Annotated in this window: 41 protein-coding genes and 1 pseudogene (1 of these 42 only partly in view); 29 read left to right on the forward strand and 13 right to left on the reverse strand. The window is 70.8% G+C overall.

Going from position 1 to position 57,671, the window contains the following annotated elements; all coding sequences use genetic code 11:
- Window positions 1–299: 299 nt before the first annotated feature.
- Complete coding sequence (locus tag ACFQ87_RS10240; protein WP_380610191.1) at window positions 300–1,142, reverse strand: CAP domain-containing protein; 843 nt, start codon at window positions 1,140–1,142, stop codon at window positions 300–302.
- Between the two features lie 412 nt (window positions 1,143–1,554).
- On the reverse strand, window positions 1,555–1,689 hold the full coding sequence (locus tag ACFQ87_RS10245) for a hypothetical protein (RefSeq protein ID WP_380610192.1): 135 nt from the start codon (window positions 1,687–1,689) through the stop codon (window positions 1,555–1,557).
- A 511-nt stretch (window positions 1,690–2,200) separates the two neighbouring features.
- On the opposite strand from ACFQ87_RS10245, the gene ACFQ87_RS10250 reads away from it, so the two are divergent.
- Both ACFQ87_RS10250 and ACFQ87_RS10255 read left to right on the forward strand, forming a co-directional pair.
- Complete coding sequence (locus ACFQ87_RS10250; RefSeq protein WP_380610193.1) at window positions 2,201–3,229, forward strand: permease; 1,029 nt, start codon at window positions 2,201–2,203, stop codon at window positions 3,227–3,229.
- Complete coding sequence (locus ACFQ87_RS10255) at window positions 3,217–3,918, forward strand: TIGR03943 family putative permease subunit (protein ID WP_380610194.1); 702 nt, start codon at window positions 3,217–3,219, stop codon at window positions 3,916–3,918. Before ACFQ87_RS10250 ends, ACFQ87_RS10255 begins: the two co-directional genes overlap by 13 nt.
- A gap of 33 nt (window positions 3,919–3,951) precedes the next feature.
- Here ACFQ87_RS10255 and ACFQ87_RS10260 read toward each other — a convergent pair whose 3' ends face one another.
- Window positions 3,952–5,010 carry a glycoside hydrolase family 26 protein gene (locus ACFQ87_RS10260; protein WP_380610195.1) on the reverse strand — a complete coding sequence of 353 codons (1,059 nt, stop codon included), beginning with the start codon at window positions 5,008–5,010 and terminating at the stop codon, window positions 3,952–3,954.
- A gap of 782 nt (window positions 5,011–5,792) precedes the next feature.
- On the opposite strand from ACFQ87_RS10260, the gene ACFQ87_RS10265 reads away from it, so the two are divergent.
- The 4 genes from ACFQ87_RS10265 to ACFQ87_RS10280 all read left to right on the forward strand — a co-directional run bounded on the left by ACFQ87_RS10265 (window position 5,793) and on the right by ACFQ87_RS10280 (window position 13,707).
- Entirely contained in the window at window positions 5,793–7,871 is a 2,079-nt protein-coding gene (locus tag ACFQ87_RS10265) for a bifunctional polysaccharide deacetylase/glycosyltransferase family 2 protein (protein ID WP_380610276.1), read from the forward strand.
- Between the two features lie 2 nt (window positions 7,872–7,873).
- The gene (locus tag ACFQ87_RS10270) at window positions 7,874–9,094 is read left to right on the forward strand and encodes an acyltransferase (protein WP_380610196.1); all 1,221 of its coding nucleotides are present in this window, start codon (window positions 7,874–7,876) and stop codon (window positions 9,092–9,094) included.
- Window positions 9,095–9,758: 664 nt separating this feature from the next.
- Complete coding sequence (locus ACFQ87_RS10275; protein WP_380610197.1) at window positions 9,759–12,950, forward strand: CHAT domain-containing protein; 3,192 nt, start codon at window positions 9,759–9,761, stop codon at window positions 12,948–12,950.
- Window positions 12,951–13,020: 70 nt separating this feature from the next.
- Window positions 13,021–13,707 (forward strand): hypothetical protein, encoded by a 687-nt coding sequence (locus ACFQ87_RS10280; RefSeq protein WP_380610198.1) that lies wholly within the window; start codon window positions 13,021–13,023, stop codon window positions 13,705–13,707.
- Between the two features lie 105 nt (window positions 13,708–13,812).
- Here the strand turns inward: ACFQ87_RS10280 and ACFQ87_RS10285 are convergent, their stop codons facing one another.
- Window positions 13,813–14,346, reverse strand: coding sequence for a DinB family protein (locus ACFQ87_RS10285; protein WP_380610199.1), 534 nt, complete (start codon window positions 14,344–14,346; stop codon window positions 13,813–13,815).
- Between the two features lie 407 nt (window positions 14,347–14,753).
- Here ACFQ87_RS10285 and ACFQ87_RS10290 point away from each other — a divergent pair, with 407 nt between their 5' ends.
- The 6 genes from ACFQ87_RS10290 to ACFQ87_RS10315 all read left to right on the forward strand — a co-directional run bounded on the left by ACFQ87_RS10290 (window position 14,754) and on the right by ACFQ87_RS10315 (window position 20,497).
- Window positions 14,754–15,881: a CapA family protein gene (locus tag ACFQ87_RS10290; RefSeq protein ID WP_380610200.1), complete on the forward strand. Its 1,128-nt coding sequence runs from the start codon at window positions 14,754–14,756 to the stop codon at window positions 15,879–15,881.
- Window positions 15,882–16,571: 690 nt separating this feature from the next.
- Entirely contained in the window at window positions 16,572–16,994 is a 423-nt protein-coding gene (locus ACFQ87_RS10295) for a winged helix-turn-helix transcriptional regulator (protein WP_380610201.1), read from the forward strand.
- Between the two features lie 143 nt (window positions 16,995–17,137).
- Entirely contained in the window at window positions 17,138–18,043 is a 906-nt protein-coding gene (locus ACFQ87_RS10300) for an ABC transporter ATP-binding protein (RefSeq protein ID WP_380610202.1), read from the forward strand.
- A gap of 5 nt (window positions 18,044–18,048) precedes the next feature.
- Complete coding sequence (locus ACFQ87_RS10305; protein ID WP_380610277.1) at window positions 18,049–18,786, forward strand: ABC transporter permease; 738 nt, start codon at window positions 18,049–18,051, stop codon at window positions 18,784–18,786.
- On the forward strand, window positions 18,783–19,898 hold the full coding sequence (locus ACFQ87_RS10310) for a sensor histidine kinase (protein ID WP_380610203.1): 1,116 nt from the start codon (window positions 18,783–18,785) through the stop codon (window positions 19,896–19,898). The genes ACFQ87_RS10305 and ACFQ87_RS10310 overlap by 4 nt, the downstream gene beginning before the upstream one ends.
- Window positions 19,895–20,497 (forward strand): response regulator transcription factor, encoded by a 603-nt coding sequence (locus ACFQ87_RS10315; RefSeq protein ID WP_380610204.1) that lies wholly within the window; start codon window positions 19,895–19,897, stop codon window positions 20,495–20,497. The genes ACFQ87_RS10310 and ACFQ87_RS10315 overlap by 4 nt, the downstream gene beginning before the upstream one ends.
- A gap of 64 nt (window positions 20,498–20,561) precedes the next feature.
- Here the strand turns inward: ACFQ87_RS10315 and ACFQ87_RS10320 are convergent, their stop codons facing one another.
- Window positions 20,562–22,601, reverse strand: coding sequence for a radical SAM protein (locus ACFQ87_RS10320; protein WP_380610205.1), 2,040 nt, complete (start codon window positions 22,599–22,601; stop codon window positions 20,562–20,564).
- A gap of 566 nt (window positions 22,602–23,167) precedes the next feature.
- On the opposite strand from ACFQ87_RS10320, the gene ACFQ87_RS10325 reads away from it, so the two are divergent.
- From ACFQ87_RS10325 to ACFQ87_RS10385, 13 genes are all read left to right on the forward strand, one after another.
- A complete protein-coding gene (locus ACFQ87_RS10325; protein ID WP_380610206.1) occupies window positions 23,168–24,232 on the forward strand; it encodes an LLM class flavin-dependent oxidoreductase in 1,065 nt (354 codons plus the stop codon).
- A gap of 52 nt (window positions 24,233–24,284) precedes the next feature.
- Window positions 24,285–24,461, forward strand: a complete 177-nt coding sequence (locus tag ACFQ87_RS10330) for a thiomuracin/GE37468 family thiazolyl RiPP peptide (protein WP_270149016.1) — start codon at window positions 24,285–24,287, stop codon at window positions 24,459–24,461.
- A 121-nt stretch (window positions 24,462–24,582) separates the two neighbouring features.
- Entirely contained in the window at window positions 24,583–26,544 is a 1,962-nt protein-coding gene (locus ACFQ87_RS10335; RefSeq protein ID WP_380610208.1) for a hypothetical protein, read from the forward strand.
- The gene (locus ACFQ87_RS10340; protein WP_380610209.1) at window positions 26,537–28,186 is read left to right on the forward strand and encodes a TOMM precursor leader peptide-binding protein; all 1,650 of its coding nucleotides are present in this window, start codon (window positions 26,537–26,539) and stop codon (window positions 28,184–28,186) included. Before ACFQ87_RS10335 ends, ACFQ87_RS10340 begins: the two co-directional genes overlap by 8 nt.
- An 11-nt stretch (window positions 28,187–28,197) precedes the next feature.
- On the forward strand, window positions 28,198–29,745 hold the full coding sequence (locus tag ACFQ87_RS10345) for a nitroreductase family protein (RefSeq protein ID WP_380610210.1): 1,548 nt from the start codon (window positions 28,198–28,200) through the stop codon (window positions 29,743–29,745).
- Window positions 29,742–32,399, forward strand: a complete 2,658-nt coding sequence (locus tag ACFQ87_RS10350; protein ID WP_380610211.1) for a lantibiotic dehydratase — start codon at window positions 29,742–29,744, stop codon at window positions 32,397–32,399. Before ACFQ87_RS10345 ends, ACFQ87_RS10350 begins: the two co-directional genes overlap by 4 nt.
- Window positions 32,392–33,369, forward strand: a complete 978-nt coding sequence (locus ACFQ87_RS10355; RefSeq protein ID WP_380610212.1) for a lantibiotic dehydratase C-terminal domain-containing protein — start codon at window positions 32,392–32,394, stop codon at window positions 33,367–33,369. Before ACFQ87_RS10350 ends, ACFQ87_RS10355 begins: the two co-directional genes overlap by 8 nt.
- Before the next feature lie 3 nt (window positions 33,370–33,372).
- A complete protein-coding gene (locus tag ACFQ87_RS10360; RefSeq protein WP_380610213.1) occupies window positions 33,373–34,788 on the forward strand; it encodes a nitroreductase family protein in 1,416 nt (471 codons plus the stop codon).
- Window positions 34,789–34,802: 14 nt separating this feature from the next.
- The gene (locus ACFQ87_RS10365) at window positions 34,803–36,653 is read left to right on the forward strand and encodes a TOMM precursor leader peptide-binding protein (RefSeq protein ID WP_380610214.1); all 1,851 of its coding nucleotides are present in this window, start codon (window positions 34,803–34,805) and stop codon (window positions 36,651–36,653) included.
- A complete protein-coding gene (locus ACFQ87_RS10370; protein ID WP_380610215.1) occupies window positions 36,650–39,052 on the forward strand; it encodes a lantibiotic dehydratase in 2,403 nt (800 codons plus the stop codon). Before ACFQ87_RS10365 ends, ACFQ87_RS10370 begins: the two co-directional genes overlap by 4 nt.
- Complete coding sequence (locus tag ACFQ87_RS10375) at window positions 39,049–40,155, forward strand: thiopeptide maturation pyridine synthase (protein WP_380610216.1); 1,107 nt, start codon at window positions 39,049–39,051, stop codon at window positions 40,153–40,155. The genes ACFQ87_RS10370 and ACFQ87_RS10375 overlap by 4 nt, the downstream gene beginning before the upstream one ends.
- Before the next feature lie 49 nt (window positions 40,156–40,204).
- Entirely contained in the window at window positions 40,205–41,194 is a 990-nt protein-coding gene (locus ACFQ87_RS10380) for an ABC transporter ATP-binding protein (RefSeq protein WP_380610217.1), read from the forward strand.
- Complete coding sequence (locus tag ACFQ87_RS10385; RefSeq protein WP_380610218.1) at window positions 41,191–42,036, forward strand: ABC transporter permease; 846 nt, start codon at window positions 41,191–41,193, stop codon at window positions 42,034–42,036. The genes ACFQ87_RS10380 and ACFQ87_RS10385 overlap by 4 nt, the downstream gene beginning before the upstream one ends.
- Window positions 42,037–42,258: 222 nt before the next feature.
- Here ACFQ87_RS10385 and ACFQ87_RS10390 read toward each other — a convergent pair whose 3' ends face one another.
- Genes ACFQ87_RS10390 through ACFQ87_RS10400 form a run of 3 tightly spaced genes read right to left on the reverse strand, consistent with a single transcriptional unit; the run spans window position 42,259 to window position 45,769 of the window.
- The gene (locus ACFQ87_RS10390; RefSeq protein WP_380610219.1) at window positions 42,259–43,020 is read right to left on the reverse strand and encodes a succinate dehydrogenase/fumarate reductase iron-sulfur subunit; all 762 of its coding nucleotides are present in this window, start codon (window positions 43,018–43,020) and stop codon (window positions 42,259–42,261) included.
- On the reverse strand, window positions 43,017–44,933 hold the full coding sequence (locus ACFQ87_RS10395; RefSeq protein WP_380610220.1) for a fumarate reductase/succinate dehydrogenase flavoprotein subunit: 1,917 nt from the start codon (window positions 44,931–44,933) through the stop codon (window positions 43,017–43,019). The genes ACFQ87_RS10390 and ACFQ87_RS10395 overlap by 4 nt, the downstream gene beginning before the upstream one ends.
- Before the next feature lie 17 nt (window positions 44,934–44,950).
- Complete coding sequence (locus ACFQ87_RS10400) at window positions 44,951–45,769, reverse strand: hypothetical protein (RefSeq protein ID WP_380610221.1); 819 nt, start codon at window positions 45,767–45,769, stop codon at window positions 44,951–44,953.
- A gap of 150 nt (window positions 45,770–45,919) precedes the next feature.
- Here ACFQ87_RS10400 and ACFQ87_RS10405 point away from each other — a divergent pair.
- Window positions 45,920–46,018: pseudogene (locus ACFQ87_RS10405) on the forward strand (exodeoxyribonuclease III); the annotation flags it as partial.
- Window positions 46,019–46,095: 77 nt separating this feature from the next.
- On the opposite strand, the gene ACFQ87_RS10410 reads toward ACFQ87_RS10405, so the two are convergent.
- A complete protein-coding gene (locus ACFQ87_RS10410; RefSeq protein WP_380610222.1) occupies window positions 46,096–49,515 on the reverse strand; it encodes a patatin-like protein in 3,420 nt (1,139 codons plus the stop codon).
- 250 nt (window positions 49,516–49,765) lie between these two features.
- Between ACFQ87_RS10410 and ACFQ87_RS10415 the strand changes: the two genes are divergently transcribed.
- The 3 genes from ACFQ87_RS10415 (at window position 49,766) to ACFQ87_RS10425 (ending at window position 54,037) form a co-directional block, all read left to right on the forward strand.
- Window positions 49,766–50,134: a hypothetical protein gene (locus tag ACFQ87_RS10415; RefSeq protein WP_380610223.1), complete on the forward strand. Its 369-nt coding sequence runs from the start codon at window positions 49,766–49,768 to the stop codon at window positions 50,132–50,134.
- Complete coding sequence (locus tag ACFQ87_RS10420) at window positions 50,131–52,116, forward strand: GMC family oxidoreductase (RefSeq protein WP_380610224.1); 1,986 nt, start codon at window positions 50,131–50,133, stop codon at window positions 52,114–52,116. The genes ACFQ87_RS10415 and ACFQ87_RS10420 overlap by 4 nt, the downstream gene beginning before the upstream one ends.
- A gap of 73 nt (window positions 52,117–52,189) precedes the next feature.
- Complete coding sequence (locus ACFQ87_RS10425) at window positions 52,190–54,037, forward strand: peroxidase family protein (RefSeq protein ID WP_380610225.1); 1,848 nt, start codon at window positions 52,190–52,192, stop codon at window positions 54,035–54,037.
- Between the two features lie 428 nt (window positions 54,038–54,465).
- On the opposite strand, the gene ACFQ87_RS10430 is transcribed toward ACFQ87_RS10425, so the two are convergent.
- The 4 genes from ACFQ87_RS10430 to ACFQ87_RS10445 all read right to left on the reverse strand — a co-directional run.
- Window positions 54,466–54,792: a hypothetical protein gene (locus tag ACFQ87_RS10430; RefSeq protein ID WP_380610226.1), complete on the reverse strand. Its 327-nt coding sequence runs from the start codon at window positions 54,790–54,792 to the stop codon at window positions 54,466–54,468.
- Between the two features lie 583 nt (window positions 54,793–55,375).
- The gene (locus ACFQ87_RS10435; protein WP_380610227.1) at window positions 55,376–56,095 is read right to left on the reverse strand and encodes a hypothetical protein; all 720 of its coding nucleotides are present in this window, start codon (window positions 56,093–56,095) and stop codon (window positions 55,376–55,378) included.
- Window positions 56,088–56,669, reverse strand: coding sequence for an RNA polymerase sigma factor (locus ACFQ87_RS10440; RefSeq protein WP_380610228.1), 582 nt, complete (start codon window positions 56,667–56,669; stop codon window positions 56,088–56,090). Before ACFQ87_RS10440 ends, ACFQ87_RS10435 begins: the two co-directional genes overlap by 8 nt.
- A gap of 338 nt (window positions 56,670–57,007) precedes the next feature.
- A protein-coding gene (locus tag ACFQ87_RS10445; RefSeq protein WP_380610229.1) for an ABC transporter ATP-binding protein crosses the window boundary here: on the reverse strand, window positions 57,008–57,671 show its end. 1,184 nt of this gene lie beyond the right edge of the window; the window shows 664 of its 1,848 coding nt (coding positions 1,185–1,848); its start codon lies off the right edge, out of view; it ends in the stop codon at window positions 57,008–57,010.

Consider the following 57,671-nt stretch of genomic DNA (forward strand, 5'->3'; position numbering starts at 1 on the left):
GGTTGTTGTGGTCCGGCCCCCCCCCCCCCCCCGCCGCGGCATCTCCACCAGTCGCCCGGCCCACAAGGTCCCGGGCGGCCCCCCGTCCTCTCCCCGCTTCCGGAGACAGCACCCATGCCCCGAAGAACCGCCGCGCCAGCACCCCCGACCAGCACGTTCGACGATGGCGAAGCTTCATGGCTGTCATGTCCGTGCCGTTCTTCGTCCTCGGGTCGAAGCCGGTCGGTGATGCTGTCTCCGTGCTGACCACGTGACGGGGATGCTCGGCGGTGTCCCCGGACCGGCACCGGTGCCCTGCGTCAGCCTGCGAACTCGTGCACACCCCACCAGCCGCTGGAGTCGTGGTAGAGGCCGATACCGATCTCCTTGTAACGGGGGTTGATCTGAGCGGCGTGGTGCCCCGGGGATTCGGTCCACATCTCCTGGAACCGCTCGGCGGCCTGCTCCCCCGTGAGCGAGGCGTCGCTCCACATGACAATGCACTCTCCGGTCAGCGTCCGGCTGCCGGTGAGGCTGGGCCCGGCACCGGAGGCGTTCTCGGAGTGGGCGAACCCGGTCTCGCGCATGTGACGGGCCCACCGCACGGCGAAGTCCGTCAGGTCGGCCTTGACGACGAGGGCAGGGACGCCGTTGCGGGCACGCTCCTCGTTGATCAGCTTCAACGAGAGCGCCTCGGCACTGCCGGCGGTCCGGTCCGCTCCCGTGGTGTCGGGGCTCGCCGGGGCCGGCGCGGACGTCGTGCGACCGGGGCTCGCCGGGGCGTTGGCCGACGTCGCCCTGTCCGAACTCTGCTGGTCCTCGGCCCTGCTCGGGGTCGGAGTCCGGGTCGGGGCCTTCGCCGCGGCCGGGCTGGAGGGGGCCTTGGTGGCTGTCGGACTGGTCGGCGCAGCCGTGGCCGGAGGCGGTGTGGCTCCCTCGCTGGTCGCGGAGGCGGACGCCGACGGGGAGGCGGACGCCGACGGGGAGGCGACGGCTGCGGACGACGAGGAACCGATGCCGGTCGCTGCCGCCGTCGCCGGCGGGGCGTCTGCCGTGTCCGCAACGTATCCGCCGTTGTCCGGACCGCATGCGCTCAGCACGATGGCTATGGCACCGGTGGCCATGACGACGGCGATCCTCCGCCTACGACGAACGGAATGCATGAAAGGCTCCCTGGCTCCTCCTGGCGGCTCGGAGCGGCTGCACGGCCGTGTACTTCCACGCGCGCCGCCCCTGGCCGGCCGACGCCTCTTGCGCCGACATCAGAGGAGACCGGCAGGCTCAGTGGCGATAACAACTAACTGCCGGGCACTTCGCGAGAGGGAGGTCACAGCCCTCCTGTCGGCCGGTCCGGAAGTCCGCGCCCGGATGCTCGGACTCCCCGGCCGGGAGCCCGGCGTAGACGTGCAGCGCGGGGCCGGATTCGGGTGGACCGAGAGACGTTGGCCGTCCGGGCCCTCTCGACCTCGCCCAAGTAGTCCTCGTTGAAGACCGGCCCAACTGCACCGAGGCGATGTCCACGGTTCGGTTCGTCGGGGAATCGAGGCAGGCGCGGGCAAGGGCTGTCCGGCGCGGTCAGTGATCCTGCCCCAGCAGACGGTATGCCACCCGGGGGTAGTGGTCGTAGCGCACGGCGATTTCACGCGACAACAGGGTCATGCGCTCGATCACCCGGTTGTTGCGCGGCGCGCCGCCGTCCAGGACGCGCAACGGCGGAAGAGCACGATCCGAGCCATGTCCCGATCCTTCACCTGTTGCGCGATCCGAGTACAACTGATTGACGTGGAACGGGGGTTAAACGCTCCACACAGTGCCCAGCCGGGGCGTCCGCGGCAGCAGTTCGAGGATCTGATCCGGCGGCTCGGGACGAGCGGGCGTTGGCGGACCTGGTTGACCGTCCACGTTGGCCGAAGCGACCTGGGGCCGTCCGGTTCATTCCGTGACTTTGAAGAAGAAGGTGGTCGGTTGCAGTGTCCCGGCGGGGTCCGCGGCATAGGCGGGGATGATGCCGACCGGGGTCCGTTCTGCCGATCGGTAGGGTTGTTCGGCAGGGCTGCCGGTCCGGGTGTCCGGGAGGCCCCGGTCCCGCTGAGCCACGCCCGTACGACGCGGCCCGCCTGCACGGACTCTCCGTGCCCGGTGCGTCGGCGATCGAGCCGACCGGTTAGGCTTCGCGCCCGGATCCGCTGGTCGGCAGCGGAACAGGCGAAGGCGGGTGACCGTGCTCGACGAGGCAACGGCCCGGACCCGGCGGCCGCGCCCGTCCGACGTGCTGCGGCTGGTGGCGCGGATCGTCGTGACGCTGGCCTTCGGCTCCTTCGCACTGGCGATCGTCGGCACCGCCGGGCTGCTGGTGGTGCCCGACCTGCTCGGCTGGCTGGAGCAACCCGCGCTTCAGGCGTGGGGGACGGTGCTGGCGGCGGTGGTGATCCAGGGCCTGCCCTTCCTGCTGCTGGGCACGGTGGTCTCGGCGGCGATCGGCGCTCTGGTGCCGGACCGGGTGCTGAGCCGGGTGCTGCCCCGCAACCCCGCGCTGGCGGTGCCGGTCGCGGGTGCGGCCGGGGCCGTGCTGCCCGGCTGCGAGTGCGCGTCGGTGCCGGTCGCCGGAAGCCTGATCCGGCGCGGGGTCGCACCAGCGGCGGCGCTGGCGTTCCTGCTGTCGGCTCCCGCCGTCAACCCGGTCGTCCTGGTGGCGACCTCGATCGCCTTCCCCGGCCACCCGGAGATGGTGCTCGCCCGGCTGCTCACCTCACTCGCAACCTCGATGATCATGGGCTGGTTGTGGCTGCGGCTGGGCCGCACCGAGTGGCTGCGGCTGCGCGACCGGCCGCCGGGCGAAGACGGGCACGGCCGATGGGCGGCCTTCACCCGGGCGTTGCAGCACGACTTCCTGCACGCCGGCGGTTTCCTGGTACTCGGAGCCGCCGCCGCGGCGACGTTCAACATCGCCGTACCGCCGTCCTTGCTCGAGACCTTCGCGGGCACTCCCTGGCTGGCCGTACCACTGCTCGGCGTGCTCGCGGTGGTGCTGTCGATCTGCTCCGAGGCCGACGCCTTCGTCGCCGCCTCGCTCTCCGGCTTCTCGCCCACCGCCCGGCTGGCGTTCATGGTCGTGGGACCGATGGTCGATCTCAAGCTGATCGCCCTCCAGACCGGCACCTTCGGACGCGCCTTCGCCACCCGGTTCTCCACCACCACCTTCGCCACCGCGCTCCTGGTCAGCACCCTGGTCGGGGGGTGGCTGCTGTGAGGCGCCTGCTGCCCGCCGCGCTGCTCCTGCTGACCGGATCGGCCCTGCTGCGCGTCAGCCTGTTCAGCGCGCTCTACCTGCGCTACGTCAAGCAGGGTCTGCGGCCGGCTCTGATCGCCACCGGGGCGGTACTCGTTCTGCTCGGGCTGGTGGCGGCCGTACGCGATCTCCGGCAGGCCCGCGCCCAGGACAAGGCCCATGACGACCACGAGCACGTCGGGCCGGGACTCGCATGGCTGCTGGCCTTTCCGGCGGTGATGCTGCTGCTGTTCGCCCCGCCCGCCCTCGGCGCGTACACCGTGGCCCGGGACGGCTCGGGGGCCATCGCCAAGCGCACCGGCTTCCCGCCGCTCCCCGCGCAGGACCCGGTCACGCTGTCGCTCGGCGACTTCTCCAGCCGCGCGGTCTGGGACAGCACCGAGTCCCTCAGCGGCCACACCGTCCGGCTCACCGGCTTTGCCGCGCCCGGGACCGCCGGGAGCTGGCGGCTCAGCCGGATCATCGTGAGCTGCTGCGCCGCCGACGCCCGGGTGGTGAAGGTCGAGATCCGCGGCGTCCCCGCACCGGCCGCCGACTCCTGGGTGGCCGTCACCGGCACCTGGCGGCCCGGCACCGGCGTCCCGGCCCTCGACGCCACGTCGCTGACCCCCATCGCCAAGCCCGCCAGTCCTTACCGGGACGTCCCGTAGCCCTGACCCGCGTCCTCGGGCCAGCCGACGGTCTCATCCCGAACTCGTTCGCCGCGCGCTCGCGGGCGACCAGCCGAACCCGGCATGTGCGGCCGCATACACGAGTTCCTTCGCCGCCGCCGGCGAGCTGTCGACCCGCCAGTCGGTGGGCCCGACGCCCGGTCGCCGTCCGTTCACGTCGAACCAGACCAGACCGATCAGCCCGTCCGTGCCGGCCGCACCGGCGAACAGGTCGTCGATCTGCGCGGACTTCTTCGGCCCCTCCGCCACCGCGGTCTCGGAGATCAGCAGCGGCTTGTCCGAGAAGGCCCGCAGGCTCTTGACCGTCGGAGTGAACAGGCTGCTGTAGGCGGTGCCGTCAGTCGGACCGTAGTAGCCGACCAACCCCAGCCAGTCGACGTAGTCGTCACCCGGGTAGTACGGGCGCAGCGGCACCTTGCGGTCCATGTCGTTGGCGTGCGGCGCCCACACCCACAGCACGTTGACGGCCTGCTGGTCGCGGAAGACGTCGTGGATATGGCGCCAGGCCTGCACGAAATCGGCCGACGTCGTGCGGGACGGGCCCCAGTCACTCCAATCGGCGTTCATCTCCGGCGCGAAACTGATCGCCAGGGGGCCCGGGTAGCTGCGGACCCCCTTGGCGAACGACCTCAGGTAGTCGTCCTCCGCCCCCGAAACGATCCGCGACAGCGGCACGTTCGTCGGTGTCCAGACCATCAGCGGTAGTTGGCCGTTCTGCCAGAGCGCGGCGGTGCCGTCCCCGTCGAAGTCCTGGCCCCAGTCGTAGTAGTACTCACGCACGTCGGGTGCCCGACCCGCCTTCGCCGCGAAGGCGGCCACCGGCGCGAGGTCGCCCGCTTCGCCTGCCGCCGCCACTCCCAGCATCCGCCCGCCGGGCTTGCGGAGCGCCGAGACGTCGTACGGCGGGGCGGGTGCGGCGCTCGCGCCAGGGGCGGCGGAGCCTGTGCTGGCGGGTGTCACGGCGGGTGTCGCGGTGGGCGCCCCCGGCCCGCACCCGACGGCGAGCAGCGGGCCGGCGACCGCCAGGGCGCCTGCTCGGATCAGTCGGGTCCGACGGGTGCGCGTGATCACGGGCGTGGCTCCAGCAGTTGTACATGTACCGGCCAAAGCCCGGTGATTTTGCGGGCATCCTACGGTGTCACACGCGCCAACCGGTATTTCAATCCGATTACGGACATCGTGCAAATCGGAACAGAACAGACATTGAATCCAAATCAGCTCCGGCCCGTGCATTAGCCTTCCCCCCTACGCCTTCGCGGTCTTCGCACCCTGCATGGAAAGGCCCGCCCAGGTGCGCCCAACTATCGCCCCCATCGAGCGTGGATCGGTGCACCCCACAGCACTCGACACCACCGAGCCGACTCTTCCGGGGTCCGAGCCCGCACCGGTATTCGTCTCGTCGACCGGCCTTCGTGGTCGGCTGCTGCGCGGCATCGGTTGGCCGGTGAGTGTGGTCGGCGCGATGTTGGCGGCCGCCATGACCAGCAGTCTGGTCGGCGTCCAGTCGGACGCACCTGCCATGGGGATTCCGGCGCAGCAACCCGCCGCGTCGCCGACGTCCGCCCGGCAGTCCCCGAAGCCCACACCATCCGGGGCCACGACGACCCCGACACCCAACCCCAAACCATCGGCCGGCAAGTCGCACGGTGCGACGACCTCCGCCACATCTCGCCCGAGCCCGAGCGGGACGACCTCGCACGAGGGGACGGAACGGTCGACGCCCCCCAAGCCGGGCAAGCATTCCTGATCCTCCGTACCACCCGCACCTGGAGCACCCTTTGTCCCGCCACCAGCGCACCCGGCAGTCGGTCCGGAGGTCGCGCCGGCTCGCCGCGCCGCCCCTGCGGTTCTTCATGCCGGTCACCGTGCTGGCCTGCCTGCTCGCACTCCTGGTGCTGCGCGGCCTCGCCACCAACGAGGTCTTCCACGACAACCGGATCGCCGTCTCCGTCGACAAGACGACCGTTCCGCAGAACCTGTTGGACGGCGGCCCGATCATCGACGCCCGGGGAGCGAAGAACGCGCACCCGGTGAGCTATCACGTACCGGACCACACCGTGGTGCTGAGCTTCGACGACGGCCCCTCGCCGGAGTGGACCCCGAAGATCCTCGACCTGCTCGCCGCCCACCACATCCACGCCAGCTTCTTCGTCACCGGCGCGATGACCTCCCGCAACCCCGATCTGATCCGGAAGATCGTCGCGGGCGGCCACGAGATCGGCGTGCACACCTTCACTCACCCGGACCTGGCCTACCAGTCCCACGCCCGGATCGCCTGGGAGCTGGGGCAGACACAGCTGGCCCTCGCCGGCGTCGCCGGAGTGCACAGCGCCCTGTTCCGCCCGCCGTACTCCTCCACCGCCGACGCGATGGACGACTGGAACTACCCGGTGGTCAAGTACGCGGGTGCGCACGGCTACCTCACCGCGTTCATCGACTCGGACACCGAGGACTGGCAGCGCCCGGGTGTCGACAAGATCGTGAAGGCGGCGACGCCGACCACGCCCGGCAAGGGCGAGCTGATCCTGCTGCACGACGCCGGCGGCGACCGCTCGCAGACCGTCACCGCGCTCGGGCAGATCCTCGACCAGCTCCAGGGCGAGGGCTACCGCTTCGCCACCATCTCCGAGGCGCTCGGGGCGTCCGACGCCACCGTGCCGGTGCACGGCTTCCAGCTGTGGGCGGGCAAGGCGTTCATCTGGACCACCCAGCTCTCGGTGAACCTGCTGCCGGTGCTGGTCACCCTGCTCGCGATCGCCGGGTTCCTCAACTTCGCCCGGTTCGCGCTCATGCTGGTGACCGCCACCCTGCACCGTCGCCGCTCCCGGCGCCCCGACTTCGCGTGGGGGCCACCGGTCACCCGACCGGTCACGGTCCTGGTGCCCGCCTACAACGAGCGCGAGTGCATCGCCAACACCCTCAACTCCCTCGCCGCCAGTGAGCACCCGATCGAGGTCATCGTCATCGACGACGGCTCCAGCGACGGCACGGCGGACATCGTGGAGGCGATGAACCTGCCGTTCGTCCGGCTGATCCGCCAGGAGAACGGCGGCAAGTCGACCGCACTCAACACCGGCATCGCGGCCGCCTCGCACGACATCATCGTGATGATGGACGGCGACACCGTCTTCGAGCCGTCCACCGTCCGCGAGCTGGTCCAGCCCTTCGCCGACCCGCGCATCGGCGCGGTCGCGGGCAACGCCAAGGTGGGCAATCGCGAGACCGTCATCGGCGCCTGGCAGCACATCGAGTACGTGCTCGGCTTCAACCTCGACCGACGCATGTACGACATGCTCAACATCATGCCGACCATCCCCGGCGCGATCGGCGCCTTCCGCCGGGACGCCCTGCGGCGGGTCGGCGGGATGAGCGACGACACCCTCGCCGAGGACACCGACGTCACCATGGCGATGCTCTGCGACGGCTGGAAGGTCGTCTACGCCGAGCGGGCCCGCGCCTGGACGGAGGCGCCGGCCAGCCTCCAGCAACTCTGGTCGCAGCGCTACCGCTGGAGCTACGGCACGATGCAGGCGATGTGGAAGCACCGACGGTCGCTCACCGACCGCGGCCCCGCGGGACGGTTCGGCCGGCTGGGCCTGCCCATGGTCGCGCTGTTCGGCGTGGTCTCCCCTCTCCTCGCGCCGCTGATCGACATCTTCCTGCTGTACGGGGTGCTCTTCGTCGACGCCCCGAAGACCCTCTCCGCCTGGGCGGGCTTCCTGCTGATCCAGGGCGTGCTGGCCTGGTACGCCTTCCGCCTCGACGGTGAGAAGCCCTGGCACCTGGTCACCCTGCCCGTCCAGCAGGTGGTCTACCGGCAGCTGATGTACATCGTCCTGCTGCAGTCCTCGATCACCGCGCTGACCGGTGGCCGGCTGCGCTGGCAGAAGCTCCAGCGCACCGGCGAGGTCGCCGCACCCGTGGAGGCATGACCATGGTTCCCTCCCTCGGGCAGGACACCGTCCAGCTGCGCATCCCCCAGCCTCCCGCGCCCCCCGCGCCCGAGGCCCCGCCGAAGCCCCGCAAGGGCCGCGACCGCTATCTGGACCTGCTGCGCGCCCTCGCCCTGGCCCGCGTGATCCTCTACCACAACTTCGGCTGGTTCTGGCTCCCGCTCGTCTTCCCCTCCATGGGTGTGATGTTCGCGCTGGCCGGATCCCTGATGGCCCGTTCGCTCAGCCGCCCGGCGCTCGGTGTCATCCGGGGCCGTCTGCGCCGCCTGCTGCCGCCGATGTGGCTGTTCGGCGCGATCGTGCTCACCGGCATGATCATCGACGGCTGGGGGCCCAACTCCGACGGCCACCCCGGCTGGTGGTGGTTCAAGCTGTTGTTCTGGATCCTCCCGCTGAGCACCCCGCCGTACGGGGACTCGCTCCACGGCTTCAACCACACGCTGGAGCCGATCTGGGCCCAGCAGCTGGTCGTCCCGCTCTGGTACCTGCGCGCCTACCTCTGGTACGTCCTGCTCTCGCCCCTGATGCTCCGCGGCCTGCGCCGGCTGCCCTGGCTCACGGTGTTCGTGCCGCTGCTGCTGTCGCTGATCCTCAACGCGGGGTTCTTCGATCACGACGGCCGCATCTGGGAAACGGTGACCGACTTCACCACCTTCGGCTCCTGCTGGCTGCTCGGCATGGCCCACCAGGAGGGCCTGCTGAAGAAGATCCCGCAGTACCTGGTGCCCTCCCTCGCCCCGCTGATCATGGTTGCGGGTCTGTGGTACCTGCTCACCCGACCCGTCGATCCCAGCAACCCGACCGACATCGAGAGCTGGCCCATCGCCCAGGCGCTCTGGTCCTTCGGGTACGTCGCCATGCTGCTCCACCTCAGTCCGTCCTGGGAGCAGTGGCCCGCGCCGCTGGAACGCTGGAACGGCCTGATCAGCCTGCTGAACTCGCGCGCGGTCAGCGTCTACCTGTGGCACCAGAGCGCGCTGGTGCTCTCCATCCCGCTCATCGACCAGCTCTGGTCGAACGGCTTCTTCTACGACCACGCCCAGTGGCTGCTGACCAGCCAGTGGCTACCGCTGATGGTGGCGATCCCGCTGATCGGTCTGCTGGTACTCACCTTCGGCTGGGTGGAGGACCTCGCCGCCAAACGCCGACTGCGGCTCTTCCCCTGGCCCCGCCGCCAGCGCGGCAAGCGAAGGGCGGCCTGACAGGGGCTGCGCGTAGGCGCGCGTACGCCCCGTCCGCGGCCCCGTCTTCCTACTTCGTACGGGAAGGCGGGGCCTTTCCGTTTCGGGTGCGGTGCTCTCGTCGGCGGGATTCGGCGTGCTCCCAGCGGAACAGGACGAGGGCGACCAGGACCGTGCCGGTGGTGAAGGCGAGGAGGGACAGCGCCGGGGTGCACAGGGCCGTCGTTCCCGCGCCGTGGGCGAGGAAGTCGCTGAGTCCGGCGTTGACGTGGTGGAGCGGCAGGAGATGGGCGGAGGTCCGGATCCGTCCCCGTTCCCCTTGACCCGGTCGAGGACATCCTTGGTGGACAGCGCCCAGGCTCGGGTGTAATCGTCGATGCGGTCAGCGCCGCACTCCTGGGTCAGAAGCATGTCGTAATCCACGGTGAGAGCCGGGGCCGAAGGACGGAGATGTTGCTCTGGGCGACTCGGTCGGCCTCCTCGCCCTTGCGCTGCTGCGCCTCAGCGCGAATGGCGGCCTGGCGGGTGCCCGCCGCACGGGGGTCCTGCTGCGATACGGCGGACTTCCTGCGGTGTGGGGCAGGTGCGGGACAAGCTATGAGCATGCCGGGACGGGCCGCTGAGAAGTGCTCGATTGCCCTCGGCGGCCGGCCCGGCCGCATCCGTGGAAGGGGAGCTGGTGTCGGTGCGATCGGGAGCAGCGGAAGGCGCGGTGCTCCAGGGCCTGCTGGACCAGCGGCGGTACCGCGCGCTGGAGCGGGTGGTCTCGGAGCTGGGAGAGGAGTCGCTGCGGCGCGATGCGGCGGCCTGGGTGGTCGTCCTGCGCTCGCTGCTGGAGCGAGGGCTGGTCGGGGCGGCGGCCGCGATGGCCCAGCGCGCCAAGGGGTGCTTCGCCTCGTCCAGCCCGGCCGGCCTGTGGATGCGGTACCCGCCGCTGCTCGCCCAGGCGCCGGAGGCGAAGCCGGGCCTGGCGGCTCAGCTGCTGGCGGATGCCCAGGCAGTGGTCGCTGCCCCGAAGAGCTCCCCGCACGATCGGGCCGGGGCAGCCGAGTTCGCCTGCCTGGTCAGTGCGGTGCTGTTCTCCCTCGAAGGGGGCCGACCGGAACGCCGGGAGGAGTCACTGCGCCACGCGGCGACGGCCGTACGGCTGTGCGGGGAGGCGGGTGCACCGCGCTCGGCCGAGCGGGTGCAGCGTCGCGCGTTCCGGCTGCTGCGACTTGCACCGGCCGACCCGGGGGGCGCGACAGAGTGGCTGGGGCAGGCGAGGGCGACCGCCCAGGCCCGCGGTGACCTGTGGTCCGTGGCCGAGAGCGACCTCCTCCAGGCCGAGGCCGACCTGGAGGAGGTCCTCGCGGCGAACGCCTTCGGGAGCGCTCCTCCTCCGCCGGAGTCCTGGGGCGCCCGGGTACGGGCGCTGGAGGCGGTGGCGGGCCGGATCCGCGAGGCGGGCGGAGTCATGGCCCGCGCCCGGGCGCGGTGGACGACTGCGGACCTGCTGCTGCGGTACGGGGTCCCCGCGGGCGAGGGCATGGCCAGGGCCGCCGTCCGTGGCTTCCGTGAAGGCGGTGACATCGGCAGTGAGCTGTCGGTCCACCAGACCCTGTCGAGCTGGCACCTGGTGCACGGGGACGCGGCCCGAGCCGAGCGGCACCTGGTCCGCGCGCAGGCCCTCAGCGAGCAGTTGGGAATGTGGGCGGCGGAGAGCGCCCGTCAGGCGGCGTTCCTGGAAACCCTGACCCGGCGCGGCCACTTCGGCCAGACCGAACTGCACACCTCCCCGCACTCGGGCTCGGTGCAGGAGTCCGTTGCCCAGGCGGTGCAGCGCAGCGCGGCGCTCTCCCTGATGGGGCTGACCGAGGAGGCTGCGGCAACACTGCGCGAGGTCCAGGACGGGCCGGCGTCGACCGGTCATCCGTCACCCCTGGCGGCCGACGTGGCTCTGTCGCTGGGTACCCACCTGGCGGACTCCGGCCCCGGGGAGGCGGTGTCCGTCCTGCTGCGGGGCGCAGCGCAGGCACACCGGCAAGGACTGCGGTCGGAGGAGGCGCAGTGCCTGGCCACGGCGGCGTGGGTTGCGGCCGTGGCCGCCGGCCGGGGTGTCCCCGTGTCGTCCCCCGCCGAGATCGAGGAGCGCTTCGCAGCGGCGGAGCGGCTCCTCGGGCAGACGCCGCCCGACCTCGCGGCCCACGTTCAGTTGGTCAAGCTGTGCCACCTCAGGCACCAGGAGGCGTTCGTCCGCCGGGACTGGGACGGCTGCGGCCGGTATCTGACGCTCGCCGAGGCGGTCTGCCGCGGCTACGGTCTGGGTCCCCTGCTCGCCGACACGCTCTCGTTCGAGGCCCTGACCCTGATAGAGGTCAACCGGATGGGAGCCGACGCGTATGAGCAGACGGACGCTCTGCTGGCGGAGGCGTCCGAGCTGCGCCGTCGGGCCGGTTACGCGGGCGAGGCGTGGCGCGGTTCCTTCCACCGGGCCGTCAACGCCCTGGAGTCGGGAGACCGGCACCCGGACCCCGAGGTGCGCCGGGAACGCTGGACGGCGAGCGCCCGGCTCCTCGACGCCGCTGCCGTCGCGATCGACCGACTGAGGTCGAAGGCAGCCGTGGCGGACACCGCTCCGGAGCGCGCGCAGGCCGCCAGGATGGCCGCGGTCCGGGGGAAGGAGGAGGTCTACCGGCTGGGCTTCGAACTCCAGCAGTACCGTCTGGGTGACAGCTCTGCCGCCCTGTGGTGGCTGGAGCGGGCCAAGGCCCGGGCGCTGCTCGACGGCGTCGAGGCGCTCGGTGGGTCCGACGAAGGGCGGATCGGCCGGATCCCGCTGCCCGGGCCCGTGACCGTGGCGCGGTTGCGCATCGCGTTGAAGGCGGAGGAGCAGCGGGCGGACGGGCGGCGCGTGCTGCTCGTGCAGTACCGGTGCGTGCCCGCCGGCACGCTGGTGTACGGACTGCGGTCGGACTGGGACGAACCCCGCATGGCCGCGGTGCCGCTGTCGTACGAGGCGCTCGCCGAGCCGGCCCGGATGTGGTTCCAGGTGCCGGGCGGGGTCCGGATGATGATGGAGGACTACGAGGGCGACGTGAGCGACTGGTACCGCCTCGCGCCGCTGGTGGCCCCGCTGGCCGAGTGGTCCGCTCCCGGGGATCTCGTCCATCTGGTGCCGTACGGCTTGCTGCACCAACTGCCGCTGCACACCCTGCCCGTGGACGGTGTCCCGCTGCTGTTGCGCAACCCCGTGTGCTACGCGCCCTCGGCGGCGATCCTGCACGGGCTGTGGCAGCGGCCCGGGCGGGCGGGCGAGGCCAGGCGGGGGCGGGCGGCGGTGTTCGGTGATCCGCGCCAGAACCTGCCCAGGGCGGTGCACGAGGCCCGGGTCGTAGCCGACCTCCTACGAGTGAAGGCCGAGTTGGGGGCGAACGTTTCACTGGCCCGAGTGCGCGAGGCCCTGCGTGAGGACGGCCTGGTCCACCTCGCCGCCCACGGCGTCCTGTCGGTCGGAGACGGCTTCGAGCGCGGTATGGATCTCGCGGACGGCCGCTTGCGGGCCTCCGCCCTGCTCGGCGGACAGACCGCCGCCTGCGGGACGGTGGTGCTCAGCGGCTGCGAGACCGGGGTCAACGAGCAGCGGCCCGGGGACGAGCCGGTGGGCCTCACGCGGGCCCTGCTGCTCGGCGGCAGCTCGTGCGTGGTGGTCAGCCAGTGGCAGGTCGCCGACGACTCCGCGGCCGAGCTGCTCACCGCCTTCCACGAGGAACTGGGGGCTGGGGCCGGTGCACCGCTGGCCCTGCATCGGGCGGCCCTCAGGTCCGCCGGTGGGCCGGACCCGCAGAGGCACCTCTACCACTGGGGTCCCTTCGTGGTCGTGGGAGACTGGACCTGATCCGGCAGATCGGGTAAATCTGCAGCAGCACCGGGATGGTTGACTGAACGTCAGATCTGGAGGAGCTGAAATGGTGGACGTGCCCGACGGCGCAGCCTGCGTCGAGTTCGACATGGAGGTGGACGAGGCGGCGTTGGGCGAGCGGGACGGCGAGTCGGCCGTACTCGACAAGGAGGTACGCCTGTTGGCCAAGGACAACCGGTTCACCCTGAGCCTCGGGCCCGTCGAGCCGGACGCCGGTGCCCCCGCGGGCAGCGTGGTGCTCGAGATTCCCTTGCGGTGCGTCGGCCACCCGCATCCCGAGTGCGAACTGCAGTGGCTGAGCGTCAGCCTGTCGGTCAGGCCCGGCCGGGTGCTGGACCTCAGCCCCGGCTCCGAGGTCGCGGACCAGCCCGTCAAGGTGGTCAGGAAGCGCACCGGCGGGCTCTCCTTCGACAAGACGGTGACCAAGCTGGCCCCCGAGATCGCGCGTGAACGCAGCACGGAGCAGGACGTCTACTTCCCCACGCTCCAGGCGAGCGGGAAGGACATGCAGCTGGCCAAGTGGACGTTCGAGCGCGCGGGCGAGACCCCGCTGCGCGCCGACCGCGAACTGAGCGTCCTGGCCGGCTTCGCGGACACCGGTGTACCTGAGGACCTGCAGGTGACCCTCCGCGCGAAGGTAGCGGTGCGCGGCTGGCAGGGGACGATCCCGCTGCTCGGCAAACGGAAGGTCGCGTTCAATCCCCGGCTCAAGCTGAGCGGTTCGTCCGACTGAACGGTCCAAGTTCACCCTCCGGCCCGGCCGGACAACTGGTCTTCGGCGGGTCGAGGGGCGGTGCTTGCCGGTCGATGCGCACGAGTAGCTGACCGGGGCCGCCTCTCATTCCCCGGTAGCTCCGTCGATGCGTTCGCGGAGGAGGTCGGCGTGGCCGTTGTGGCGGGCGTACTCCTCGATCATGTGGGTGAGGATGTAGCGGAGCGAAAAGACGTCCCTACCGAAGTGACCGGTGGCGTCGAGGGATGCGGCGGCGTCCACGATGGCGTTGGATCGGGCACACTCCTCGTGCCAGATCTCGAACGCTTCGGCCGGGTCTGCGGTGTCGACATCGAATGCACCGCCTTCGCTACGGGGCCAATGGGGCGTGGTGTGCTCGCCGTGAAGCACGTTGCGGAACCAGGTCCGCTCGACGTCGGCCATGTGCCGAACGAGTCCGAGCAGGGAAACCCCCGAGGGCCGCACGGCCCTCTCCCTCAGCCGCTCGGCGGTGAGCCCCGCGCACTTCATGGCCAGCGTCTCGCGCTGGTACTGCAGGAAGCCGGTCAGCGTCGTGCGCTCATCGGCCACCCTGAGTGGCTCGGGCCTCTTCCGGGCGTCCATCGTGACATCGTCCCAGTCCCAGTCGATCGACGGCATCTCGGGCGGAATGCGCCCGATGCATGCGAGTGTCCTGCCACCTCCCACCGTCACGGTGATGGGGCGCCCAGGGGCGGCGCGGACAACACCTGCAACCGCTGAGGTGCGAAGGTTGCCCGCTCCAACACACGGACGGCCTCTACGGCCTCCGGGTCGTCCTGATGGGGGTTCTCGGCCAGGACGTCGAGCAGTCCGGCGCCTTCGGAGTGGACCAGCGTGCGACCGCCCGGACCAGTTCCCTCCGCACCCCCGGAGCGGGGTGGACAGCTCTACCACCGCCCGCCACCGGCGGTGCGGTGCCGGTCCCGGTCAGCGGCAGGGCGTGCGGCGCGTGGCGCGCTCCTCGGCGTCCGGGACCGCGCAAAGCCCGGGTCCCGGAGTCGGCGGCTTGTGCCTAGTGTTGAAGCATGGGCGCCGATCCGGTGAGGTTGTTTCTCTGCGGCGACGTGATGCTCGGGCGAGGTGTCGACCAGATCCTCCCCCACCCGGGCGATCCGACCCTGCGGGAGCCGTACCTCTGGGATGCACTGACCTACGTCGAGTCGGCGGAGGCCGTGAACGGCCCGATTCCTCGTCCGGTCGACTTCTCCTGGCCCTGGGGGGAGACCCTGCGGCTCCTCGACGACGCCGCGCCCGACGTCCGGGTGGTGAATCTGGAGACGAGCGTCACCCGGAGCGACGACTTCGCACCGAACAAGGAGGTGCACTACCGGATGGCTCCTGCCAATCTCCCCTGCCTGGCCGCGGGCCGGCCCGACGCCTGTGTGCTGGCCAACAACCACGTACTGGACTTCGGGCGCCTCGGGCTCGAAGAGACGCTCGGAACCCTGGAGCATGCGGGACTGCGGGCGGTGGGGGCAGGGCGGGACGCGGGCGCGGCCCGGCGGCCCGCGATCGTCCCGGTCGACGGCGGCAGGCGGGTTCTGATCTTCGCGTTCGGGACGGCGTCCAGCGGGATTCCGCCGACGTGGGCCGCGGCCAGGGACCACGCCGGCCTCGCCCTCGTATCGGAAACCTCGAACGCGGACGCCGCCGAGGTCGCCGACCGAGTACGGCGGGTGAAGCAACCGGGCGACATCGTGGTCGTATCGATCCACTGGGGGTCCAACTGGGGCTACCACGTCTCACGCGCTCAGATCCGCTTCGCGCATGCGCTGATCGACGGCGGTGTCGACGTGGTGCACGGGCACTCCTCGCACCATCCCCGTCCCGTCGAGGTCTACCGCGGGAAGCTCATCCTCTACGGCTGCGGCGACTTCATCGACGACTACGAGGGCATCTCCGGCTATGAGGAGTACCGGGACGACTTGCGTCTGCTGTACTTCGTCTCGGTCGAGCCGGACACCGGAGAGCTGGTCGGCGCATGCATGGCGCCCGTACAGGCTCGACAGATGCGTCTCACGCTCGCATCGCACGAAGACTCCCAGTGGGTACGGGAGATTCTCGACCGGACCAGCCGCGTCTTCGGCTCACGCATCGATCTCGGTCCGGACGGCATGCTCGGCCTCCGGCGGACGCGAGGAGAGCGGACGTGACCGGAGGGCTCCTCCCGCACCCCGAGAACTCGTCCAGGCCGTCCCGGTTGCCGGGGTCCGCGACGAGCGGTTGCTCGACGCGATAAGGGCGACGCCGTGACATTCCCCTGGGAGCCGACGTCGACTGCCCGGCCGCCCGCACCGCTCCCCGTTGCCGCCACGCGGTCGGACTGAACGCGTACCGCCGAGGCGTCAGTTATTCGTCATGTAACCGTCAGGCTTCGGTAACATGACCAGCTATTGATCGAACGTCACAAAGTACATAGCTTCACAATGTCCGGCCTTACGGCGTCGCAGCCGACAGGCCACGCTTCATCGATCCGCCGTCGCGCGTTCCGCGCAGATTGGTTGAACAGCGCTGATACGAAATCCGGCCGTCAGTGCCGCCGCCGTGAACTCCCCGCCGCCGGGCCCGAGAACCGCTCATGGAGCAGTCGCCGGGATGGTCCCGGAATCCAGAGAGCGACCGGAGGCGGCCACCGCCGCGACCTGCCGGATGCCCGAACCGGTACGGGCGTTGGCGACGTCAACGCGGCCGGCGACGACTCCACCCACGGCGCCACCATGGTCTGACTTTCAATCACCCACGGCATCTGCTGACCGCTTCCGCCCGTCCTTGCCATCCCTCGGCCGGATGGAAGGCATCAATGACGCACTTTCAGCATCGTAAGGATCACGAAAGAGACGAACATGGCCACTTCTGAGACCAGTGCCGCCCTCGACATCGTCTACCGATGCGACGACACCACCCGCCCGATTCTCGACCAGATCGCCGACAAGTGGTCGATGACCGTGCTCACGGTCCTCGACGAGCCCAAGCGGTTCAACGAGATCAAGCGTCACCTCGACGGCGTGACCCAGCGGGTCCTCACCCAGACCCTGCGCCGCCTGGAACGCAACGGGATGATCGTGCGACGCGTGCTGCCGACCTCACCGGTCGGCGTCGAGTACTCCCTCACCCCGCTCGGCAGCTCCCTGTGGGAGCCTTTCAGCCAGTTGTGCGCCTGGACGGTCGCCAACACGGACCAGATCCGGGCGCATCAACTGGAATACGACCGGCGCATGCACGACTGTCGCAGCGCCGACCCCATAGCTGATACGACGTCCCGGTAGCTCTCCGACGACCGAGCCGGACGTGCCCGGGGCCCCTCGCTCCGCCGAGCCGGCCGGTCGCACCAGCGGTTGACATTTGTCATTCGGGGCCGATGACTCGGCGTCACTACCCACGGCGGTCGACGGGCGGGAGCGTAGTAACCATGGGAACGACACAGGCCGTGATGACAGCCGAGGGGCTACGGTACCGGTACGGGGAGACGCTCGCGCTGGACGGCGTGGACCTGCGGGTCGATCCCGGGGAGTGCGTCGCACTGCTCGGGCCGAACGGGGCCGGAAAGTCGACCCTCGTCACGATCGTGGTCGGACTGCTCGCGCCCCAGCACGGGACCGTACGGATCCTGGGCGGTGATCCGCGCCGCGCGGCGACCCGTCGACGGCTGGGCGTGGCGCAGCAGACGCTGGGCTTTCCGAACACGCTGACCGTGAACGAGCTGGTGACCGGTGCCGCGATCCGAGGTGGGCTGCGAGCGTCGGCGGCCCGTCCGGTCCTGGCCGAACTCGGGCTGACCGAGCTGGCGGGCCGGCGGGTGTCGAAGCTCTCCGGCGGCCAGAAGCAGCGCGTGCAGCTGGCGATGGCGCTGGTCACCGAGCCGACCCTGCTGGTGCTGGACGAGCCGACGGTCGGCCTGGACACGTCGGCCCGGCGGCACTTCTGGCAGATCCTGGCGCGTCGCCGGGAGCAGGGCGCCGCAGTGCTGGTGACCACGCACCTGATCGAGGAGTCGGCCGCGGTCGCGGATCGGGTGGTGGTGATCGATCGCGGCCGGATTCTGGCGGACGCGCCGCCGGATGAGCTGGTGTCGCGGTTGCCGGACCGCACGGTGACCGTCAGGACCGGCCTCGACCACGACGAACTGCGCCGGTTGCCGGGCGTCCTGTCGGTCACGCCCGAGCACGACCTGGTGAGGATCCAGACGCGCTCGCCCGAGGAGCTGCTGCGCGTGCTGCTCGACCGGGATCCGGGGCTGTCGGAGTTGCGGGTGCAGGACGCGGGCCTGGAGGAAGCCGTGCTCGCGCTGACGAACGGTACGGAGGCGGCGGCGTGAACGCGATGACGGCACGGGTCTTCGGGGTCGAGTTGCGGGACGAACTGCGGGCGATCGTGCGGGAGCCGACCTCGCTGTTCTTCAGCATCCTCATGCCCGTCGGGTTCTTCGTCCTGTTCAACCTGGTGTACGGGCACGACACCATGCAGGGGCTCTCAGCCGGTACGGCCATGGTGGCCACCTTCGGCACCTACGGGGTGATCACCGTGGCCGCCTTGCAGCCGGGCATCGGGGTCGCGCAGGACCGGGACCTGGGCTGGCTGCGCATGAAGCGGGTGTCCGCGGTGCCGATCGGGATCAGCCTCGCCGCGAAGGCGACGGCCGCGCTGCTCTACGGGGTGGGCGTGCTGGCGCTGATGGGCGTGGCGGCCGCGGCGTTCGGCACGCTGCACGCCTCGGCCTGGGCGCTGCTGCGGGTCGCGGTGGTGCTGCTGCTGGGCACCGTCCCGTTCACGCTGTTCAGCGTGGCGGTCGGGCTGCGGTTCCGTACGGGGGCGACGATCGCGCTGCTCAACGCGGTGCTGTTTCCGCTGGCGATGCTGTCAGGGTTGTGGATCCCGATCCAGTTCCTGCCCTCGGCGGTGCGGCACGTCGCGGAGTTCCTGCCCACGTACCACCTCGCGCAGCTCGGGCTGGCCCAACTGGGCAGCGGCACCGTGGTGATCCATGTGCTCGCCCTGCTGATCACCACCGCGGTGGCCGCCGCGGTGGCCACCATGTCCTATCGTCGTGCGCGGATATGACTACTGTTGACGCCCCCGTTCCCGGGTCCGTGGCCGCGCGGCTGCGGACCTGGGACTGGATCTACCTCGGCTACCTGCTGTTCGTGCTGGCGCAGCCCTACTTCTCACCGGATCCGCGGTGGTGGGAGTGGCCGCTGGCGATCGCGGTGTGCGCGGCCACCGCCGTGCTGTGGGCGGCTGCGCTGTTGCGCGGCCCGGCCGCGAGCCACATCTGGTCGTCGATCGTGCCGATGGCCGCGATCGGCGCACTGACCGCGCCGTTCAACACCAACGCGAGCGTGCTGTTCATCTACGCGGCGGCCGTCGCGGGCGACACGCTGCCGTGGCGCGACGCCCGGCTGTGGTTCGCGGGTCTGACCGTGCTGGACAGTGTCACGGCGCTGGTGTCGCAGGTCCCGATGCCCTACCGGCTGTGGGGTTTCGTGTCGGCGCTGGTGCTGATCTGGGTGATCGGGCTGCTCGAACTCAAGCAGCGCGACCGGCGGCAGGAGCTGGAGAACGAACGGCTGCGCACCTCGCAGGTCGAACTGCTCGCGACCATCACGGAACGCGAACGGATCGCGCGTGACCTTCATGACCTGCTCGGGCATTCACTGACCGCGGTGGTGATGCGTGCGCAGTTGACCAAGGAACTGGTGCTGGCCGACCCGCAGCGGGCGCGCGCCGAGGCCGAGGAGATCGAACGCAACGCGCGCGAGGCCCTGGCCGCGGTGCGCAGCACGGTCACCGGCTGGCGGCAGACCAACATCCGTGCGGAGCTGGAGGCGGCGCGGCGAGCGCTGGCCGGAACCGGGGTGACCTTGCGGGTGGACTTCGAGGACGGGCTGATCCTGATCGCGGCCGCCGAGCACGCGTTGGGGCTGGCGTTGCGGGAGGCGGTGACGAATGTGGCCCGGCACGCGCGGGCGTCCGCCTGCCGCATCGGACTGGACACGGACGGAGAGCGGGTGCGGTTGGTGATCGCGGACGACGGGATCGGCGGCGAGGCCCCGGAGGGCACCGGACTGACCGGGCTGCGGGAGCGGATCGCGAAGCTCGGGGGCGCGGTGCAGCGCACCGGCTCGGCCGGCACGACGCTGACCATCACGGTGCCGGTCGAGGTGGCCCGATGATCCGGGTGGTGCTGGCCGAGGACCAGGGCATGGTGCTGGGCGCGTTCGCGTCCCTGCTGGACCTGCAACCGGACATCACGGTGGTGGCGACCGCGACCAACGGCGACGACGCGCTGGCCGCAGTGCGCGAGCACCGCCCGGACGTTCTGGTGACCGACATCGAGATGCCCGGCCGCACCGGTCTGGACCTGGCGGTGGAGCTGAACGACCTGGGTGACCCCACGCGGGTGCTGATCGTGACCACGTTCGCGCGCAGTGGCTACCTGCGGCGCGCGGTCGACGCCGGGGTGGCCGGGTACGTCCTCAAGGACGCACCCATCGGCGAACTGGCGGCGGCCCTGCGCCGGGTGCACGCGGGCGAGCGGGTGGTCGCGCCGGAACTGGCGGTGGCCGCGTGGGACGCGGCCGATCCGCTGACCGACCGGGAACGTGAACTGCTGCGCGCGGTCTCGGAGGGGGCGAGCAACGCCGAGATCGCGGCGCGGCTGTTCCTGGCCGAGGGCACCGTGCGCAACTACCTGTCCAGCGCCATGGCCAAGCTGGGCGCGCGCAATCGGACGGACGCGGCCAGGACCGCCATGACGCGCGGCTGGCTCTGACCCTGATCCGCGGATGGTGGCCGACGGCCGGTCGATTGAGCCCAGTGGCGGGCCGCGGAGGGGGTCAGACGGTGAGCGGGTGGACCGGCAGCCGGTCGGGCAGTGCGAACAACAGGTCGTGCAGCGGCCGGCCGGTGCCGTGCCAGATCGACAGCGCGTACACGCTGATCGGGTAGTGGACCCAGCGCGGCGGCGCCCACACCGTGCCGCGCACGGTGCTCCCCTGCCCGGTCGCGTCGAGGCTCGACGGCACGTCGCCGGCGGCGACGAGCAGGTTCCAGGCCTGCCGCGGCACGGCGAACTGCGCCTCGTCGAGGTCTCCGCGCATGCTCGCGCGCAGGATCGTCGTCGCCGCGATGTCGAGCGTCAGCGCGCCGTCGACCAGTACGCGGTCGACCTCGAATCCGGAGTCGGCCAGCTCGGCGCACAGCCAGTCGACCGCGGCGTTGAGCAGGTCCGTCGTGGCGCGCTCGGTGGTGATCGCTCGGCACAGCAGCGCCTGGAAATGCACCTCTTCGGGCACGATGACCTGGTCGCCGATGACCGTCTTGAGCAGCGCCATGTCCAGGGCGGCCGGTTCATCATGGGCGGCGGCGACGTTGCGGGCGACGGCGCGCAGGAACGGGTCGGCGCAGTCGTCGAGCAGGAACGTCCAGAGCTTCCGGCACAGTTCGACCATCCGGACGCCGGTCGTCGAGTGGATGACGCGCAGCGCGCAGCGCAGCAGGATCTTCTGGAACAGCGTCATGGCCACCCGGAACCCCATGCCGTGCACCCATTCCTCGACGGTCATGGTGTCGTGCGCGACGACGACGTCGGCGACCAGTTCGGGATTGGTCACGTCGCAGGGCATCCAGCGCGTCGTCACCTTGTGCTTGTCCTGGAAGGACTCCCGCGAGTAGTCGGTGTTGTTCAGCAGGAGCAGCGGGTAGATCACCGGCGATCCGCCCGCGGTCAGCACCTCTTCGACACCGTTGAGGTACGACTCGTAGGTCTCGCCGGGCAGGCCCCAGATCAGGTCGGTGTAGGTGGGCACATCGAGTTCGCGGAACCGGGAGAGCAGCCGGCGGTAGTGGTCGGTGCGGATGTTGGCGCGGTTGGCGATCTTCAGCACCTCCGTGTCGAAGGACTGCGCGGACAGCGTGATCGCACCGGTCAGGTCGGCGGCGTGCAGCATGCTCGCGATCTCCACGATGCGATCGTTGCTGTTCTTCGCCCAGTTCGTGCTGATGATCAGCCGCTTGTCGTGGCGCCGGCACAGTTCCACGATGTGCTCCGCGATCTGCCGGTCGCGGGCGAGGATGCCGAAGTTCGCATCCGCGATGAAGAGTGTCGCGTCCGTTGGCATCAGCCGGATCAACCGGTCCAGTTCGTCGAAGATCCGGTCGAGGTCGAACTGCCGCACCTTGGAGTTCGTCGCGCCGCCCCAGTAGCAGAACGCGCACTTGTACGGGCAGCCCCGGTTGGTCTCGTAGACGATCATGGACGAGCCGGCGATCTCCTCGTCGGAGTACACCGGGGTGAGGATCGGTGAGGCGACCTGGCCCAGATCGGTGATGCGATCCGCGTCCGGATTGGTGACCACGACGCCGTCGGACCAGTGGCTGATGCCGGGGATCGTGGCGAGGTCCCCGTCGGCGAGGAAGCAGCGCATCAGGTCGCGGAAGCGCAGTTCGCCTTCGCCGTGCACCAGCACGTCCACCCAGGGGGCCTCGGTGAACAGTGGATCCTGCTGGTGGCTGACGTCGTTGCCGCCGACGACGACACGGCAGTTCGGCCACCGCTGCTTCACCTGGCGGGCCAGTTCCAGGGACTGGGCGCGGTTCCAGAAGAACACGGTCAGCGCGACGGCGAACGGCTCGTCCCAGGAGTCGAGCAGCTCCGTCATCGCCTGCGCGCCGCCGCTCTGCTCGCGCACGCTGATCCGGAACTCGCAGCTCTCGTCGAGGATCGGGTCCGCGACCGAGGTCGCTTTGAGGTAGCCGAGCGTGACGCTGTATCGGACGCCGTGCATCGCGGTGAACTCGACGAGCTGTACGGACTTCTTCCTGGCGGCCCCCGGTGCTGACGGCCGGCCGGCGGTGGCAACGTGGATCGTGTCCATCGTGGAGGTCATAGCTGCACATCCGTACACAGTCGGGTGAAATGGACATTCCGTACGCGGAAGCGACACGTGGCTCAACCGCCTCCGACCACCTCGGCGCGACGGGGAGTCGTCACCTCTCATGCCTTGAGGTCACTGACGGAGCCGGCCCTCGCCGGTCCGCGCGGATTCCCGCATCGATGCCCATCCGGAGGTGCGAGCGGCTTTCTTATTCGAGGGTTGTTCCGGTGGCGACTTTCTGGACGCTCACCTCGGCACAAGGAACCGGCCGGCCGCGCACATGTCGGCGACGGATATACACCGTTGCAGCGCCGGGCAGAGGCGTCAATAACGCACTCCTGGCATCCTAGGTATCTCCGGGGATACTTGCGCGGGGCTGGAATAACTTGAGCTTCTGTTGAGCTTTTGAGCCTGCACTGGGCTTGGTAATGAATATTGACGACCCCGCAGGCCCGATGTAGCGTCAGCTGCGAAACACCCCGGCGGCGGCGAGCGGCCCCGAACCGTACGGGTGTAAACCCCAGCCGTCGATCCGGCGAATATCCGGCTTTTAGGGAGTGGTATCGGTGCGCTTCGGGCTTTCCTTTCTTCCCGACTGCACGCCGGAGACGAAATCTCCGCAGACTTACTTCAGCGACGCGCTGGAATTGTCGGTCCGGGCCGAGTCGGGCGGGCTGGACTCGGTCAAGATGACCGAGCACTATCTCCACCACTACGGCGGATACTGCCCGAGTCCGCTGGGTTTCCTGTCCGCCGTGGCCGCCCGGACGAGTTCGGTCAGGCTGATGACCGGCTGCGTGCTGCCGGTCTTCCATCATCCGATCCAGTTGGCCGCGGAAGCCGCGCAGGTGGACGCGATCAGCGGCGGCCGGCTCGACGTGGGTTTCGCCCGGGCGTACCTGCCCGACGAGTTCGACGCGCTGGGCGTGGAGATGGACGAGAGCACCGACCGGTTCCGCGAGACCATCCGCGCGGTGCGGCGGATCTGGACCGAGGAGAAGGTCAGCGAGCAGACGCCGTTCTTCTCCTACCGCGATGTGACCGGACTGCCGCGGCCCACCCAGCAGCCGCATCCGCCGATGTGGGGTGCCGCGGTGCGCACCCCGGAGAACTTCGCCTGGCTGGGCACGGAAGGGCTGGGGCTGCTGATCACCCCGATGATCTCGCCGCACGAGTTCCGTGACCACCTGACCCTCTACCGCGACGCGTTCCAGGCCGCGCACGGTGCCTCCGGGCTTCGCCCCCGGGTGACGGCCAGCCTGCCGCTGGTGGTCGCCGAGACCGACGAGCGCGCGGAGGAGATCGCCACGACCTACCTGCGCCGCTACCTGGACGTGTGGGCGGAGGCCGTGAACCCGTGGGACCGCCGGGAATCCTCGGCCTACCGCGGCTACTCCGGATTCGGCTGGATGCTGCGCGGCCTGCAGCCCGCCAAGCTTTTCACCGAAGGCGGTGCGATCGTCGGTTCACCGGCCACGGTCATCGACCGCATCCGCGCCTTCAACAACCACATCGGCGGCGTCGACGAAATCCTGTGGCAGATCGATTTCGGTGCGATGCCGCTCGCCGAGGCTGGGCAGACCTTGGAGCTCTTCTGCGACAAGGTCCTGCCCGAGGTGAAATCACTGTGACTGCTGCCTCCCCGGAATAGGGGAGGCGGCACCGAGAAAAGAATGGGGGTGAATGCACATCATGGAGGGATTCGACGACCTGGTGCTGGACGACAGCGCCTTCGAGCTGGTGGACCTGGGCGAGGTGGTGCCCGCGTCGGTGACGGCCGGCTACGGCCTGACCGAGCTGTCCGCTTCCGGCGGCCAGAGCAGCTGCTGCTGCTGCTGCCCGTGCTGCTCCTGCACCTGATCCAGGTGCTGATGTCCCCGGCACCTGTGCTCTAGCCGGTGCGTGTTCGTGAACGGGGACCGGGTGGCTCTCGGTCCTTCTCCTGACCAGGCATCAATGAAGGCGTGAAGAAACGGTGGTCATGGAAGTCAATGTCGAGCGGATCCGGCCGCGACTGCGCGGGGACGTCTACGTCATGCGCGTGCCTGAGGGTGCCTACATCCGTAGCAACCTCGGCGGGTCGATGCTCAAGGGCGCGTCGACATACGAGTTCATCCAGCGGATCGCACCGCTGCTGGACGGCACCAGGACCCTCGGCGAACTCTGCGCGGCCGTGCCGGAGGCCAGCCGCGCCAACCTGGCCAAGCTGACGATGCTGCTGCTCGGCAAGGGCTACGTCAAGAACGTCCTGGACGACCGTCCGCACACCCTGCCCGCCGACCTGGCCAAGGCCTACGCGGCCAACATCGCCTTCGTCGAGTACTTCACCGAGTCGCCGGAACTGCGCTTCGAGCACTACCGCGACAGCGGCATCGTGCTGGCCGGCTCCGGCCCGCTGCTGCAGGCCCTGACCAACTCTCAGCTGCGCTCCGGCGTGCGCACCGTGTCCCTCGCCCCCTTCGGCGAGCTCGACCGCGACCGCATCGCCGAGCACCTCGCCGCCGCCCGGGCGCAGGACCCGGAGCAGCAGGTCGCCTACCTGGACGTCGACGCCGAGCAGCTCGACCGGATCGCGGCCGACGCCGCCATGGTGCTGCACGTCGCGGACCGCCCGATGATCGAACGCGCCCTGCGGCTGCCGCGGCTCGCGAACTCCGCCGGCGCCGCGTTCGCCCAGGCCGTCGTGACGGGCGACGAGGCCTGGCTCGGCCCGGTGATCGGCAAGGACGGCGACGCCACCGCCTGGGAGTCGGCCTGGCGACGGCTGCGCGCGCTCGCCCCGGACCTCGTCGGCGCGGATCTGCGCGACCACCCGGAGGCCGCGCCGAGCGACTTCCTGCGCGGCCCCACCGTCGCCCTGCTCGCCAACCAGCTGTGCTTCGCGGCCTTCCGGCACCTCACCGGCATCGACCCGAGCACGGGAACCGATCACCTGGTCCGGTTCGACCTGGAGACGCTGGAAACCGCGAAGCACTCCTTCCTGCCGCACCCGCTCGCCCGGCCCGTCGTCCCCGACGACCCGGCCCGGCTGGCCGCACTGGCGACCGCGGCACCCGTCGGCGACGAGGAGCTGGCCCGCCGCGCGGTGGACTGCGTCGGGCCGCGGACCGGCGTGTTCGCGGAGGTCACCGAGCGCGACTACGAGCAGCTGCCGCTGTTCGTCAGCGAGGTCGTGGTCTCCGACCCGGTCGGCCTGACCGGCGGTCCGTTCCCGGTCCACGGCTGCGGCGAGAGCGTGGTCGAGTCGCGCCAGCGGGCGGTCCGGCACGCGTTCGAGCGCTACGCGGCCGTGATGGTCGACTCCCGCAAGGGCGACCGGCTGTACGGCTCGGACGTGCTGACCGGTGAGCCGGTCGCGGTCGACGCCGCGGAGGTCTTCCCCGCGCGGACCGCGGCCTCCGGAGACGACTGGGCCGCGGCCGTGCGCGCCGCCGTGGTCGCGGCGGCCACCGAGAACACCGCCGCAGCACTCTCCTCCGCGACCGAACCGCTGCCCCGGTTGGACCTGGACGCCGAGCAGCTGACCCCGCGCGCCGCGCGCTACCTGAAGCTGCTGAAGATCGTCGACCAGGCCTTCGAGGTCCATGACCTCTCCGGCCTGCTCGGGCTGCCCACGTTCACGTTCACCACCCCGGACGCCACCGTCGCCTGCACCAGCGATCTGGACGTCGACGTCGCACTGGAGAAGGGGCTGGAGCAGACGCTGCTCGCCTACCAGTCCCGGGCCGCGAACCAGCCCGGTTACGCGCCGGTGCCCGTGCCCTACCTGCCCGCGCACCTGCGCGGGGAAGCCGGGGCGCGGCCGGCGTCCGTGACCCTCGACGAGGTCGTGACGAGGTTGACGCGCGACGGCGGCCGCGTGGTCGCGGTACCGCTCGACCACGATCCGCTCGTCGCCGAGCTGTGTCCGTTCGTGGTGCGCGCCGTGGTCGTCCATGGCTGACCAGCCCCAGGTGCTCCTCGAACCACAGCAGGTGATCGTCGGGCCGTGGCCGCCGGGCTGCCCGGAGTGTCTGCGCACCCGGCGCGCCGCTTCGGCGTCCGCCGAACGCGCCGCCGAGATGGCCGCCGCGGTGCCGCACCGGGAGCTGCCGACCTTCCTGGCGGACACCGTCGCCGAGCTGGCCTCGGCCCGGTCCGAGGCGCAGCGGTTCTGGACCGTCGACACGGCCACCCTCGCGTTGTCCCGGCACGGCTTCCTCACCGATCCGCGCTGTCCCGCGTGTTCGGTGCTGCCCACCGACACCGAACAGGGCGCGAGGATCGTCCGCGAGCCGCGGCCCAAGCTCTCGCCCGAGTCGAGCCGCGTCCGCCTGCTGGACGCCAGCGGCCTCGACGCGACCTACGTCGACGGGCAGAGCGGCCTGATCCCCTCGATCACCGCCTACGCACAGCACTCGTTCCCGTTCACCGAGGCCGTGCTGGCCGTGCCCGGTGTCACCATGGAGGCGGCCGGTTACGGCCGCACCCGGGACTTCGTGTCGGCGAGGGCCATCGCGGTCGCGGAGTCGCTGGAACGGCTCGCCGCGTACGCGCCGAGCAAGCGGACGAGCGTCACGGCGAGCTACGCCGACGTGGCCGAGGACGCTCTCGATCCCCGCTCGCTGGGGCTGTACCCCGGCGACCGGTTCGGTGTCCCGGGCTTCCCCTACCGGGAGTTCACCGAGGACGCGGTGACCAACTGGGTGTGGGGGCACTCCTTCGGCCAGGGCCGGCCGGTGCTGGTGCCGGAGAGCTTCGTCTACTACCGGCTGCGGATGTCCGGCGGGGAGCCCGGGTTCGCATGCGAGATCTCCAGCGGCTGCGCCCTCGGGGGGTGTTACGAGGAGGCGGTGCTGCACGGCATCCTCGAAGTCGCCGAGCGTGACGCCTTCCTGATGGCCTGGTACGGGCGGACCCCGCTGCCCGAGATCGACCCGGCCACCGTGCCCGACCGCCGGATCGCGCTGGTGGCCGAGCGCATCGAGCGCCAGGGCTACCGGGTGCGCGTCTTCGACACCACCCGGGAACACGGGATTCCGTCGTTCTGGACGTTCGCCGAGGACGTCACCGGAACCGAACGACCCAGGGCCGTGTCGACCGGCGGCAGCGGGCTGCGCCCGACCGAGGCGATCCTGGCCGCGCTGCACGAACTCAGTCAGACCGTCGAATACGTGACCGTGCTCGCGCTCGATCCGGGCTGGCTCGACCGTGCCCGGCACCTGGCCGACCATCCGGACGACGTCCTGTCGATGGCGGACCACCTGCTCTGCGCGGCGAACCCGGCCACCTTCGACCGGTATTCCTTCTTGACCGACGACCCGGTGGCGTCGACCTGGCAGCAGGGACTCGAACGCTGGAACTGGCCGCGCAACACCGACATCGGCGCGGACCTCGACGAGGCCGTCCGGCGTTTCGCCGCGGCCGGCATGGACGTCGTCGCCGTCGACACCACCTCCACGGAACAGGCATCGGGAGGCTTCAGATGCGTCAAGGTGATAGCACCCGGCTCGGTGCCGATGACCTTCGGGCACACCGCCCGGCGAGTGACCGGACTGCCCCGGCTGCCCCGGGTGAGCAATCCGCACCCGCATCCCTTCCCGTGATCGAGGGCACCATGATCGATCGCGAGGACGGAGTGGGCCGGGAGTTCTGGCGGGTCACCCTGGAGGACCTCGCCGAGGCGATGGGAACCCGGCAGTCGGAGTACGGCAACCCGGACGAGCCGCTGAAGTTCAAGATCTACCGAGGCCGGCCCCGGCGCCCGCTGACGGCCAGGGTGCCCGGGAAGCTGACCGCGGTCGAGGCCTTCGACGACTCGGCGCTGGCGACGCTGCTGCGCTACGGCTACGGCATCTCCCGGCAGGAGTTCGACACCAACGGCACCTGGCCGTACCACCGGATGGTCGCGTCCGCCCGCTGCCTGTTCGGTGTCCAGCTGTACGTCGGCCTGGCCGACGGCGTCTACCACTACGACGCCGCCCACGACGTGCTGGTGCTGCTGCGCAATGGGGACCACCGGCGACTGCTCACCAGGGCGACCGGAACCGTGGGCACTCTGCCGGAGGCCGTGTTCGTGCTCTCCGGGCTGTTCTCCAAGGCCGCGTACATCTACCGTGACTACGCCTACCGGCTGTGCACCCAGGAGGCGGGCCTGCTCGCCGGGAACATCGACCTGGTCGCGCGGTCCATGGGTCTGCGGGCTCACCTGCACCACCAGTTCGTCGACGAGCCCGTCCACCAGCTGCTCGGACTCGACAGCGACGAGGAGCCGGCCCTGCTGGTCATGCCGCTGCACCTGGCCGACGCCGTCACCCGGCGCGCCCCGGTCGTGGAGACGGCCGCGGCGCTGGCCGCGGGCATCGAACCGATCGAGCCGGAGGTGGTGCGCAGCGGACTGCGGGTCGCAGCGACCTGCCCGACGCTGACCGAGGTCAACCGCGCATCGCTGCGCGTGGACACCGCGGCCTTCGCCACGGCCGAACCGGTCGTACCGGACGTGTCCGGCGGCGAACCGCTGGCCCTGCCCGGGACCGAAGTCCCGGAGGTGAACCTGGCGGACGTCCTGCGCGCCCGGGACTCCGGCCCCGGGATCTTCCGGCCGGTCGCGTCCCGGGTCGACGGCGTCGAACTCTGGGCCCGGCTGGCCCGGACCCGCGCCGGGGTCACCAGCGACGCCGTCCCGGCCGGCGCGCCCGTCCCGCTGGAGATCTTCCTGACCGTCGGCGACCTCACCGGAATACCCGCCGGCGTCTACCGGCTCGACCAGGAGACCGGCGCGCTGCACCCGGTCGCCCGCGCGGCCGACGGCGTCGACCCCGTCACCGCGATCGAGCGCGTCACCATCCCGGGACCGGTGTTCCGGGACATGAACGCCGTCGTCCACCTCATCGGCGACCGCGACTGGGCGTTCGACACCTTCGGCGACCGCGGCTACCGCGTGATCAACCAGGAGGCGGGGCTGCTCGCGCACCGGGTGTGCGTCGCGGCCGCGGCCCAGGGCCTGTCCGGCCGGGTCGTCAACGCCTACCACGCCGAGGGGGTCCGTGCGGCCCTCGGGCTGACCGAGCAACGCCACACGCCGGTCTTCCAGATCCTGCTGGCCCGGACGGGGCCGGGCGGACGCGTGATCGTACCCGTCGAACCCGAGGAGGTGGACCGATGACCAGCCTGTCGGAAGCCCGCCCCGGCGAGGCACAGCACCTGACCGGCCCGGCCGCCGTGGTCCGCCTCGCCGGAAGCCCGGTCGCCGTGCTGGACGGGCTGCGCGGTGCGCTGAGCTGGCACGCCGCCCGGGAGTTGGTGCGGCTGCGCGCCGAGATCGCCGACGCCGCCGGGGCCCTGTCGGACCAGCTGTACACCGCGATCGGCGCCGCGGGCGACGGCGAGCGCAAGGCCGGACTGGTCGCGGTGCGCCGGGCAGTGCACCGCGGCCGCCGGGTCGATCCCGCACGGCTGGCCGACCTGCCCGCCGAACTGGCCGCCCCGGTCCGGGAATGGACCGGGCTACTCGCCGAACGCGACCGGCTGACGGCGGAGTTGCCGGACCTGCTCGAACAGGACTGGGCCGCGAGCTGCCAGGCGCTGGGCGCCGCGGCCCGGCTGCCCGCGTTCCAACTCGGGCTCGTGCACGCCAACCCGGACGCGTTCCTGGCCCTGCGCAAGTGGTTCGGCACCGGTCGCGCGCCGCAGCGCCAGACCGTGCTGCGCCTGGCGCAGTACCTCGCCCGTTCGGCGGCGAAGACCAGCCCGTACAGCACGTTCACCACCAGCGGCCTGGCCTCCTGGAGCCGGTCCGACGCCCTGGTCGAGCTGTCCGGGCAGCCGGCCGGGGGGCAGGTCGCCGCGGCGACCGCGACCGACATCAGCGTCGGGTCGCTGCACCGGATCGCGCGCGCCGTCTGCGAGCGCCCGGAGGTCGTCGGCCGCTGCCCGATCCGGATCAACCCCAGCGCCACGGCCGCCGATGACGTGCTGGTGTTCCTGGGGCGGCGTCCGGCCGAGCACGTGCACACCCTGGCCCTCACCCCGACCCTGCGCCGGGTGATGGAACTGATCACGCCCGGGAGCACGCTCGACGATCTGCGGGGCGTGCTCCTGGCCCAGGCGAGCGACGGGGGCCAGGTCGACGTGTTCCTGCGGCGCCTGGTGACGCTGGGCGTGCTGGAACTCGTCCCGCCGCTCGCCGACCAGACCCCGGACCCGGTCGCCGACCTGCGCGCCTGGCTGCACCGGCTCCGCCAGCCCGGCCTGGAACGGCTGGACCGCACCCTGCACGGGGTGCAGGAGGCGCTGTCGAGCTACTCGACGATCGAGGCGCCCGGCGACCGGGTCGCCGTCCGCGACGCCGTGATCCGCGGTCTGGACACGGCCCTGCGCGAGGTGGGCGACCACGCCCACCTGAACAGCCCGAAGCTGGCCCAGGAGTTCGGCCGGTACAGCTTCTACGAGAACGCGGTGCACCCCGGCACGACGGCCGTGCTGGACCGGAGGAGCTGGCAGCCGCTGCTGGACGACCTCGATGCGGTGCGCACCCTGCTCGGCCTGATCGGGCCCGACCTGCCGTTCAAGCTCACGCTCAGCTCGCTGTTCCAGAGCCGGTACCCGGCCGGCGCGGAGGTTCCGCTGCTGGTGTTCTACCGGGACGTGCTGGCCGAACAGTCCGCCGCGGACGAGGCGCCCCCGGCCGCGCGCGCGGCGCGGCCGACGCACAGCCGGTTCGCCGGCCAGGACAGCCCGGTCGAGGCCGTGCGCGAGCTGTACCGCCTGCGCACCGCCGTCAAGCGGCTGCTGGGCGAACGGGCGCCCGACCGGGACGGCGCGGTCCGCGTCGGTCCCGAGGAGGTGCGCGCACTGGCCGGGGAATGGCCGGACTGGGTGCGCACACCGACCTCGGTCGCGGTCTACTGCCAGCTCGCCGAGGCCGCGCACGGACCGGAACTGGTGGTCAACAACATCAACTGCGGCTTCGGCCGGGGCCGTAACCGGGTGCGGCAGATCCTGGACACGCTCGACCTGCACGACGGCGCGCCGGCCGAACCGGGGCTGGCCGCCGGCCGTGACGACGTGCTCTTCGCCGAGTTCGAGGCCGTGGCCCGGTCCGCGATCAACGTCCGCAAGCCCGGTGTCGGGCTGGTCGTCGACTACCCCGGTGTGCGCAGCTCGCGCGAGCACGACGACCTGCTGCCGGTCAACGACCTGTACGTGCGGCGCGGCGACGACGGGCTGCTCGCGCTGGTGTCGCGGCGGCTCGGCAAGCAGATCTGCCCGGTGCACCCGGGGCTCGGCGACCGGCTGCTGCCGCCCGCCGCGCGGTTCATGGTCGAGGCGTTCGGCGAGTCCAACACCTGGTTCGGCCCGCACACCGAACTCCGGATGACCTCGGACCCGCGCGCGGACGACGGCGTGCTCCACCTGCCGCGGTTGATGGTGGGGAACGTGGTGCTGCGACGCGCCATGTGGATGACCCGCGCGGACCGGCTGCCCCGGCGGACGGACGCCACCACCGACGCGGCCTGGATGCTGAGGATGGCCGGTTGGCTGGCCGAACACGGCATCCCCGAGCGGTGCTTCGTGACCGTGCTCGACCCGGGCACGATCGGCCGGGACGGCACCGGCCGGGGGCCGGGCAACGACACCAAACCGAACTACCTGGATTTCGCGAGCATGCTGCTGCTGCTCGGATTCGAACGCCGGCTCGCCGAGCCGAACGCGATCGTGCAGATCAGCGAGATGGTGCCGGACCCCGGCCAGATCCGCGGCGAGCGCGTCGCCGAGTACATCGTGGAACTCAACGAGCCTGGAGTCACCTATGTCTGATCGCACCTGGGTCAGCGCCCACCTCTTCTACCACGCCGACCAGGATGCCGTGATCATCGGTGTCGTCCGGCCCGCGGTCGAGCGACTGCGCCGCGCCGGACAGGCCGACGGCTTCTTCTTCCTCCGCTACTGGGAGGGAGGCCCGCACGTGCGGCTGCGGGTGCTCACCCGGCCGGAGCACGTCCAGCAGGTCCGCTCGGTGATCGAGGAGACCGCCGCGGAGTTCTACCGGACGTCCCCGTCGCAGTCCCCGATCTCCGCGCAGGACTACGCCGAATCCGCGCCCGGTCTCGCGGAGTTGGAGCGCATGACCAGCCACGACCCGGTGCTGCACCCGGACAACTCGGTCGCGTTCATCGACTACGTGCCGGAGACCGGGGTGTTCGGCACGGGCCGCGCGCTGGCCGCGGTCGAGAACCAGCTCATGGCGGCCAGCGCGCTGGCGGTCGAACTGATCGCCCGGGGTCGCACCCCGGGGCAGCGTGCCATGGACGCCTTCGCCATGCTGGCCGCCAACCGCACCCTGTTCACCGGCATCCTGCCCGAACTCGCCTACCAGGCACGGTTCATGGTGGAGAGCGGCGGCGCGGCGGCGGAGCTGCTGGGATCGGCGGAGTTCGAGCGGCACTTCGACGCGAACAAGGCCCAGCTGCGCGGCAGCCTGGAGACGGTGTGGGCGGCGACGAGGGGCGTGGCGCTGCCCGAGGCGTCCGTGGTCAGCAACTGGCTGTCGACCGTGCGGGAGCTCAACGACACCCTCGTCGAACTGGAGTTGCTGGGCCGGCTGGACGCCTACCCCAGCTTCGAGGCGCCCGCCGACGTGCTGGAGCACATCAACCACCTGGTACCGCAGCTGATCGTGGAGCGGTGCGCGCACCTGATGTGCAACCGGCTCGGCATCAACCTGGCACAGGAGTCCCACCTGCGGCTGCTGCTGACCAGGGCCGCGTTCGACCTGTGCGCGGTGTGACCCATGGGCGACGCGGCAAGGCGCTACCAGGAGGACGTGCACACCCCGACCGAGGTGGCGAACCCGGAGGCGTACCCGCCCCGGGTGGTCAAGAGCTACCCGGACGCACCGCGGCACCCCCTGCCCTGGCCACCGGAGAAGTCCGGCCACCGGCTGGGCAGGCTGCTCGCGGACCTCGGCGGCATCACCCGGTCGCAGTGGCTGACCCCGCTGGACATGCTGCCCTTCACCGACAGCTTCGAGGCCATCCCGGACGACGATCCGCTGCAGTGGCTGGTGACCCGCCGCCCGACGCCGTCGGGCGGCGCCCGGTACAGCGCCGAGTGGTACGTGATCGCCGGTCCCGACTCGGAGGTGCCCACCGGCGTCCACTACTACGACCCGGCCCGGCACGACCTGGTGCGCCTGCGCTCGGGTGACTACCGGAGCTGGGTGGCGTCCCGACCGGCCGCCACCGTCCTGGTGCAGACCAGTGTGTTCTGGCGGCTGGCCGCCAAGTACGGCGAGATGTACTACCGCCTGGCCTGCCTGGAGGCGGGAATCCAGGTGGCCCAGGCGCTGGCGGTCGCGGGCGACGACAACGCCTCGGCCCGGCTGTGCTTCCCCGACGCCGACGTCACCGAACTGCTGGGGCTCGACCCGCGCGAGGAGGGGGTGCACGCGGTCGTCGAGCTGGTCCCGCCGGTGCCCTCCGCGTTCGGCGGTCCGTCGCTGGCCGCCTTCCCGCGCGCGTTCAGCGCCCACGCGGCCGTGCTCGCCGAGAGCCGCCCCGGCCCGGAACCGCTGCCGGCCGCGCCCGCGGGTGAGGGCAAGCGGATCAGCCTGCCGCTCGCGGAGCCGGACCTGCCGGCCGGCACGCGGACCCGGCACGCCGCCATGCGCGGCTTCAGCGGGGAGGTCATGTCGATCGACGCGTTGGCCACGATCCTCACCGCCTACGGTCAGCAGGCGCGCTGGGACCTGCCGGCCAACCTGGTCGAGTTCTACTGCGTCATCGCCGACGTGGCCGGCGTCCCTTCCGGCGCCTACCGCTACCTCCCCGACGAGCACCAGCTGGAGCTGGTGAGCGAGGGCGACCCCCGGCAGCGGCTGCGGGACGCCGCGCTGGCCGCGCTGACCCAGCAGGGCGCCCGCACGGCGAACGTATGGCTGCTGCCGGTGGGGGACGCCGACGCCGCCGAGGAACGGTTCGGCGCCCGCTGGTACCGGGTGCAACAGGCGGCCGCCGGTGCCGCGCTGCACCGCGCCTGCCTCGCCGCCGCGTCCATCGACGTGGCGAGCCGGATCCAGAACGACGTGCTCACCCATCTGCTGGACTCCTGGTTCGGCCTGGAGGGGCGGAAACGGACCCTGCTGATGGCGCACTTCGGCACGGAGCACCCGGCCGGGCTGCGCCCCGAGTTCCGGCTGACCTGGTGAGGACGATGCAACTCGTGACTGATGCGGTACTCGGTGACGGCCTGCTGGCCGACGCCATCGCCCGGCGCCCGCCGTCGATGCTGGTGGTGGCGCGCGACGGCTGGGACACCGGCGACTGGTCCGCGGCGCACGACCGGGGCGAGCCCTGGCTGCCCGTGTGGACGGAGCTCGACCGGGTCGTGGTCGGCCCGGTCGTCCGGCCCGGCGAGCCCGGCTGCGTCTGGTGCCTGCAGACGCGGCGGTCCGGCGCGCTCCGGCGCGACCAGTGGGCCGGCGAGTTGCGCAAGGACGGCCGGATCGCGACCCGGCCGTCCGACTGGCTGTCGGACTTCGCCGCCGACGCCGTGCGCGAGCTGGTGCACTCGGGCGCCGCGCGGGACTGCTGCTGGTACCTCGACCTGCGCGACCTGTCCATGACCCGGCACTCGTTCCTCCCGGACCCGCTGTGCGCGGTCTGCGGCGTGCTGCCCGACGACACGGCCGCGCGGGCCGCGATCACGCCGCTGCCGCGGCCCAAGCCGAAGGCGCACGCCAGCAGGATCCGCGAACTCTCCGAGTCCCGGCTGACCGAGCTGTACGTGGACGCCGAGACCGGGGTGGTCGCCCCGCCCACCGGCCTGCGCGACTCGCTGTTCCCGCTGGCCGAAGCCGTCCTGGCCGAGTACGGCTATCACGGCGAGGCCGGGTTCGGGCGCACCCGCGACTTCGCCTCCTGCCGGGCCACCGCCGTCGCCGAGGCCCTGGAACGGCTCGGCGGCCAATGGCCCTGGGGCAAGCGGACGACCGTGCGCGGCAGCTACGCGGAACTCGCCGGGGACGCCCTCGATCCGCGGTCGCTCGGCCTGTTCCCCCCGGAGCGGTACCAGGAGCCGGACTGCCCCTACCAGCCGTTCACCGAGGACGCCGTGGTGTCCTGGGTGTGGGCGTACTCGTTCCGCCAGGCGCGGCCGGTGCTCGTCCCGGAGACCTACGCGTACTACCGGACGGCCCTGCAACCGGGGGTCCGGGCGGACAAGCCCTTCACCTTCGAGATCTCCAACGGCTGCGCACTCGGCGGCTGCCTGGAGGAGGCGATCCTGCACGGGATCCTGGAGGTCGTCGAGCGCGACGCGTTCCTGATGACCTGGTACGCCCGGATGCCGGTCCCCGAGGTGGACCTCGCCCGGGCTCCCGACCCGCGCGTCGGGCTCGTCGTCGAGCGCCTCGAACGCACCGGCTACCGGGTGCGGGTCTTCGACATGACGCTCACCGAGGCGATCCCCGCGTTCTGGGTGCTGGCGCAGGACACCACCGGCGACGCCACCCGGCCGCAGGTCATCTGCACCAGCGGATCGGCGCTGGACCCGGTCGCCGCCGTGCTCACCGCGCTCGGCGAACTGGCCCCCATCGTCGAACAGGAGGTGCGCAGGTACCCCGCCGAGGCCGAGCGGGCCCGGCGGATGGCCGCCGATCCCGATCTGGTGCGCATCATGACCGACCACTCGCTGTGCAGCGCGACCCCGGAGGCGTTCGACCGGTTCTCCTTCCTGCTGTCCGGCGACCGCAGGACCGGCTGGGACCAACTCGGCCGCGGCCCCTGGCCGTTCCACGCCGACCTGCGGGACGACCTGACCGAGGCCCTGGACCGGATGCTGGCCGGCGGCATGGACGTCGTGGTCGTCAACCAGACCTCGCCGCTGCACGAGGCCGCCGACCTGCACTGCGTGAAGGTGATCGTGCCCGGCGCGCTGCCCATGACCTTCGGCCATCGCAACCGGAGGACCACCGACCTGCCCCGGCTGCGGGAGGTGCCCCACCGGCTCGGGTACGCACCGCGCCCGCTGACCGACGCCGACCTCAACCCCCACCCCCACCCGTTCCCATGACCAGCCACGCCACCACGTTCGCCGTACGCGTCGCGGGCCTGCCCGCCACCGTGCTCGACCGGCTCGTCGACGAGCGGCTGCGGGACGCCCTGCTGACGGCGGCGCACTCGGCGGCCGCGCTGACGGCTGACGCCGCGGTGCTGTCCGACCGCTGCCACGGCGTGATCGGGGCGCTGTCCGACCCTGGCGCCAAACCGAAGCTGGTCGCGCTGCGGCGGACCGTGCACCAGCTGCGCGATCCGGCGCGGCTGCTCGCCGAGCCCCCGGTCGCCGCCGCCCTCGGCGTCGAACTCGCCTCGGACATCGCCGAGTTCGGCCACGCGGTGGGCCGGTACCGGGCTGACCGCGCGCAGTTGCCGACCGTGCTGGCCGAAGCGGACCGCGCCATCGCCGCGAACCTGCGCGAGATCGGCGCGGATCCCCGCTTCGACCAGGGCCTCGCGCACGCCAGCCCCACCCTGCGCGAGGTCCTCCGGCGCAAACCCGGGCGGCAGGAGCTGATCCGGCTGGCCGTCTACGCGGCCCGCGCCGCCGTCAAGACCAGCCCGTTCAGCACGTTCACCGCCAGCGGCTTCGGCCGGTTCGTCCCGGACGGGCCGGCGCTGCGCTGGACCGCGACCGCACCGGCCCGATCGGTCGTCGACCTCGACCTGTCGGTCCTCACCCCGCTGACCGCCGGGCTGGCCGGGACGAGGGTCCGGATCAACCCGAGCGCGCGTCTGGTGGCCGACAGCGTCCGGTTCCTCGGCCCGGCACCGGCCGAGGAACTCCTCACCCTGCCCCTCACCCCACCGCTGCGGCACTGCCTGCGGGCCGCCGCCGGTCAGCCGACGCTGGCCGAGTTGACGGCGGGTCTCCCCGCGCCGCCGGAGCAGGCGGCCGGATACCTGCGCTCGCTCCTGGCGTCCGGTCTGCTCCTGGCCCGGCCCGACCTCGACGCACACGGGGTCGACCCGCTGGGGCAGTTGGCGGAACGCGTTCCCGGGCTGGCCCCGGTCCGGGAGGCGCTGCGCGAATACCGGGACGCGGACGGAACCGTCCGGGTCGCGCTCGGACCGGTGCTGCGCGAGCGGCTGCTGGCCCTCGGCATCACCGGCGAGCTGCGGGAGGTCGTCACCGAGCAGTCGGTCATCCCCGGCGTCGTGGTCGAAGCGGGCCTGCCGTCCTGGCGGGACACGCTCGACGAGTTGGCCGTCGCCTGCCGGCTGCTCGCGGTCTTCGACCACACGCTGCCCTTCAAACTGGCGATCGCCGCGTTCGTCCGGGAACGCTTCGGCACGGAAGCACCGGTGCCGTTCGACCGGTTCTACGCCGAACTGGTGCGCGACGGGCGCGAGGCGATGCGGCTGCATCCCCGCGCCGTCGCCTTCGACATGACCGGGCTGACCGGTACCCTCGCGGCGAGCCCGGTCGCGGAGGTACGCCACTTGGTCGGTCTGATCGCCGGCATCCGGCGGGCGATGCCGGACCGGCAGCGGATCGAGCAGGTACTCGACGCACTGCCGACCTGGGTGCGCCCGGCCGGGTCGGTCGCCGTGTACGCCCAGCACGACGGCACCGCGTTGATCGTCAACGCGGTGAACTCCGGCTTCGGCCGGGGCCGGTCCCAGGTGCGCCGACTGCTGCACCAGGTCGGGGCGGATCCGCTCCCGGTCGACCCGGTGCACCCGCCCGCGCCGACGTACGCGGAGTTCACCCAGACCCAGGACACCTCGCTCAACCAGCGCGAGATCACCCTGCCGGACCGGCTCGACTACCCGCCGCCCGCCCGGCTGACGGTCGGCGTGGGTGAGGACGGGCTTCCGGTGCTGTTCGACAACGGGTCGGCCGTCCGGCCCGTCCACGGCGGGCTGTCCTACGAGCGGCTGCTCCCGCCCGTCATGGCGTTGCTGATCGAGGCGTTCGGCGAGAACCCCATCCTGCTGCGGCCCGACCAACCGCTGCAGCACGACGCGAGCGCCGGCAGCGGGGAGGGCCGGGTGCTGCACGCACCGCGGCTGGCCATCGGGCGCGTGGTGCTCCGGCGTGCCACCTGGGTGGCCCAGCCGGGTACCCTCCCGCGTCGCGGGGCCGGCCGGTCCGATGCGGACTTCCTACTCACGCTGGTGACCTGGCTGGCCGAGCACGGCATCCCACCCCGGTTCTTCGTCTCCGTCCTGCGGACGGGCGCCGTTTCGGCGGGTGCGTTCGCCGGCGATCGAGCCCGCAAGCCGATGTACGTCGACATCGGCTCACCGCCACTCGTGCTGGCCTTCGAGCGACTGGCCAGGGACCCGGCCTGCGCGGCGGTGTTCCAGGAGGTCGCACCGGAGCCGGAGACCGCCGTCGTCGACGACAGGGGCGCGCCCCGAGTGACCGAGTACGTGATCGAGCTGAACTGTCAAGGAGATGGAAAATGACGGAGTCCTCGTGGCGCAGCGTGAACGTCTTCCACCACGACGGCGACCGGACCGATCTGCTGCTCGACGCGGTGCGCCCCTTCATCACGGCCGTGGCCCCTGCCGTGTCCAGGGTGTACTTCCAGCCGCACTGGCGGCGCGGGCCGCACATCCGCATTCCGATCCGGGCGAGCGCCGAGACCTTCGACGACGTCGTCGCACCGGCCGTCGCCGACGTCCTCCAGGAGTACCTGCGGGCGTCTCCCTCCACCGCGGCCCTGGACGAGCGGGCCGCGCACCCGCAGCACGTCCGGCTTGCCCGGTACGAGCGCGAACGCGGGCCGTTGACGCCCTGGGCGCCCAACAACACCGTCGAGACCGGGCCCCACGACCAGCGCCTGCACGTGCTCGGCGGGCAGACCGCGGCGGACCTGCTCGCCGACTACTACGTCGACACCAACGACATCGTCTTCGACATCCTCGACTGGGTCCGTGGCGGCGGTTCGAAGATGGCGCTCGCGGTGGACATGTTCATCGCGGTGGCGAACCGGTTCCTCCCGCCGGTGACGTACGGTTACATGTCCTACCGCGGACACGCCGACGCCTTCATCGCGAAGATGCCCGACGGCGTGCGCGAACGGTTCGACCGGGTCTACGAGGCCAACGCGGAGCACTTCCGGCAACGGGTCGTCGAGATCACCGCGGCCGCCGACCACCACGAGGTCATCCTGTTCGGCGCCCTCCCGGACACCCTCCTCCGCTACCGCAACCAGGCTGCCGGGCTCCTGGAATCCGGGGAGTTGACGCTCAACACCGACGAGAACGGCGACCCGGAGGCATGGGGTTCGACCTGGAGCGAGTGGTCCGAGCGCAGCCCGTTCCACCAGGCGCTCGGCGGCCACCGGGCAGCGGCCGACCAACTCGGCGGCTGGCAGGCCTTCCAGCAGTACCGGGTCGTACTCAACTGGCTGTACCTCAACATGTACCGCCTCGGCATCGGTGAGCTGGAACGCAACCTGATCTGCCATGTGGTCTCCCGCGCCGTCGAGGACGTGCACGGGGTGACCGCGCTGGACCGGATCCAGGATCTGATCGGTTTCGTCGACAGCGGCGGCCGTCTGTAGCCGGACCGCACGAGAACCGGATCGCACGGGAGAAGGGGAGAGAAACCGCATGAGCCACGCCGTCACCGTCAGCGGCCTCGTCAAGCACTACCACCCGCACGCGCCGGCCGCCGTGGACGGTCTGAGCTTCACGGTCGACCGGGGCACGGTCTTCGGCCTGCTCGGTCCGAACGGGGCGGGGAAGTCCACCACCGTCGGCGTGCTGACCACCCGGATCCTGCCGACCTCGGGCCGATGCCTGCTCTTCGGCACGGACGTGGTGGCCCGACCGGCCGCGGCCAAGCGGTTGCTCGCGGTCGTGCCCCAACGCCAGAACCTGGACCGTTCCCTGGACGTGCGGCAGAACCTGCTCTTCCACGCGCGCTACCACGGCATCGGCCGGGCTGAGCGGCTCAGCCGTGCCGACGAGTTGCTGGACCTGATGGGGCTCACCGATCAGGCCGGGCAACGGGTCGAGCGGCTCTCCGGCGGCCAGGCCCAGCGGGTCGTCATCGCGCGGGCGCTGATGCACGCGCCCGAAGTGCTGTTCCTGGACGAGCCGTCGACCGGACTGGATCCCCAGTCGCGGCTGTTCCTGCACCAGCGCATCCGCGAACTGCGCGACCGCGGCATCACCGTGGTGCTCACCACCCACGACCTGGACGAGGCCGAGAGCCTGTCCGACCGCGTCGGCATCGTCGACCACGGCAAGCTCCTGGCCTTGGACACCCCGCGCGCGCTGACCGGGGCACTCCCCGGCCACAGCACGATCACCGCACAGCTCCGCGGCCCGCGGGTGCCGGCGGACCGGATCGTCGCCGCGCTGACGGAGCTGCCCGGAGCCCACGCCGCCGAGCACGACGCGCCGCCGGGCGACCCGGGAGCCGACGACGGCCACCGCTTCCGGGTGCGCACCGACCAGGACCCGTCGGCCCTGCTTCCGGACGTGCTGCGCACCGTCGTGGACCTGGGCGCGGGAGCCGACCTGGTCGACCTGTCGATCGCCCGGCCCAGCCTCCGGGACGTGTTCATCAACCTGACCGGACGGGAGCTGCGATGACCACCCTGACCGAAACCGCCGACCTGGATCGGAGCCCCGGCACCACCGACCGGCGACCGTGGCAGGACGTCCGTCCTGTGACCCGGACCTTCCTCGCGGTGTTGTGGCGCGACGTGTTCACCACGACCCGGCGGCCGGCCCCGTTCCTCGTGCAGGTGATCGTCCAGCCCTTGCTGCTGTTCTTCGTCTTCGGCAAGGTCCTCGGCGAAGCCGGGTACACCAGAGGCGACTTCGGTGCGACGCTGCTGCCCGGCGTCATGGCGCTCAACGCACTGCTCGTCTCGCTGCAGAACACCGCGATGCCACTGATCATGGACTTCTCGTGGTCCGGCGAGATCGAGGACCGGCTGCTCGCACCACTGCCGGGGCCCCTGGTCGCAGTGGCCAAGGTGGTGTTCGGAACCCTCTGCGGCCTGTTCGCCGGTCTGGTCATGGCACCGATCGGCTTCCTCGTGCTGGACACCACGGGCTGGCCGCTCACTGCCTGGCCGGGCGTGCTGTTCGTCCTCCTGCTCGGCTCGGCGGCCGGCGCCGGTATCGGCCTGGTGCTGGGCACGGTCGTGTCGCCGGACCGGATCAGCGTCACCTTCTCGCTCGTCCTGGCTCCGTTGACGTTCACCGGATCGGTCCAGTACCCGTGGTCGTCCCTCGGCCACGTCCGATGGTTCCAGGTGGTCTCCACGGTGAACCCGCTGACCTACGTCAGCGAGGGCCTGCGAGCGGTGACGCTGCCCGGCCTCCCGTCGATCCCCCTGTGGACGGACACCCTGGTGCTGCTGTTCGCCACGGTGGTCGCCGTGGCGATCGGCATCAGGGGATTCATGTCGCGCGCGCTCGGCTGACGGTCGGGTCCCGGCAGTGCGGAACGAGCCGGAGGCGATGGCCGCGCCCACATCGGCGGCCCGGTACACGACGTCCGCCATGGCAGCCGGATCCGCCGCCAGCAGGCCCCGCTCGCAGGCCCCGGGCGAGGAACAGTCGGGCCGCCTCGCGGGCCGGGTTCACACCGATGGCGAGGGCCACCGCCGTGGCCGCGGCGCGCCCGAGGCCGCGGAGCCCGGTGCTCACCGCGCCGGTTTGGTGCGTCGGCCGATCCTGCTGCCGAGCCAGACCAGCGGGTCGTACTTGCGGTCCGCGACCCGCTCCTTGAGCGGGATCAGCGCATTGTCCGTGATCTTGATGCGCTCGGGGCAGACCTCGGTGCAGCACTTGGTGATGTTGCAGTAACCCAGCCCGTGCACCTCCTGCGCATCGGTCTGCCGGTCCACCGTGTCCAGCGGATGCATGTCCAGCTCCGCGATCCGCATCAGATAGCGCGGCCCGGCGAAGGTGTCCTTGTTCTCCTCGTGATCACGCACCACGTGGCAGGTGTTCTGGCACAGGTAGCACTCGATGCACTTGCGGAACTCCTGCGAGCGCTCGACGTCCTCCTGCCGCATCCGGTACTCGCCGGCCCGGAGGCCCGGCGGCGGCGCGAAGCTCGGAATCTCGCGCGCCTTGGCGTAGTTGAAGGACACGTCCGTCACCAGGTCCCGGATCACCGGGAAGGCCCGCAGCGGTGTGATGGTCACCGGCTGGTCCGGCGGCAGCGCGGACATCCGGGTCATGCAGAGCAGCCGCGGCCGCCCGTTGATCTCGGCGCTGCACGAGCCGCACTTGCCGGCCTTGCAGTTCCAGCGGACCGCGAGGTCCGGCGCCTGGTCGGCCTGCAGCCGGAGCACCAGGTCGAGCACCACCTCGCCCTCGTGGACCTCGATCCGGTACGAGGTGAAGCCGCCGCCGGACACGTCACCCCGCCACACCCGGAACTCAGCGTGGTACGTCATTCCTGCACTCCTTCGGACAGCTCCTCGGCCGTCAGGTACCTCGCCAGTTCCTCGCGCGTGAACAGCGCCAGCAGATCGGGCCGGGCCACCCCGTTCCGCTCGCGGGCCACCTCGATCCCGTCCCCGCCGTACCGGCAGACCAGGTTGACCTTCCGCCACTCCCGGTCCATGCCGGGCCGGTCCTCGCGGGTGTGGCCGCCACGGCTCTCGGTGCGCATGAGCGCGGCGCGAGCCACGCACTCGGAGACCAGCAGCAGGTTGCGCAGGTCCAGGGCCAGGTGCCAGCCGGGGTTGAACTGCCGGTGACCCTCGACCACCGTACGGGCCGCGCGCTCCCTGAGCTCGGCCAGCTTCTCCAGTGCCTGTCGCATCTCGCCCTCGCGGCGAACGATGCCGACCAGGTCGTTCATGGTCTGCTGGAGCTCCCGGTGCAAGGCGTACGGGTTCTCCACCGACCCGCCCGCGCCCCGCGTCGTGTCGAACGGCGCCACCGCCTCCCGCACGGCCTCCTCCAGCTGCGCCCCGTCGATCGCCGGACGGTCTGCCAGGCCGCGCGCGTACTCGGCGGCGTGCAGCCCGGCCCGGCGGCCGAAGACCAGCAGGTCGGAGAGCGAGTTGCCGCCGAGGCGATTGGACCCGTGCATTCCGCCGGCCACCTCGCCCGCCGCGTACAGGCCGGGGACGGCGGGGCTGGCCGCGGTGTCCGGGTCCACCTCGACCCCGCCCATCACGTAGTGGCAGGTCGGCCCGACCTCCATCGGCTCGCGGGTGATGTCGACGTCCGCCAGCTCCCTGAACTGGTGGTACATCGAAGGCAGCTTACGGGTGATCTCCTCGGCCGGAAGCCGGGTGGAGACGTCCAGGTAGACCCCGCCGTGCGGGGTGCCGCGGCCTGCCTTGACCTCGGCGTTGATCGCCCGGGACACCTCGTCGCGCGGGAGGAGATCGGGCGGGCGGCGGTTGTGGTCGGGGTCGGCGAACCAGCGGTCCGCCTCCTGCTCGGTCTCGGCGTACTGACCCTTGAAGACCTCCGGAATGTAGTCGAACATGAACCGGCGACCGTCGTTGTTGCGCAGGACCCCACCGTCTCCACGCACCGACTCGGTGACCAGGATGCCCTTGACGGACGGCGGCCAGACCATGCCGGTCGGGTGGAACTGGACGAACTCCATGTGCAGCAGGCCCGCCCCGGCCAGCAGCGCGAGCGCGTGGCCGTCACCGGTGTACTCCCAGGAGTTGGAGGTCACCTTGAACGACTTCCCGATCCCGCCGGTCGCCAGCACCACAGCCGGTGCCTCGACGACGCAGAACCGCCCGCTCTCCCGGTCGTAGCCGAAGACGCCCGCAACCCGGTCGCGGTCCTTCATGACCCGGGTCACCGTGCACTCCTGAAGGACCTTCAGCCCGGACTCGTACCGTGTCGGATCCTTCTGGCCGGACGCCCGGTGGTCCTCCTGCTGCAGCGAGACCACCTTCTGCTGCAGCGTGCGGATCAGCTCCAGGCCCGTCCGGTCGCCGACATGGGCCAGGCGCGGGTACTCGTGGCCGCCGAAGTTGCGCTGAGCCATCCGGCCGTCCTCGGTCCGGTCGAAGAGCGCGCCCCAGGTCTCCAGCTCCCAGACCCGCTCCGGCGCCTCCTTGGCGTGCAGCTCGGCCATACGCCAGTTGTTGAGGAACTTCCCACCGCGCATGGTGTCGCGGAAGTGCACCTGCCAGTTGTCGTTGCTGTTGACGTTGCCCATCGCGGCGGCGATCCCACCCTCGGCCATTACCGTGTGCGCCTTGCCGAGCAGCGACTTGCAGATCACCACCACCCGCAGCCCCTGCTCGCGCACCGCGATCGCGGCCCGCAGACCCGCCCCACCGGCGCCCACCACGACCACGTCGCAGCCGTGCCGCTCGAGTTCAGCCATGCGCATGTCCTCTCAGCTCACCAGAGGGTGGGGTCGGTGAAGGCCCCGGACGCCACCAGGTACACGTACAGGTCGGCCATTGCGACGGAGGCCAGTGAGCACCACGCGAGCTGCATGTGGCGAGCGTTCAGACGACTGACGGTCAGCCACATCCGGTAGCGCACCGGATGCTTGGAGAAGTGCTTGAGCCGTCCGCCGAGGCTGTGCCGGCAGGAGTGACAGGACAGCGTGTACGCCCAGATCAGGGCGACGTTCACCAGCAGGACGAAGCTGCCGAGCCCTGCGTGTCCCCACGCACCGGAGGCGTCACGGAAGCCCAACGCGACGTCGTAGGTGAGGATCGCGGCGAACGGGAGAGCCAGGTAGAAGAAGTACCGGTGGGCGTTCTGCAGGATCAACGGCATCCGGGTCTCGCCGCCGTAGCGGGCGTGCGGCTCGGCCACCGCGCAGGCCGGCGGCGAGGACCAGAACGCACGGTAATAGGCCTTGCGGTAGTAGTAGCAGGTGACCCGGAAGCCCAGGGGGAAGACCAGCACCAGCAGCGCGGGCGACAGCCTCCACCAGCTTCCGAACAACGCCCAGTCAGCCCCGCCTCGTACGCTCACGCAGTTCGCGGCCAGGCAGGGCGAGTAGAAGGGGGAGACGTACGGCGCCACGTAGTAGTGCGTCCCGTCGAAGGCTCGCCAGGTCGCGTAGCCCACGAAAGCGAGCAGGCCGGCGACCGTGGCCAGTCGCGGGAGCCACCAGCGGTCGGTGCGCAGGTGCCCTTGCGGAATGCCGGCCCGGCCCGGCCCGTGGACGCCCGTACCGGCGGGCCGATCGGTTCCGGTCCTCACATCCGACCCTCCTTGCTGCGGCGGGCTCCTCGCCCCGGATCGCCACGAGTGTGGCGCAGGTCACCCTACGGGCAACTCCGGCGCCAGGACCGGCCCGTCACGCTCGCGTCGGGGCGATGTCCACCAACCGGCTGCATCACCCGCACAAGACCCGGCACCGCCGCCAAGGCCGTCGAGGCCTACGTCGAGAGCGCCGCCACCCACGCCGGGCGCTGGTCCGACCACGCACCCGTCACCACCGCATTCGACGTAAACATCCAGGAGCTGTATCCACTGATGCAGATGAGTCAGCAAAAAGTCAGCATCAGTCCGCGCCTGGTGGCTCCTCAGCTGCGATCCCCGGAAGCAGCACCGTCGGCCGCCTCCCGTGGCGCGGTTGCGGCCCGCGCCTCCGCCTGTTCGGCCTGGTGCCCATCGTCGGCAGCCACGGCTTCCGGTCGCGGTTCGGGATACTTCTGTTTCGGTTCCTGCTTCCGCTCCCAGCGCTGGGCTCGGGACACCCACCACCCGACCAGGACGACGAGTAGGCCCACCCCGATCCTGAACAGTCCGCTCAGCACGGCCCCGGCCACGTGGCCCTTCACCGAGTCCCAGGCCAGGTAGGCGGCTACGCCGAGGGCGAGTACGGCAATGGTGGCGAGGCGCCATCCCACCCGATGGGCGCCCCGTGCCAGCAGTTTCGTCTTTTCATACCCCTCCGAGGTCCTCCCGTTGTCCGCCGGCGTCTTCCCCCCGTCGGACCCCGGTGCCGGCTTCTGAGGAGGCCTGATCAGCAGGGCTGATGCGGAGGCCCCGGCCAGCAGGAGGAAGGCTCCGGCGACCGGGAACGCCGTGGGCAGGCCGGGCACGAAGAGGGCCGAGGCCAGGAGCACCCCGCCGACGGCCAGAGCGAGATTCACCGCGTTGGCGGCGAACCAGCTCCGGCGGGTGAGGAAGGTGACCATCCCCCAGACCGTGAGGGTGTAGCCACGGAGGGCCGCGAGGACCATGTGGACCGGCTTCACCTGGCGGAACCCGATGACCGACGCGGGATTCTGAGCGGTCGCGGTGCTCACGGCGACCGCCGCCGTCTGGGAGAGCGTGCGGGCGAAGGTGTCGCTGCCCACGTCGTGCGAGATGAGCTCCTTGCCGATCCGGTCGGCCTCCTCCCACAGGTCCAGCAGGGCCTCGGCCGGGAGGTCGTCCCCAGCGGCGTCCTTCTTCCTCTCCTCGTAGCTGCTCAGCCAGCTCCTCTCCCCGGGGGTACGGTCGTTGCCCGGCTCACCGCTGATCGCGGTCGCCAGCGTGTCGAGGTCCTGTCGGAGGATGTCGGCCCGAATGGCCTGGCTGATCACTTTGATACATGCCTGGAGCCCGTCCAGGTCGACCGCTGCTCCGTCCCGCCCCGTCCGGCTCGCGTCCTGCGCCGAGCGTTTCCATCGGGACGGGCCCACGTGGACCTCGGTGACGATGCTCCTCAGGTACTTCTCGCACTGACCCCGGTACTTCGCCCACTCCGTCTCAAGCCAACCGCCGTCCGGGCTCTCCGGCCCGGGGTAGGTGGCACATCTGTGGATCTCCTCGAGCAGCTGACCCACACGTTGTCCGCGCTTCGCGTCGATCTGCGCGGCCGAAGTCGACCGGCTGTCGACCACGACCGCGGCACGCTGTCTGAGCCGGTCGGACGAGAGCAGCATGCGCACGATGTGTTCAGCACCGTCCACGCGCCCGCGCAGCCAGTCGTTGACCCTCCAGGACGGACGGTAGAACGCACCGAAGTGGTGGAGTTGCGTACCCGTCAACAGATGCGGGTCCGTGGACGAGAACTGGACGAGCTCCACCTCCTGTTCGACGTCCTGGCTGGCGCCTGAGAAGGCCAGCTGGACGACATCGAGCCGGAGCATGCGCTGCAGCACCCCGTGCTCGGACGGGAGCCTGTGCCGCAGCAGCCCCCGTGTAAATCGCGGTCCCCCGGCCGAGCCGAACAGGTAGTCGTGGAGGTCGCTGAGGCGCCGGCTGTCCAGGTGGTCGGACTCGACGGGCCGCCGAATCCCGGCCACGTCGGCGACAGCCGGGGCGCAGGCCCGCAGCACCCCGGCGATCTCACGGGCCGTCTTGTACGGCCACCCCGGGTCGTACTCGCGGCTGCCGCACTTGACGACTCCCTCGAGCCACGTCTCCAGCTCCCGCTTGTTCGTCGCCTCGCCGGATCCCTGCGCGATGCGGCCCGGCATCGCCGTGGCCGCCGATCCCGCCCAGTACTCGTCCAGTTCGCGCCGCTTCGCCCGGATCCCCTCAAGCGCGGGCCTCAGCCTGCGACGGGCTTCGATGATCTCCGCACGCTCGGGTCGTCCCATCGGAGCCAACCGGACTGCCCGCCTCAGCACGTCGACGGCCATGTCCGCCAGCCGCTCGACGGTCGTCACACCCCAGTCCCACTGCTCGCCCGTCCGCTTCAGAGCCGCATCCAAGGTGTCTGCGGGAATGAACGAACCGTCCTTGCCCCGCCTCCGCCGCAGCACCCCCTGTACCACCTCGACCAGTTCGAGCCGGCTCCATGCCTTCTCTCCCTCCGCCTGGCCCGCGGCGATGAGTCCTCCGATGATTCGCGCGGCATGGTCGACGCGGACATCGACGTACCCGCTCCACGCCTGCTCGGACAGCTCCTGAGCAGCGTCCGTCATCGCGGCCGCGAGACGGTCCCTGACCTGCCGCCGGAGGCGCACCGCCTCGTTGTTGGTGCGGATCTCGGCCAGTTCACGCGACACCGAGTCGGTCGACCGCAGTCGGGTGAACACACCGAGAACGGCGTCACGGGCATGCGGAAGGTTCTCCTTGGCGGGCAGGACGACCGGCCCGGACGGGTCGGGCACGACGTAGGCGAGCACTCGGCGCACCTGGATTCCCGCAGTCTGCCGGTACACGGCCTCCAGCGCCGGGCGGATGGGTTTGTTGAGCAGCACACCGCCGTCGAGGACGTACTGCGACTGGCGGAAGTTGGCACCGCCCGCGGCCGACGGCCATGGTCCGTCCCCGGTGGTGGGAGAGCCATCGACCTCCACCCAGTGCGGCTCGAACGCCCCCGGGAAGGAGGATGTGCAGCGGGCAGCGGCCGCCAACTTCGTGACGATGTCTTTGTCTGACAGGTCCGCGACGCCGGGTCGGCCATCGACGGGCTTGGCGAACCTGAAGAGCGCGTCGTGGTCCACCTCGGTGATCCGAGCCCCCAGGTCGTCGGTGAACGGCGTCGTCCGGCCCTCCCAGAGGGTTCCGGTGAGGATGAGTTCGACCGGGTGGCCGACACCGTCTCCGGCGGGTTCGGCGGCAAGGATCCCGGTGAGGGCCGTCTTCAGTGTCGGGAGGAAGTAACCGTCCCCCTGGAGGAGGGACGGCGGGTCCTTGTCGAGCGGGCTGCGCAACAGCAGCTCCAGACTGCCGTGATCACGCCACAGGTCCCGCAGTCGGTCGATGTCCCGATCCTGGGCGAGCCCGAGGGCGAGGAAGGCGCCGTTGATCCCGCCTGCCGACGTTCCGGCGATGACGTCCACGCGCGCATCGGCCTGCAGCAGGTCGAGCAGCGGCTGGTAGGGCGCCTGCTCCCGATGACGCGCCATCGCGAGCCTGTGCAGCTCCAGCGTTACACCGCTCATCCAGACAGCGAGGCTCACACCACCGTTCAGCACCACGGCGAGGCGAATGTCCTGACGGTCGTAGCCGTTCTCCGCCGAGCCGTTCCGGGAATTTGAATCTTCATCCGTTGCGTCCATCACAACGTCTCCGTCAGCGTTGCGCACCCTGTGCACCCGACCTGGCGAAATCAGTCTGATCCACGAGCACCCGGGTGCGCAAAACCATGAGGATCGCCAACGAAGTACCAAGAAGTCACAAGCCACCGCCCGCACCGCACCGCGTCACACATTCGGCCCTTTCCCAGTGGCGACTTGAGCAGATCGATGATGACGTTGAGCACGACTACATGCGTATTCCGGAATTCATCCGATGAGAGACGTGGTGCACATGCACGAGATCGCCCGATACGGCCTGGCCGGCATCCGCCTCGTCAACGGAGCCATGGCTCTGCTGGCCCCGAACACCCTGGCGAAGCGGCTCGGTATCGAGACCGGCCGCGACAGCGGCGTGACGTACACGCTCCGGCTCTTCGGCGTGCGGACGGTGCTTCTGGGCGCCGAACTCTTCCTCGTCAAGGACGGCGCGGAACTCAACCGAGCGCTGCTCCGCGGGACGTTCATCCACACGAGCGACGCGCTCGCGGCCGCCCGAGCGGGGAAGAACGGCGACCTGCCGCCCCGGTCGGCAGCGATCGCCACGGCGATCTCCTCCGTCAACGTCGCGCTGACCTTCCTCGCGCGGGAACCGTCGCGATGAACGCGTCACAGGGACGGTCCACCTCGGCCGCGCCCGACCCGCCGGACGCGAACGAGGAGTTCGACTTCGTCGTCGTCGGATCGGGAGCAGGCGGCGGGCCGCTGGCGGCGAACCTCGCCGAAGCCGGCTACCACGTGCTGCTGTTCGAAGCGGGCGGTGCGGACGAGGGCCTCGACACCACCGTCCCGGCCTTCCACGGTCAGGCGACCGAGGACCCCCGCCTGCGGTGGGACTTCTATGTGCGGCACTGGGACGACGAGGAGCGGCAGCGGCGCGACGACAAGTACGTCGCCGAGCACCACGGCGTCTGGTACCCCCGCGCCGGCACGCTGGGCGGGTGCTCCGCCCACAACGCCATGATCACGGTCTGCCCGCACGCGGCGGACTGGGACGGCATCGCCCGGCTGACCGGCGACCCCTCGTGGGCCAGTCCCCGGATGAGGCGCTGGTTCCAGAAGCTCGAACGCTGCACGTACGTCGACCGCCCGCGGCTCCTGCCCCGGAACCGGCTGCTCGCCGCCGTCCTGGAACGCCTTCCGCTGATCTCGGCCGCGTTCGTCAACAAGAGCGGCCACGGCTTCGACGGCTGGCTCTCGACGTCCCTCGCGGACCCGCGGCTGGCCCTGCGCGACCCACAGCTGCTCAAAGTCGTCGTGTCCGCCGCGGAGGCCGCACTGGCCACGACGCTCAGACGTCCACTCACCCTCCTCGAACGGCTGGACACCTACTTCGACCCCAATGACCGGCGGGTGGAGGGCGGCGCACCCGGTGGACTGTGGATGATCCCCCTGGCCACGTCCGGAGGACACCGCGTCGGCGTCCGGGAGCGCATCAGGGACGTGCAGCGACGGCACCCGGACCGCCTCACCGTACGCACGGGCGCGCTCGTCACCCGCGTCCTGCTCGACGAGGACCTGACCGCGGTGGGGGTCGAGTACCTGGCTCAACCACACGCGTACCGCGCCGATCCGGGCGCCGAGGCCGAGCCCCAGCCGCCACTGTCCCAGGTCAGGGTCCGCCGGGAGGTGGTCCTGTCCGGCGGTGCCTTCAACACGCCGCAGCTGCTGATGCTCTCCGGGATCGGGCCGCGCGCCGAACTCCTCAGGCACGGGCTGCCCGTGCGACTCGATCTGCCGGGGGTCGGCTCGAACCTGCAGGACCGCTACGAGGTCGGTGTCGTCTCCGAGATGGACGAGGCGTTCACCCTGATCGAGGACTGCACGTTCGAGCCGCCCGTACCGGGAGCTCCGGAGGACCGCTGCCTCACCGCGTGGGAGAGCGGTCACGGCGTCTACACCTCCAACGGCGCAGTCATCGCGATCACGGCCAGGTCGAAACCGCAGCTGGCGTCGCCCGACCTGTTCCTCTTCGGCCTGCCCGCGTACTTCCACGGCTACTACCCCGGCTACTCGGGTGAACTGTTCCGCAACAGGCGGTACTTCACCTGGGCGGTGCTCAAGGCCCACACGCGGAACACCGGCGGCCGGGTGGGACTGCGCAGCGCCGACCCCCGTGACACGCCGTTGATCTCGTTCCGGTACTTCGAGGAGGGCACCGACCACCTCGGCGAGGACCTCGACGCGGTCGTGCACGGCATCGAGTTGGCGCGCGACGTCATGCGGCGCGCCGGAGCGCTGGTGGAGCGTGAGGTCCTGCCCGGGGCGGGCGTCCGAAGTCCCGAGGACCTGCGCGGCTTCGTCCGTGACCAGGCGTGGGGGCACCACCCCTGCGGTACGGCGCGGATCGGAGCCGGGAACGACCCCATGGCCGTGGTGGACAGCCGCTTCCGCGTCCTCGGTACCAAGGGCCTGCGCGTCGTCGACGCCTCGGTCTTCCCTCGGATCCCGGGATTCTTCATCGTCACGGCCGTCTACATGATCGCCGAGAAGGCGAGCGCGGTGATGCTCGAGGATGCCGCCGCGAACGGCCGTTCCGTCCGCACGCCCCGAGGCCGCCAGGCAGACGTTGTACGCACCCGGTGACGCCGGCCTTCGACCGAGCAGGACCTACGGCCCGAATCCCGATCACACACACCCCTGACAGGAGAAGGCCAGCATGGCCAATCAGCCCACCCCCCAAGGCAGTCCGCAGGCGGCCAGGTCCGCCGACCGACCCGAGCCCGCGTTCTTCCTGCGGGCGTACGAGCGGTTGGCGCTGGTCGTCGACCACAAGATCGGCTGGGACCGCCTGCCCACGCCGCTCGGCCTGGCGACCCTGCTGGGCCTGCGGAACCTGCTGCGCCGCAAGAACCTCTTCGACACCGCCGGTTATCCCGCGAAGGACCTGCCGCAGATCCAACCTCGCCGGGCCCGCGACACCACCGAGCGCTCGGCCGATGGCACCTACAACGACTTCGCGGACCCCCGGATGGGTATGGCCGGTTCGCGCTTCGGCCGCAACGTGCCGCCCGAGCGGACCTACCCCGAGCCCGAACCGCAGATCCTCTCGCCGAGCCCCCGCGAGGTGAGCCGAGCGCTGCTCACGCGGCACCAGTTCGTGCCCGCGGAGTCGGTCAACTCACTGGTCGCCGCCTGGCTGCAGTTCATGATCCGTGACTGGTTCAGCCACGGTCAGGGCACCATGGAGGATCCCTGGACGATCGAGCTGGTCGACGACGATCCCTGGCCGACCCGCCCGATGCTGGTACCGCGCACCATCCCCGACCGGACCAGACCGGCCGGCGACGGCCGGCCCCCTACCTACATCAACGAGAACACCCACTGGTGGGACGCATCCCAGATCTACGGTGACAGCCTGGAGGAGCAGCGAGGGCTGCGCACCGGTGAGGGCGGGAAGCTGCGGGTGCCCGGCAACGGCGCGATGACCACCGACGACCAGGGCCAGGATCCGGCGAAGACTCCAGGGTTCTGGCTCGGCCTGGCCATGATGCACCGTCTGTTCATCCTGGAACACAACGCCATCTGCGACCAGTTGTACGAGGACTACCCGCAGTGGACGGACGAACAGCTCTTCCAGCGGGCCCGGCTGATCAATGCCGCTCTCATCGCCAAGATCCACACGGTCGAGTGGACCCCGGCGGTCATCAGCCACCCGACCACCGTCGCCGCACTTCGGGCCAACTGGTACGGCGTCCAGGGCGAGCGGCTGCGTCGGCTCCTGGGCCGTCTCAGTGGCAGCGAGGTGCTCAGTGGGATCGTCGGAGGCAGGACGGACCACTTCGGCGTCCCCTACACGCTCACCGAGGAGTTCACGGCGGTGTACCGGATGCACCCGCTGATCCGCGATGACTGGTCGTTCCGCTCCGCCACCGACGACACACTGCTGCAGGAGGCGAACTTCCGGGAACTGGCCGGGCCGCACGCCTACGAGCTCCTGGCCAAGCACTCGCTGACCGACCTCTTCTACTCGTTCGGCACGGCGTACCCCGGGCTGGTGACACTGCACAACTACCCGAGGTACCTGCAGGAGTTCGAGCGGCCAGACGGAAAGCTGGTCGACCTGGGCGCCGTCGACATCCTGCGCATCCGCGAACTGGGCGTGCCCAGGTACAACGAGTTCCGGCGCCTGCTCCACCTCAAGCCCGCCAAGGACTTCGAGTCGCTGACGCCGGACCGGGCCTGGGCCAGGGAACTGAGCCGGATCTACGAGGGCGACATCGAGCGCGTGGACCTGATGGTCGGCATGTTCGCCGAACCCCGGCCCAAGGGCTTCGCCTTCAGCGACACCGCCTTCCGCATCTTCATCCTGATGGCATCGCGCCGCCTGAACAGCGACCGCTTCCTCACCAGGGACTACAGCCCCCAGGTGTACACGCGCACCGGGCTGGACTGGGTCGAGAACAACAGCATGAGCTCGGTACTGCTGCGCCACTTCCCGGACCTGCGTCCGGCGATGTCCTCAGTGACCAACGCGTTCACCCCCTGGCAGAGCACCAGGGTCTGAGCTCGGCGATCAACGTCGGCGCGCTTGGTGCTCCTCGATGGACTCTGCGCGTTTGACCGCCTTGCCGAGGTGCGCTTCTGGCGAGCGGGGAGCCGGCGACGTTTTCGGGCGGTGGAGGCCACTGGCCTCCACCGCCGATCAGGACACCGTCGCAGGTGCCGAGTTGCTCGACGACGCAGGCCTGCAGGTCCTCGTCGGAGGCCGGAGGCAGTCCCGGCCTGCGCCACCCCGGCCCAGCCGCACTCACACCAGCCAACGAGGCCTGCGATCTCGCCCGGCCGGTATTTGACAAGTCGATTCGTCGCACCGCCTCCCGCCAGGAGCATCGCGAGCGCTGACTGGCGGGAACGCCTTGTTGGCACCCAGCACGGCATCAGCCAAGGTAGCTCTCCCTATGTCACATTGGCGTGCTCGGCCGCCTGTCCGATTCATGGCCTCATGGCGTACCACAGGGCGCCGCAGGAGAAGATGCCATCACCGGTGACGTCACCGGGCTTGGTGTCACCCATGTAGTAGTACAGCGGGTGTCCGTTGTAGGTGACCTGCACGGTACCATCGGCACGCGTCGTCGTACCGAGGTGGCTGCTGTTGACCCCCGGGCCGGCCGTGGCGCCGGTGGTGAGCAGCGGGGGCCATATGCTGGCGCAGCGTCCGTAGCAGGTCGACGTGCTCGTCGTGTCCCGCGCGAACAGGTAGAGCGTGTTGCCGCCGGCTCCGGCCAGGATCTGCCCCAGCTTGCTGGAATGGACGGTCACGGCGGGATCAAGTGTGTTTGTCGCACTGGTGGAGGCTGGTGCGGTCGATACCGCGGAAGGCGCTGCGGCGCTTGCAGGCCGAGCATTGTGCCCACCCTGTCCGGACCAGGCGCCCGCCGTTCCGACGCCCAGTGTGACTATGGCTACCACCAGCATGTTTGTCGTCCGGCGGCGTTTGCGAGTGCTCGTCGTGTCTGTACGTGTTCTGGGTGTCATCATGTCGACCCGTTCACATTGGGTCTCGTGCATGACCCACCAGATGCAGGTCATGCACCCGGTCAACTACCAATGTACTCCTGCAAGTCGAGACAAAAAGGGCGCATCGGGTACAGGAGCCGTCTGCTTTTCGATCACGCGGTTGACCTGGCCGAACGGGCTTCTTGCGGGGTGGTCCCGGTGGGGCCGGTGCATGAAGGCTGAGCATCCGCTCCGGGGGCGGGCAGCCCAGCAGGACATCTCGTCAGCCGCCAGGAGAGCCCGCACCTCTCCTTCGTCGGCAGTCACCTCTGTGGCGAACTTGGTGACGATGTCGTCCAGGGGGTGAAGAGCACGAAACGGTGCTCCATGCCTTCGAGGTGTTCGTTCATCGGGCCCAGTTCCCACCCGTCGCCGAGACGAAGGTGGCCGCAGCGAGTTCGGAGCCGTTGGCGGTGAGCAGGCGGACACCTGTGACCGGCGCTGCACCGGCTTTGTAGGGCCCGCCCCAAGAGCCGTAGCCATCGCTGTCGAGAGTGAAAGTACCTAGCGTGACGATGGATCCGTCGGCCCGCTGAAGCTGGCACTGGACGGTGCCGGAGTGCCCGTCGGCGTCCACCGACATGTACATCCAGGGTGAGGTCCCGGTGTAGACGAAGACCTGCCCCATCGATTGTCCCCCACTGGTGAGTTGGGCGGTGAGCAGGTGTTGCTGCGCCGGGGAGGTGATCGGCGCGACCGGGAGGGGCTGGCTGGACAGACTGCCGAGCACCCAACCGCCTCCACCCAGTGCGAGGCCCGCTGCGGCTGCCGCCGCGGCGAGGGCGATCCGCCGCCACCGTTCGCGGCGGGCCGGGCGCCGCGCGGACGTCAGTCCGAGGCGGTCGAGCACCCTGTCCTCGAAGCCGGGCGGCGGTTCGCTGTCGGGCACGAGGTCCAGCAGCGCGTCCGCCGTGAGCGCCAGCTCGTGGATGTGTGCGCGACAGGCGGGGCAGCGTTCGAGGTGGGCCGTCGCCGCGGCTTGCTCCTCGGCGGGCAGCACGCCGAGCGCGATCTCCGCGCCGATCTCCTGGAGCTGCGCGCAGGTGAGTTCGCGGTCGTCAGTCATGATCCACCCGTCCGGTCGCGAGGGACGCGCGCAGCTTGGCCATGGCGGCCCTGATTCGGGTCTTGGCGGTGCCGAGCGGTACCTTTTCGAAGTCCGCGACCTGCTGAGCCGTCATCCCGTAGATACCAGCCATCACCACAGCGCGGGCTTGATCGCGCGGGAGCGCGGCGACCGTATGGCGCAGTTCCGCCGCGGCCTCAGCGGTGAGCGCGTGCTGCTCCGGCGTGTCGGTGACGGTCTCCAGCATGTTCTCCAGGTCGGCGGGGGCGACCGGGGTGGCCTTGTGGGCACGTAGGGCATCGATCGCCTGGTTGTGCGCGATGGCCGACAGCCAGGTGCGCACGGACCCTCGGCGTGGGTCGTAGACCTGAGCGTGTCGACAGACTTGCTCGAAGGTCTGCTGGGCGATGTCCTCGGCGAGCTGGGCGTCGCCGACCACGCCGACGGCCACGCCGAAGACCCGGCGCTGGAACCGCCGGACGAAGGCCACAGCAATCTCGGGATCGCCGGTCATGAGGCCCGCCAGCAGCGCTTCATCGGGGACCTGCTCCCATGGAAGACCAGCCCTACGCATACCTCCTACGTACCACGAGCCGGCAGGGATTTCCTTTGCCTCGGTACGGGATTCAAGGGTCCGTGGCTGCGACTTCGCGAGCGACTGCCGCTGGACCTGATCTCACGCCGGGTAAGTCACGGCGGTCCTCGGCGACGTCCGCCGTGGCCCCGCCGGCAGGCGTTGGAGCGCCTCGGCCGACGGTGCCCGTGCCGCACAGGCCGGGCGAGCGGTGGGACGGCGGTGAGGGGGTCTGCACCGCCGTCCGGGGCCCTGCGCGAACACCACCGCCGACGCTGGTGACGCCTCCGGATGCGCATGCTCGAAAGCCATGAGCTGTCACCAGCCGCTCTCGGGGTTCAGGAGCGGATCCCGACGGATTCTCCGGGTGACCGGTGCAGCCGGTAGAGGTGGGCGTAGGCGGGGCTGCGGGCGAGCAGTTCGTCGTGGGTGCCGTGGGCCGCGACCCGGCCCTGGTCGAGCAGGACGATCTGGTCCGCGTCACGGACCGTGAGCAGGTTGTGCGAGATGATGATCGTCGTCCGGCCTGACATCAGCAGGCGGAGCGGCTCCATGATCCGCCTGGTGGACTCGGCGTCGAGACCCGTCATGGGCTCGTCGAGGACGAGTACGGGGGCTTCGCGGACCATGGCGCGGGCGATGGCGAGACGCTGCCGCTGGCCGCCGGAGAGCAGGCGGCCGCGCTGACCGACCACGGTGTTGTAGCCCTCGGGCAGGCGGCTGACGAACTCGTGGGCGTCCGCCGCGCGGGTGGCGGCCCGGATCTCGGCCTCGCTGGCCTGCGGCCGCCCGTATGCGACGTTCTCCCGGACGGTGCCGTGGAAGACGAGCGTCTCCTGGAGGACCACCGCGACGTTCTCCCGCAGGTCGGTGAGGGCCAGCTCGCGCAGGTCGATCCCGTCGAGCCGCACCGAGCCGTGGTCCGGGTCGTAGAAGCGGAGCAGCAGCTTGGCGACGGTCGACTTGCCCGCGCCGCTGGCTCCGACCAGGGCCACCGTCTCC

Source organism: Kitasatospora sp. NPDC056531 (assembly GCF_042794375.1).
Lineage (GTDB): Bacteria > Actinomycetota > Actinomycetes > Streptomycetales > Streptomycetaceae > Kitasatospora.

Bases quoted from the DNA above. Each gene is read 5' to 3' on its own strand.
- ACFQ87_RS10240 (WP_380610191.1), bottom strand. From the start codon at position 1,142: ATGCATTCCGTTCGTCGTAGGCGGAGGATCGCCGTCGTCATGGCCACC.
- ACFQ87_RS10265 (WP_380610276.1), top strand. From the start codon at position 5,793: ATGCCGGTCACCGTGCTGGCCTGCCTGCTCGCACTCCTGGTGCTGCGC.
- ACFQ87_RS10270 (WP_380610196.1), top strand. From the start codon at position 7,874: ATGGTTCCCTCCCTCGGGCAGGACACCGTCCAGCTGCGCATCCCCCAG.
- ACFQ87_RS10280 (WP_380610198.1), top strand. From the start codon at position 13,021: ATGGTGGACGTGCCCGACGGCGCAGCCTGCGTCGAGTTCGACATGGAG.
- ACFQ87_RS10285 (WP_380610199.1), bottom strand. From the start codon at position 14,346: ATGCCGTCGATCGACTGGGACTGGGACGATGTCACGATGGACGCCCGG.
- ACFQ87_RS10290 (WP_380610200.1), top strand. From the start codon at position 14,754: ATGGGCGCCGATCCGGTGAGGTTGTTTCTCTGCGGCGACGTGATGCTC.
- ACFQ87_RS10295 (WP_380610201.1), top strand. From the start codon at position 16,572: ATGGCCACTTCTGAGACCAGTGCCGCCCTCGACATCGTCTACCGATGC.
- ACFQ87_RS10300 (WP_380610202.1), top strand. From the start codon at position 17,138: ATGGGAACGACACAGGCCGTGATGACAGCCGAGGGGCTACGGTACCGG.
- ACFQ87_RS10305 (WP_380610277.1), top strand. From the start codon at position 18,049: ATGACGGCACGGGTCTTCGGGGTCGAGTTGCGGGACGAACTGCGGGCG.
- ACFQ87_RS10310 (WP_380610203.1), top strand. From the start codon at position 18,783: ATGACTACTGTTGACGCCCCCGTTCCCGGGTCCGTGGCCGCGCGGCTG.
- ACFQ87_RS10315 (WP_380610204.1), top strand. From the start codon at position 19,895: ATGATCCGGGTGGTGCTGGCCGAGGACCAGGGCATGGTGCTGGGCGCG.
- ACFQ87_RS10320 (WP_380610205.1), bottom strand. From the start codon at position 22,601: ATGGACACGATCCACGTTGCCACCGCCGGCCGGCCGTCAGCACCGGGG.
- ACFQ87_RS10330 (WP_270149016.1), top strand. From the start codon at position 24,285: ATGCACATCATGGAGGGATTCGACGACCTGGTGCTGGACGACAGCGCC.
- ACFQ87_RS10335 (WP_380610208.1), top strand. From the start codon at position 24,583: ATGGAAGTCAATGTCGAGCGGATCCGGCCGCGACTGCGCGGGGACGTC.
- ACFQ87_RS10340 (WP_380610209.1), top strand. From the start codon at position 26,537: ATGGCTGACCAGCCCCAGGTGCTCCTCGAACCACAGCAGGTGATCGTC.
- ACFQ87_RS10345 (WP_380610210.1), top strand. From the start codon at position 28,198: ATGATCGATCGCGAGGACGGAGTGGGCCGGGAGTTCTGGCGGGTCACC.
- ACFQ87_RS10350 (WP_380610211.1), top strand. From the start codon at position 29,742: ATGACCAGCCTGTCGGAAGCCCGCCCCGGCGAGGCACAGCACCTGACC.
- ACFQ87_RS10355 (WP_380610212.1), top strand. From the start codon at position 32,392: ATGTCTGATCGCACCTGGGTCAGCGCCCACCTCTTCTACCACGCCGAC.
- ACFQ87_RS10360 (WP_380610213.1), top strand. From the start codon at position 33,373: ATGGGCGACGCGGCAAGGCGCTACCAGGAGGACGTGCACACCCCGACC.
- ACFQ87_RS10370 (WP_380610215.1), top strand. From the start codon at position 36,650: ATGACCAGCCACGCCACCACGTTCGCCGTACGCGTCGCGGGCCTGCCC.
- ACFQ87_RS10375 (WP_380610216.1), top strand. From the start codon at position 39,049: ATGACGGAGTCCTCGTGGCGCAGCGTGAACGTCTTCCACCACGACGGC.
- ACFQ87_RS10380 (WP_380610217.1), top strand. From the start codon at position 40,205: ATGAGCCACGCCGTCACCGTCAGCGGCCTCGTCAAGCACTACCACCCG.
- ACFQ87_RS10385 (WP_380610218.1), top strand. From the start codon at position 41,191: ATGACCACCCTGACCGAAACCGCCGACCTGGATCGGAGCCCCGGCACC.
- ACFQ87_RS10390 (WP_380610219.1), bottom strand. From the start codon at position 43,020: ATGACGTACCACGCTGAGTTCCGGGTGTGGCGGGGTGACGTGTCCGGC.
- ACFQ87_RS10395 (WP_380610220.1), bottom strand. From the start codon at position 44,933: ATGGCTGAACTCGAGCGGCACGGCTGCGACGTGGTCGTGGTGGGCGCC.
- ACFQ87_RS10410 (WP_380610222.1), bottom strand. From the start codon at position 49,515: ATGGACGCAACGGATGAAGATTCAAATTCCCGGAACGGCTCGGCGGAG.
- ACFQ87_RS10415 (WP_380610223.1), top strand. From the start codon at position 49,766: ATGCACGAGATCGCCCGATACGGCCTGGCCGGCATCCGCCTCGTCAAC.
- ACFQ87_RS10420 (WP_380610224.1), top strand. From the start codon at position 50,131: ATGAACGCGTCACAGGGACGGTCCACCTCGGCCGCGCCCGACCCGCCG.
- ACFQ87_RS10425 (WP_380610225.1), top strand. From the start codon at position 52,190: ATGGCCAATCAGCCCACCCCCCAAGGCAGTCCGCAGGCGGCCAGGTCC.
- ACFQ87_RS10435 (WP_380610227.1), bottom strand. From the start codon at position 56,095: ATGACTGACGACCGCGAACTCACCTGCGCGCAGCTCCAGGAGATCGGC.
- ACFQ87_RS10440 (WP_380610228.1), bottom strand. From the start codon at position 56,669: ATGCGTAGGGCTGGTCTTCCATGGGAGCAGGTCCCCGATGAAGCGCTG.